At 58.2% G+C, this 56,045-nt stretch carries 58 protein-coding genes and 1 pseudogene (2 of these 59 running past the window's edge); 34 read left to right on the top strand and 25 right to left on the bottom strand.

Translation table 11 applies throughout. The features are described from left to right. Positions 1-91 carry the 5' portion of a ChaN family lipoprotein gene (locus ACR3EP_RS17040; protein WP_480638747.1) on the bottom strand. 725 nt of this gene lie to the left of the window's left edge, so the window shows 91 of its 816 coding nt (coding positions 1-91); it begins with the start codon at positions 89-91; its stop codon lies off the left edge, out of view. Beyond that, positions 88-966: an RNA polymerase factor sigma-32 gene (locus tag ACR3EP_RS17035; protein ID WP_480638746.1), complete on the bottom strand. Its 879-nt coding sequence runs from the start codon at positions 964-966 to the stop codon at positions 88-90. The genes ACR3EP_RS17040 and ACR3EP_RS17035 overlap by 4 nt, the downstream gene beginning before the upstream one ends. Before the next feature lie 100 nt (positions 967-1,066). On the opposite strand from ACR3EP_RS17035, the gene cobU reads away from it, so the two are divergent. From cobU to ACR3EP_RS17015, 4 genes are read left to right on the top strand one after another with little or no spacing between them, the layout of a single operon-like run. Continuing rightward, complete coding sequence (gene cobU, locus ACR3EP_RS17030) at positions 1,067-1,588, top strand: bifunctional adenosylcobinamide kinase/adenosylcobinamide-phosphate guanylyltransferase (RefSeq protein ID WP_170361450.1); 522 nt, start codon at positions 1,067-1,069, stop codon at positions 1,586-1,588. Beyond that, entirely contained in the window at positions 1,585-2,163 is a 579-nt protein-coding gene (locus ACR3EP_RS17025; RefSeq protein ID WP_480638745.1) for a histidine phosphatase family protein, read from the top strand. The genes cobU and ACR3EP_RS17025 overlap by 4 nt, the downstream gene beginning before the upstream one ends. 58 nt (positions 2,164-2,221) lie before the next feature. Beyond that, positions 2,222-3,106, top strand: coding sequence for a glutathione S-transferase (locus ACR3EP_RS17020; protein ID WP_480638744.1), 885 nt, complete (start codon positions 2,222-2,224; stop codon positions 3,104-3,106). A gap of 45 nt (positions 3,107-3,151) precedes the next feature. Then, on the top strand, positions 3,152-4,666 hold the full coding sequence (locus ACR3EP_RS17015; RefSeq protein WP_480638743.1) for a YifB family Mg chelatase-like AAA ATPase: 1,515 nt from the start codon (positions 3,152-3,154) through the stop codon (positions 4,664-4,666). On the opposite strand, the gene gshB is transcribed toward ACR3EP_RS17015, so the two are convergent. The 3 genes from gshB to rsmI all read right to left on the bottom strand — a co-directional run bounded on the left by gshB (position 4,663) and on the right by rsmI (position 6,887). Then, the gene (gshB, locus tag ACR3EP_RS17010; RefSeq protein WP_480638742.1) at positions 4,663-5,595 is read right to left on the bottom strand and encodes a glutathione synthase; all 933 of its coding nucleotides are present in this window, start codon (positions 5,593-5,595) and stop codon (positions 4,663-4,665) included. The two genes, ACR3EP_RS17015 and gshB, sit on opposite strands and share 4 nt — an antisense overlap. Positions 5,596-5,656: 61 nt before the next feature. Continuing rightward, positions 5,657-6,028, bottom strand: a complete 372-nt coding sequence (locus ACR3EP_RS17005) for a YraN family protein (RefSeq protein ID WP_480638741.1) — start codon at positions 6,026-6,028, stop codon at positions 5,657-5,659. Between the two features lies 1 nt (position 6,029). After that, positions 6,030-6,887, bottom strand: a complete 858-nt coding sequence (gene rsmI, locus ACR3EP_RS17000) for a 16S rRNA (cytidine(1402)-2'-O)-methyltransferase (RefSeq protein WP_480638740.1) — start codon at positions 6,885-6,887, stop codon at positions 6,030-6,032. 88 nt (positions 6,888-6,975) lie between these two features. Here rsmI and ACR3EP_RS16995 point away from each other — a divergent pair, with 88 nt between their 5' ends. From ACR3EP_RS16995 to murJ, 3 genes are read left to right on the top strand one after another with little or no spacing between them, the layout of a single operon-like run. Then, positions 6,976-8,148, top strand: coding sequence for a penicillin-binding protein activator (locus ACR3EP_RS16995; protein WP_480638738.1), 1,173 nt, complete (start codon positions 6,976-6,978; stop codon positions 8,146-8,148). Next, positions 8,108-10,927: a [protein-PII] uridylyltransferase gene (locus ACR3EP_RS16990; protein ID WP_480638737.1), complete on the top strand. Its 2,820-nt coding sequence runs from the start codon at positions 8,108-8,110 to the stop codon at positions 10,925-10,927. The genes ACR3EP_RS16995 and ACR3EP_RS16990 overlap by 41 nt, the downstream gene beginning before the upstream one ends. Beyond that, positions 10,924-12,465: a murein biosynthesis integral membrane protein MurJ gene (murJ, locus tag ACR3EP_RS16985; protein ID WP_480638736.1), complete on the top strand. Its 1,542-nt coding sequence runs from the start codon at positions 10,924-10,926 to the stop codon at positions 12,463-12,465. Before ACR3EP_RS16990 ends, murJ begins: the two co-directional genes overlap by 4 nt. Here the strand turns inward: murJ and ACR3EP_RS16980 are convergent, their stop codons facing one another. Beyond that, positions 12,466-13,152: a rhomboid family intramembrane serine protease gene (locus ACR3EP_RS16980; RefSeq protein ID WP_170361435.1), complete on the bottom strand. Its 687-nt coding sequence runs from the start codon at positions 13,150-13,152 to the stop codon at positions 12,466-12,468. An 86-nt stretch (positions 13,153-13,238) separates the two neighbouring features. Here ACR3EP_RS16980 and trpS point away from each other — a divergent pair, with 86 nt between their 5' ends. From trpS to ACR3EP_RS16915, 13 genes are all read left to right on the top strand, one after another. Then, entirely contained in the window at positions 13,239-14,267 is a 1,029-nt protein-coding gene (gene trpS / locus ACR3EP_RS16975; RefSeq protein ID WP_480638735.1) for a tryptophan--tRNA ligase, read from the top strand. Between the two features lie 58 nt (positions 14,268-14,325). Next, positions 14,326-15,189: a branched-chain amino acid aminotransferase gene (locus ACR3EP_RS16970; protein ID WP_170377714.1), complete on the top strand. Its 864-nt coding sequence runs from the start codon at positions 14,326-14,328 to the stop codon at positions 15,187-15,189. Between the two features lie 65 nt (positions 15,190-15,254). Next, a complete protein-coding gene (locus tag ACR3EP_RS16965) occupies positions 15,255-15,710 on the top strand; it encodes a universal stress protein (protein ID WP_170350587.1) in 456 nt (151 codons plus the stop codon). 10 nt (positions 15,711-15,720) lie between these two features. Further along, on the top strand, positions 15,721-16,314 hold the full coding sequence (locus tag ACR3EP_RS16960; protein ID WP_480638734.1) for a DsbA family protein: 594 nt from the start codon (positions 15,721-15,723) through the stop codon (positions 16,312-16,314). 69 nt (positions 16,315-16,383) lie between these two features. Beyond that, positions 16,384-16,947: a NifU family protein gene (locus tag ACR3EP_RS16955; protein ID WP_170350589.1), complete on the top strand. Its 564-nt coding sequence runs from the start codon at positions 16,384-16,386 to the stop codon at positions 16,945-16,947. Beyond that, positions 16,937-17,521, top strand: coding sequence for a tRNA (adenosine(37)-N6)-threonylcarbamoyltransferase complex dimerization subunit type 1 TsaB (tsaB, locus tag ACR3EP_RS16950; protein ID WP_425081664.1), 585 nt, complete (start codon positions 16,937-16,939; stop codon positions 17,519-17,521). Before ACR3EP_RS16955 ends, tsaB begins: the two co-directional genes overlap by 11 nt. Further along, on the top strand, positions 17,518-17,931 hold the full coding sequence (locus ACR3EP_RS16945; protein WP_480638733.1) for a GNAT family N-acetyltransferase: 414 nt from the start codon (positions 17,518-17,520) through the stop codon (positions 17,929-17,931). Before tsaB ends, ACR3EP_RS16945 begins: the two co-directional genes overlap by 4 nt. 159 nt (positions 17,932-18,090) lie before the next feature. After that, positions 18,091-19,089: a BMP family lipoprotein gene (locus ACR3EP_RS16940; RefSeq protein ID WP_058281934.1), complete on the top strand. Its 999-nt coding sequence runs from the start codon at positions 18,091-18,093 to the stop codon at positions 19,087-19,089. Positions 19,090-19,174: 85 nt separating this feature from the next. Further along, on the top strand, positions 19,175-20,704 hold the full coding sequence (locus ACR3EP_RS16935; RefSeq protein ID WP_480638732.1) for an ABC transporter ATP-binding protein: 1,530 nt from the start codon (positions 19,175-19,177) through the stop codon (positions 20,702-20,704). 3 nt (positions 20,705-20,707) lie between these two features. Beyond that, the gene (locus ACR3EP_RS16930) at positions 20,708-21,802 is read left to right on the top strand and encodes an ABC transporter permease (RefSeq protein WP_170350593.1); all 1,095 of its coding nucleotides are present in this window, start codon (positions 20,708-20,710) and stop codon (positions 21,800-21,802) included. Then, positions 21,802-22,812: an ABC transporter permease gene (locus tag ACR3EP_RS16925; RefSeq protein ID WP_480638731.1), complete on the top strand. Its 1,011-nt coding sequence runs from the start codon at positions 21,802-21,804 to the stop codon at positions 22,810-22,812. The genes ACR3EP_RS16930 and ACR3EP_RS16925 overlap by 1 nt, the downstream gene beginning before the upstream one ends. Before the next feature lie 344 nt (positions 22,813-23,156). Beyond that, complete coding sequence (locus ACR3EP_RS16920; protein WP_170350595.1) at positions 23,157-24,077, top strand: sulfite exporter TauE/SafE family protein; 921 nt, start codon at positions 23,157-23,159, stop codon at positions 24,075-24,077. 2 nt (positions 24,078-24,079) lie between these two features. Beyond that, entirely contained in the window at positions 24,080-24,847 is a 768-nt protein-coding gene (locus ACR3EP_RS16915) for a TIGR02186 family protein (protein ID WP_170350596.1), read from the top strand. A gap of 3 nt (positions 24,848-24,850) precedes the next feature. On the opposite strand, the gene ACR3EP_RS16910 is transcribed toward ACR3EP_RS16915, so the two are convergent. The 7 genes from ACR3EP_RS16910 to ACR3EP_RS16880 all read right to left on the bottom strand — a co-directional run bounded on the left by ACR3EP_RS16910 (position 24,851) and on the right by ACR3EP_RS16880 (position 31,760). Next, on the bottom strand, positions 24,851-25,579 hold the full coding sequence (locus ACR3EP_RS16910) for an SDR family oxidoreductase (RefSeq protein ID WP_480638730.1): 729 nt from the start codon (positions 25,577-25,579) through the stop codon (positions 24,851-24,853). Beyond that, positions 25,576-27,108, bottom strand: a complete 1,533-nt coding sequence (locus ACR3EP_RS16905; protein ID WP_480638729.1) for an ATP-dependent DNA helicase — start codon at positions 27,106-27,108, stop codon at positions 25,576-25,578. Before ACR3EP_RS16905 ends, ACR3EP_RS16910 begins: the two co-directional genes overlap by 4 nt. Before the next feature lie 60 nt (positions 27,109-27,168). After that, entirely contained in the window at positions 27,169-27,807 is a 639-nt protein-coding gene (locus ACR3EP_RS16900) for an acyl-homoserine-lactone synthase (protein ID WP_480638728.1), read from the bottom strand. Between the two features lie 84 nt (positions 27,808-27,891). Continuing rightward, a complete protein-coding gene (locus tag ACR3EP_RS16895; protein WP_170361413.1) occupies positions 27,892-28,611 on the bottom strand; it encodes a helix-turn-helix transcriptional regulator in 720 nt (239 codons plus the stop codon). Further along, a complete protein-coding gene (locus ACR3EP_RS16890; protein WP_170350439.1) occupies positions 28,550-28,768 on the bottom strand; it encodes a hypothetical protein in 219 nt (72 codons plus the stop codon). The genes ACR3EP_RS16895 and ACR3EP_RS16890 overlap by 62 nt, the downstream gene beginning before the upstream one ends. 206 nt (positions 28,769-28,974) lie before the next feature. Further along, positions 28,975-30,261, bottom strand: coding sequence for a crotonyl-CoA carboxylase/reductase (ccrA, locus tag ACR3EP_RS16885; protein ID WP_170412729.1), 1,287 nt, complete (start codon positions 30,259-30,261; stop codon positions 28,975-28,977). Positions 30,262-30,395: 134 nt separating this feature from the next. Next, positions 30,396-31,760, bottom strand: coding sequence for a 1-acyl-sn-glycerol-3-phosphate acyltransferase (locus ACR3EP_RS16880; RefSeq protein ID WP_480638727.1), 1,365 nt, complete (start codon positions 31,758-31,760; stop codon positions 30,396-30,398). Between the two features lie 135 nt (positions 31,761-31,895). On the opposite strand from ACR3EP_RS16880, the pseudogene ACR3EP_RS16875 reads away from it, so the two are divergent. The 3 genes and pseudogenes from ACR3EP_RS16875 to deoD all read left to right on the top strand — a co-directional run. Next, positions 31,896-33,872: pseudogene (locus ACR3EP_RS16875) on the top strand (methylmalonyl-CoA mutase family protein); the annotation flags it as partial. A gap of 123 nt (positions 33,873-33,995) precedes the next feature. Further along, positions 33,996-34,313, top strand: a complete 318-nt coding sequence (locus ACR3EP_RS16870) for an H-NS histone family protein (protein ID WP_170361622.1) — start codon at positions 33,996-33,998, stop codon at positions 34,311-34,313. Positions 34,314-34,330: 17 nt separating this feature from the next. Beyond that, entirely contained in the window at positions 34,331-35,044 is a 714-nt protein-coding gene (gene deoD, locus ACR3EP_RS16865) for a purine-nucleoside phosphorylase (protein ID WP_480638726.1), read from the top strand. Positions 35,045-35,302: 258 nt separating this feature from the next. Here deoD and ACR3EP_RS16860 read toward each other — a convergent pair whose 3' ends face one another. From ACR3EP_RS16860 to ACR3EP_RS16810, 11 genes are all read right to left on the bottom strand, one after another. Beyond that, complete coding sequence (locus tag ACR3EP_RS16860) at positions 35,303-35,443, bottom strand: hypothetical protein (protein WP_170350605.1); 141 nt, start codon at positions 35,441-35,443, stop codon at positions 35,303-35,305. A 155-nt stretch (positions 35,444-35,598) separates the two neighbouring features. After that, on the bottom strand, positions 35,599-35,847 hold the full coding sequence (locus ACR3EP_RS16855; RefSeq protein ID WP_480638725.1) for a hypothetical protein: 249 nt from the start codon (positions 35,845-35,847) through the stop codon (positions 35,599-35,601). A gap of 88 nt (positions 35,848-35,935) precedes the next feature. Next, positions 35,936-36,715 carry a succinate dehydrogenase iron-sulfur subunit gene (locus tag ACR3EP_RS16850; protein WP_170350606.1) on the bottom strand — a complete coding sequence of 260 codons (780 nt, stop codon included), beginning with the start codon at positions 36,713-36,715 and terminating at the stop codon, positions 35,936-35,938. A 12-nt stretch (positions 36,716-36,727) separates the two neighbouring features. After that, a complete protein-coding gene (sdhA, locus tag ACR3EP_RS16845; protein ID WP_170377745.1) occupies positions 36,728-38,536 on the bottom strand; it encodes a succinate dehydrogenase flavoprotein subunit in 1,809 nt (602 codons plus the stop codon). 22 nt (positions 38,537-38,558) lie between these two features. Next, on the bottom strand, positions 38,559-38,930 hold the full coding sequence (locus ACR3EP_RS16840) for a succinate dehydrogenase, hydrophobic membrane anchor protein (RefSeq protein WP_480638724.1): 372 nt from the start codon (positions 38,928-38,930) through the stop codon (positions 38,559-38,561). An 11-nt stretch (positions 38,931-38,941) separates the two neighbouring features. Then, entirely contained in the window at positions 38,942-39,325 is a 384-nt protein-coding gene (gene sdhC / locus ACR3EP_RS16835) for a succinate dehydrogenase, cytochrome b556 subunit (protein ID WP_170350610.1), read from the bottom strand. 207 nt (positions 39,326-39,532) lie between these two features. Next, positions 39,533-40,201, bottom strand: a complete 669-nt coding sequence (locus tag ACR3EP_RS16830; protein WP_480638723.1) for a DUF1194 domain-containing protein — start codon at positions 40,199-40,201, stop codon at positions 39,533-39,535. Between the two features lie 55 nt (positions 40,202-40,256). Further along, positions 40,257-41,285, bottom strand: coding sequence for a MaoC family dehydratase (locus ACR3EP_RS16825; RefSeq protein ID WP_480638722.1), 1,029 nt, complete (start codon positions 41,283-41,285; stop codon positions 40,257-40,259). Beyond that, the gene (locus tag ACR3EP_RS16820; protein ID WP_170361397.1) at positions 41,285-41,491 is read right to left on the bottom strand and encodes a DUF1737 domain-containing protein; all 207 of its coding nucleotides are present in this window, start codon (positions 41,489-41,491) and stop codon (positions 41,285-41,287) included. The genes ACR3EP_RS16825 and ACR3EP_RS16820 overlap by 1 nt, the downstream gene beginning before the upstream one ends. A gap of 12 nt (positions 41,492-41,503) precedes the next feature. After that, a complete protein-coding gene (locus ACR3EP_RS16815) occupies positions 41,504-42,058 on the bottom strand; it encodes an NnrU family protein (RefSeq protein ID WP_480638721.1) in 555 nt (184 codons plus the stop codon). Positions 42,059-42,065: 7 nt separating this feature from the next. Further along, positions 42,066-42,923 carry an HpcH/HpaI aldolase/citrate lyase family protein gene (locus ACR3EP_RS16810; protein WP_480638720.1) on the bottom strand — a complete coding sequence of 286 codons (858 nt, stop codon included), beginning with the start codon at positions 42,921-42,923 and terminating at the stop codon, positions 42,066-42,068. 168 nt (positions 42,924-43,091) lie between these two features. Here ACR3EP_RS16810 and ACR3EP_RS16805 point away from each other — a divergent pair, with 168 nt between their 5' ends. Continuing rightward, positions 43,092-43,391, top strand: a complete 300-nt coding sequence (locus ACR3EP_RS16805; RefSeq protein ID WP_170397167.1) for a hypothetical protein — start codon at positions 43,092-43,094, stop codon at positions 43,389-43,391. Here ACR3EP_RS16805 and ACR3EP_RS16800 read toward each other — a convergent pair. Further along, positions 43,388-44,143 (bottom strand): sulfite exporter TauE/SafE family protein, encoded by a 756-nt coding sequence (locus ACR3EP_RS16800; RefSeq protein ID WP_425081679.1) that lies wholly within the window; start codon positions 44,141-44,143, stop codon positions 43,388-43,390. The genes ACR3EP_RS16805 and ACR3EP_RS16800 overlap by 4 nt on opposite strands. A gap of 161 nt (positions 44,144-44,304) precedes the next feature. Between ACR3EP_RS16800 and mdh the strand changes: the two genes are divergently transcribed. From mdh to lpdA, 10 genes are all read left to right on the top strand, one after another. Then, positions 44,305-45,267, top strand: a complete 963-nt coding sequence (gene mdh, locus ACR3EP_RS16795; RefSeq protein ID WP_170350623.1) for a malate dehydrogenase — start codon at positions 44,305-44,307, stop codon at positions 45,265-45,267. 320 nt (positions 45,268-45,587) lie between these two features. Then, positions 45,588-46,781 carry an ADP-forming succinate--CoA ligase subunit beta gene (gene sucC, locus ACR3EP_RS16790; RefSeq protein WP_170350625.1) on the top strand — a complete coding sequence of 398 codons (1,194 nt, stop codon included), beginning with the start codon at positions 45,588-45,590 and terminating at the stop codon, positions 46,779-46,781. Between the two features lie 303 nt (positions 46,782-47,084). Beyond that, on the top strand, positions 47,085-47,966 hold the full coding sequence (gene sucD / locus ACR3EP_RS16785) for a succinate--CoA ligase subunit alpha (RefSeq protein WP_170350627.1): 882 nt from the start codon (positions 47,085-47,087) through the stop codon (positions 47,964-47,966). Between the two features lie 103 nt (positions 47,967-48,069). Continuing rightward, positions 48,070-48,663 carry a DUF805 domain-containing protein gene (locus ACR3EP_RS16780; RefSeq protein ID WP_480638719.1) on the top strand — a complete coding sequence of 198 codons (594 nt, stop codon included), beginning with the start codon at positions 48,070-48,072 and terminating at the stop codon, positions 48,661-48,663. Continuing rightward, entirely contained in the window at positions 48,660-49,202 is a 543-nt protein-coding gene (locus ACR3EP_RS16775) for a DUF805 domain-containing protein (protein ID WP_480638718.1), read from the top strand. The genes ACR3EP_RS16780 and ACR3EP_RS16775 overlap by 4 nt, the downstream gene beginning before the upstream one ends. Positions 49,203-49,259: 57 nt before the next feature. After that, a complete protein-coding gene (locus ACR3EP_RS16770) occupies positions 49,260-49,964 on the top strand; it encodes a sulfotransferase family 2 domain-containing protein (RefSeq protein ID WP_480638717.1) in 705 nt (234 codons plus the stop codon). A 38-nt stretch (positions 49,965-50,002) separates the two neighbouring features. After that, on the top strand, positions 50,003-52,960 hold the full coding sequence (locus ACR3EP_RS16765) for a 2-oxoglutarate dehydrogenase E1 component (protein ID WP_425081683.1): 2,958 nt from the start codon (positions 50,003-50,005) through the stop codon (positions 52,958-52,960). Between the two features lie 3 nt (positions 52,961-52,963). Then, positions 52,964-54,475 (top strand): 2-oxoglutarate dehydrogenase complex dihydrolipoyllysine-residue succinyltransferase, encoded by a 1,512-nt coding sequence (odhB, locus tag ACR3EP_RS16760; RefSeq protein ID WP_170412698.1) that lies wholly within the window; start codon positions 52,964-52,966, stop codon positions 54,473-54,475. Positions 54,476-54,477: 2 nt separating this feature from the next. Next, on the top strand, positions 54,478-54,747 hold the full coding sequence (locus tag ACR3EP_RS16755; protein ID WP_170361376.1) for a hypothetical protein: 270 nt from the start codon (positions 54,478-54,480) through the stop codon (positions 54,745-54,747). A 73-nt stretch (positions 54,748-54,820) separates the two neighbouring features. Next, positions 54,821-56,045 carry the 5' portion of a dihydrolipoyl dehydrogenase gene (lpdA, locus tag ACR3EP_RS16750; RefSeq protein WP_170361374.1) on the top strand. Its footprint extends 164 nt past the window's final position, so the window shows 1,225 of its 1,389 coding nt (coding positions 1-1,225); it begins with the start codon at positions 54,821-54,823; its stop codon lies beyond the right edge, outside the window.

The following is a 56,045-nucleotide window of genomic DNA, read 5'->3' as shown; positions in this document are numbered from 1 at the left end:
CGGCCAGAATATCATCGGGGATCAATTCTTCGGCCTGGCCGGGCACGGCCATAACCATCAGTGTACAAACAAGAATCGCAAGCTGTCTCATGCGATGAAGTGTTGCACCTCGCGCGACTGGGCTTCAAGGTTCTTACGCATTTTCACAAAAGCCGCAGCCTCAAGCTGACGCACGCGTTCCTTGGACAGGCCAAGCTCTTGCCCCAGACTTTCCAGCGTGCGGGCCGGATCGCGCAGCTTGCGTTCGCACACAATAAAGCGTTCGCGGTCGTTCAACGCCTGCATCGCCGTCACCAGCCATTCGCGCAGCTGTTCGGTATCGTGGCTGTTTTCAACCGTCTCGGCAGCTTGCTCGCGTTCATCCTCTAGCGCATCGATCCACTCCCGACCGTCTTCATCGGTCGATTGCACCGCGTTTAGTGAGAAATCCGAGCCCGAAAGGCGCCCTTCCATCATCTCAACATCACGCAACGGCACGCCGATTTCAGCTGCAATCATCTGGTGCAACTGATGACGGTCCAGATCCATCCCTTCGGTTGCAGCCTCGCGTTCCAAACGCGCCTGAACTCGCCGCATGTTGAAAAACAGGGATTTCTGCGATGAGGTCGACCCAGTGCGCACCATCGACCAGTTGCGCATCACGTAGTCCTGAATGCTCGCCTTGATCCACCAGACCGCATAGGTTGAAAAGCGCACGCCTCGGTCGGGATCAAATTTGTCGGCCGCTTTCATAAGGCCCAATCCGGCCTCTTGAATCAGATCATTCATCGGCGCGCCGTATCGTTTGAACTTGGCCGCCATCGAAATCGCCAGCCGCATATAGGCCGTGATCAACCGATGCAACGCTTGTTCGTCGCGGTCGTCACGCCACGCATAAGCCAGCTTTAATTCAGTTTCTGCGTCCAGCAATTCGGCTTTCATTGCCTGCCGGGACATCGAAAAATCGGTTCCATTATCCAGTGCCATGGAAATCTCCCCTTTTCACAGGCGCGGGCCGGGCTTGCCTTACCGACCTAGGGTCGATACGCAGAACAAAACCGGGTGGATCACCAGAAAGGTAATAATAGTGTATCCGGATTTAACCTTTGTGTTGGGTGGCGCGGCCTCTGGTAAATCTGCCTTTGCCGAGCAAATTGTTGTTTTATCAGGAAAAACCCGCGCTTATCTCGCCACATCACAAGTGTTTGATGATGAGATGCGCGACAAGGTTCAGCGCCATATCGCCCAACGCGGTGCAGGATGGTCGACGATCGAGGCCCCATTTGATCTTGGCCCGGCCCTGTCCGATTTGACCCCCGATCATATCTGTCTGATCGACTGCGCCACCATGTGGCTGACCAATCATCTGTTGGCTGAAAACGATCTGGAACAAGCCCAATCTGTGCTGTTGCAGGCCCTGCAATCGTGCCGGGCGCCGGTTATCATCGTCTCGAACGAAGTCGGCCATGGCATCGTCCCGGACAACTCTCTGTCCCGCCGCTTCCGCGAAGCCCAGGGACGGTTGAACATCGCGCTGGCCGCGCAGGCCGATCTGGTCGTGCAGGTCACAGCTGGGCTTCCGCTGGTGCTGAAAGGACAATTGCCGTGACCCGGCTGCATCTTGTTCGTCACGGGCCGACCCATGCGAAAACCATGGTCGGGTGGTCCGATCTGCCTGCCGACCTCAGCGATCACGCCGCGATCGCGCGGTTGCACGACCATCTGCCAGACAAGGCGCTGGTGGTATCATCTGACTTGCTGCGGGCCACCGATACGGCATCGGCCATTCAGGGTAAACGCCAGCGCCTGCCGCATCATAGAGACCTGCGCGAGATTCACTTCGGCACATGGGAATTGCGCAATTTCAAAGAGATTGAGGCCGAAGACCCCGATCTGGCCTTTGCCTATTGGGACAATCCCGGCGACGTGCGCCCGCCCAAAGGTGAAAGCTGGAACGAGGTTTGCGCCCGCGTCGATGCCGTGATCGACCAGTTGATTGTCGATCACACGGGCCAAGACCTAATCGTCGTGGCCCATTTCGGTGTGATCCTGACGCAGGTGCAGCGTGCCCTTGGCGTTGACGCACAAGAGGCGTTCAGCCATCGCATCGACAACCTCTCGGTCACCGACATCACCCATCACGGCGATCGCTGGTCGGTTGGGCGGATCAATCACTGTCCGTGATCACACTCCGCACAAAACACTGATTTACTGAACGATCGCGGCGCGCCATCGTAGTCGTATGACCTATGATTTATTTATCGGAGACCGCCTGTTTTCCAGCTGGTCCTTGCGCGGTTGGCTGATGCTGGAAAAGTTCGGCCTGCCCTACCGAAACCACATGATCGGTCTCTATTCCGGCACCATGGCCGAGGATATGAAGCCACTGGCTCCGGCGCGCCTTGTCCCTGCCCTGCGCCTGCCGGATGGGACCATAGTGGGCGAAAGTCTTGCCATGGCCGAGACCTTGGCCGAACGGCATCCAGAGGCCGGGATGTGGCCCGAAGACGTAGCCGCCCGCGCGACGGCCCGGTGGCTATGCGCCGAGATGACTGCCGGGTTCGCCGCGTTGCGCGCGGAATGTTCGATGCAGCTGTTGCACTGCTGGCAGGGATTTGAACCATCGCCTGAAACGCTGGTTGATCTGAACCGGATCGAAACCCTCTGGGCACATGCCCGCACTATATCCGGTGCAGCCTCCGGGCCGCTTTTCGGCAGGTATTCTCTGGTGGATGTATTTTACACCCCCGTGGCCGCGCGGATCATTGGCTATGGTTTGCCTGTGTCCGTGGCTAATCGGGAATATTGCCTGGATTTGCTATCCGACCCTTCGGTCCGACAATGGCGCGCAATGGGATTGACCGTGACCTATGATCCGTTCCCCTACGCATTCGACCTGCCGTCACAGGCATGGCCCATCGGCGCGCAAACCGATGCCCAATCTGTAGATAGCGGACCATCGATCAACGATATCTGTCCTTATTCCGGCAAAGCGGTCACCCATTTTCTGGAACTGGACGGTCAGTGCTGGGGATTCTGTAACCAATTCTGCCGCGACAAAACGGTTGCGGACCCCGGTGCCTGGCCAAAATTCTTAGCAATGACCGACACCGTTAACCATTCGTAAACCGCATCCATGGCAGCAACGACCTGTTAACCAAACAGGTCGTTCATGGTCGCCCGTTCTCATACCGTCGCTTTCCAAGGGGTTGACGCCCGCCCGGTCGAGGTGCAATGCGCCGTCTCGCCGGGCCTGCCCGCTTTTTCCATCGTAGGCCTGCCCGACAAGGCCGTGTCCGAGGCCCGCGACCGCGTCCGCAGCGCGCTGAGTTCGATGGCCATCGCGCTGCCGTCGAAACGGATCACCATCAACCTGTCCCCCGCTGACCTGCCCAAAGAAGGCAGCCATTTCGACCTGCCCATCGCCGTCGCGCTGCTTTCGGCGTTGGAAATCATCCCGCCCGACGCTGCCGAAGGCGCGGTTTCGCTGGGCGAGCTGTCTCTGGACGGCTCGCTGGTTCCGGTCGTCGGTGCGCTGCCTGCCGCCATGACCGCCGCAGCCGAGGATCGCGCGTTGCTGTGTCCTCGAGCCTCCAGCGCCGAGGCCGCTTGGGTGGATGCCACACAGGTCATCGGCGCGGGGTCACTCGGCGATGTCGTACGCCATTTTTCGGGCCAGTCGCCCTTGCCTGCGGCCCAACCCGGCGAAGTGAACTTGGCACCCAGCGCCCGCGATCTACGCGATGTAAAAGGGCAGGAACGGGCCAAGCGCGCGCTGGAGATCGCCGCCGCAGGCCGCCACCACCTGATCATGATCGGCACACCCGGATCGGGCAAATCCATGCTGGCTGCGCGCCTGCCCGGTATTCTGCCGCCTCTGACCCCAACCGAGGCGTTGGAAACTTCGATGATCCAATCCCTGTGCGGGTTGCTGGACGAAGGCGGCATCAGCCGCAGCCGTCCCTTTCGCGAACCCCACCATACCGCCTCTATGGCGGCGATCGTTGGGGGTGGCAAGGGCGCCAAGCCGGGCGAGATTTCTTTGGCTCATAATGGCGTACTGTTCATGGACGAATTTCCCGAATTCCCGCGCACCGTGCTGGAAACCTTGCGCCAACCTATCGAGACTGGCGAGGTTATGGTCGCGCGCGCAAATGCCCATGTGAAATACCCGTGCCGGTTCATGTTGGTGGCTGCGGCCAACCCCTGCAAATGTGGATATCTGACCGATCCCGCCCGCGCCTGTTCTCGCGCGCCTGTCTGCGGAGAGGACTATCTGGGCCGCATATCAGGCCCGCTGATGGATCGGTTTGATCTGCGGATCGAGGTTCCCCCAGTCGGGTTCACCGATCTGGACCTGCCCCCATCCGGCGACAGTTCGGCGACCGTTGCAGCGCGCGTCGACCAGGCCCGTGCCATTCAAGCCGAGCGTTTCCGGGACACACCTGCAACGCGCCAAAATGCCGATGTTGAGGGTTCGATATTGGAAGAGATTGCCGCTCCGGATGCTGAAGGCAAAGAGTTGCTGCTGAAAGCCGCTGAACGGTTTGGCCTGTCAGCGCGCGCCTTTCACCGTATTTTACGGGTCGCGCGCACGATTGCCGATCTCGATGACGCACCAGATGTCCGGCGTCCGCACGTGGCCGAGGCGCTGAGCTTTCGCATCAGCGCCAAGGTTGCCTCTTAAAACTTGGCTTCAATGGCCTGCCAGATCTTTTCGGCGATGTTTACACCGTCGAACCGCTCAAGCTCCTGAATGCCGGTGGGCGAGGTCACGTTGATCTCGGTCAGATAGTCTCCGATCACGTCGATCCCGACGAAAATCTGGCCTTTTTCTTTCAGCAACGGGCCGATCGCCGCGCAAATCTCCTGATCACGCTCGGACAGGCCGATCTTTTCGGGCCGCCCCCCCACATGCATGTTTGACCGTGTCTCACCCTTCGCCGGAACACGATTGATCGCGCCCACGGCCTCGCCATCCACAAGGATCACGCGCTTGTCGCCGTTGCTGACATCGGGCAGGAATTTCTGCACGATCAATGGCTCGCGCGAGAAGCCTGTAAACAGCTCGTGAAGAGAGGTCAGGTTGCGGTCATTCGCATCCAGCCGGAACACGCCCGCGCCACCGTTGCCATAGAGCGGCTTCAGAATGACATCGCCGTGCTTTTCCTTGAACGCTTTGATGGTTTGCAGATCACGCGCGATCGTGGTTGGCGGGGTCAGGTCAGGGAAATCCAGAACCAGCAGCTTTTCGGGGTAATTCCGCACCCAAAACGGATCATTGACCACCAACACCTGCCCTTTGAGACGATCCAGCAGATGGGTCGAGGTGATATAATGCATATCGAACGGAGGGTCCTGACGCAGCCAGATCACGTCGAACTCGGCCAAATCCACCTCGCGTTCCGGGCCCAGCTCGGCGGGGTTGCCTGCCACACGCTGCACTTTCATGTCCTGACCGCGCGCGGTGATCCGCCCCTCTTGATAGGCCAAGTGGTCCGGGCTGTAGAAAAACAGCGTATGCCCGCGCGCCTGTGCTTCTTCGGCCAGACGGAATGAGCTGTCTGCGTTGATATCCACGGCCCCGATCGGGTCCATCTGAAAGGCGATTTTCATGGCGTGTCCCTCAGTTTCACGCCAGATACATGGCCCAGAGGGGCCGAGGGTTCAATGGGTGTCAGGCCTGACCAAACGCGTTTTCGATGATTTGAACAGCCCCCGTGGCATCCACCAACGCCGCGTCAAACCGAACATTTGTCAGCTGCCCGCCCGGTTCCGTTTCCAGAAATTGCGCTGCCGAGGTGAAAATCCGGTCAATCTGCCGCTGGCTAATCCGCTCCGCGGCCATGTCGAAACTGGTGCTTTTCTTGACCTCGATGAACACAAGCCCGTCACTGCCCCGGGCGATCAGATCGATCTCACCGCCTGCGCCGCGCCAGCGATGATGCGCGATTTTGAAACCCCTACGTTCATAGTCGGCTGCGACCTGCAACTCTGCCGCCTGTCCGGCATGGTAGGAAACCGAACTTCGAACAGATCGCGAGGTCATGTCATCCCTTTCCCAATTTCAACGCCTTTTGATAAATCGGACGGCGCGGTAGTTTGTACATCTGCGACACCAGATCCGCCGCATCACGCACCGAATGGGTTTCCAAGGCGCGCGTCAAAGCCTCTTCTATGTCGGATTCGTTAACAGTTTCCGAATGACCTCGGTCAACCAGAAGAACAATTTCACCTTTGACCGTCTGTCCTTGCAGGGCAGTAGCCAGTTCACCCAATGAGCCGCGCCGGATTTCTTCGAACTTTTTCGTCAACTCACGGCACATCGCGGCCTGGCGGTCTTCACCCAACACCTCGGCCAAATCCGACAAGCAAGCCGCCACGCGCTTGGGCGATTCGTAAAACACCAACGTGCCGGGAATGTCGCGCAACGCCTCGATCCGCGTCCGGCGCGCGCCGGTTGCGTTGGGCAAGAAACCCGCGAAAAAGAACGCGTCCGTCGGCAACCCCGCCAGCGTCAGGGCCATCAATGCCGCCGACGGCCCCGGCGCACAGGTCACCATATGCCCGGCCTCGGCCGCCTGCCGCCCCAGATCATAACCCGGATCGGCAATCAGCGGCATTCCGGCCTCGGACGCATAAGCAACCGATTTCCCTTCGGCCAGAGCATCCAGAATTTTGCCGCGTGCCCCCGCGCCGCTGTGGTCGTGATAAGCCAGAATGCGCCGCCCTTCGAGCGGGACGCCATGAATTTCCATCAACCGCCGAAGGCTGCGAGTGTCTTCTGCGGCAATCACATCGGCCGAGGCCAGCACGTCCAGCGCCCTGAGCGTGATATCGCGCGCTGTTCCAATCGGAGTGGCAACAAAATACAGGCCGGTGCCCAATCTGACTTTTTGGAAATTCAAAGCTGGACCCTCACAGCGTGACGTTTATTATCGCGACCCAATAGATTGGCGGCATCTCAAGCCGCCGGGACAGGGAGTTTTCATTCAGATGTTTACCGTTTGCAAGCCCGTTCGCAAACTGGCGCGCACCGCCGCCGTACTGGCAACCGCCGCATTTCTGGCCGCCTGTGACGTCGGCACCATCGGCGGAGGTCCGTCGATCGACACGTCAGACCCCGTGCCTGTTGCCCTGCTGGTTCCCGCGGGATCGGGGCAGGCCGGCGATGCAGCGCTGGCACGTAGCCTGGAAAACGCCGCCCGACTGGCCATGTCAGATCTGCAGAATGTTCAGATTGATTTGCGCGTTTATGACACGCGGGGCAGTTCGAATACGGCCGCAGCAGTCGCGCAGCAGGCGGTGGCAGACGGGGCGAAAATCATACTCGGTCCGGTCTATGCACAGGCTGCAAACTCAGCAGGCATTGCGGCGCTGAGCAGCAATGTAAACGTTTTGTCCTTCTCGAATAACACCAGCATTGCAGGCGGCAATGTGTTCGTGCTTGGCCCCACTTTCGACAATACAGCCAACCGCCTTGTCAGTTTTGCGGGGTCGCAAGGCAAATCGAATATGGTCATCGTTCACAGCAACGATGCTGCGGGCCAGCTAGGTCAAGCCGCGATTGCCAATGCACTTGCCAGCAGCCGCGTGAACAATGCGGGATCGGTGGGGTATGACCGTTCGCAGCAGGGCGTCATCAACTCGGTTCCCTCAGTCAAAGCAACCGTAGATGCGTCTGGCGCGGATTCCCTGTTTCTGACATCGACCACCGCCGGCGCATTGCCGCTTTTCACTCAGCTGCTGCCCGAAGCGGGCGTTTCCACAACAAACACGCAATTTATCGGCCTGACACGCTGGGACATCCCGCCGCAAACATTGGACCTGCCAGGCGTACAAGGTGGCTGGTTTGCGCTGCCGGACCCATCGAAGGCGCAGGCATACCGACAACGGTATAACAATACCTATGGCGAGGCCCCGCACCCGATCAGTGGATTGGCCTATGACGGCATCGCCGCAATCGCCGCACTTGTCAGCCAGGGTAAATCCAACGCTCTGACCGCTTCGGCGCTGACGCAAAACGCCGGTTTCCAGGGGGTTGGCGGTATCTTCCGCCTGCGGCCGAACGGTACGAATGAACGCGGTCTGGCTGTCGCCACGATCCAAAATAAACAGGTAGTAGTGATTGACCCTGCCCCACAAAGCTTCACAGGCGCCGGTTTCTGAGCAAACGGGTTTGACGCTCACCCCCAGGGGTGAGCTGATCTGCCCGGCGGATGAAATTTTCGACAGCGCCGCCGTCATGGCACAGCTGTCGGAGGCCTTTGACAAGACCTCGGACAACGCAGCGCGGCGCAAAGAGACCGTTCGCATCTTGCGTGATGCCCAGAAAGGCGGGCGCCAGGCCATTGCCGATGCCTTTGCCGAACGCCCGTTTGATGCACGGCCGCTGACCCATTCCTACACCTATCTGACCGATGGGCTGGTCTGTACCGCCATGAAGGTATCCAGCGAGGATCTGCACCCTCTGGCCACCCCGACACAGGGGGAAAGGATCGCTGTGCTGGCGGTGGGCGGGTATGGGCGCGGGGAAATGGCACCGTCCTCTGATGTCGACCTGCTGTTCCTGACGCCCTACAAAATCACCGCCTGGGCCGAGAGCGTGATTGAATCCATGCTGTATATCCTGTGGGATTTGCGGCTTAAGGTTGGCCATTCGTCCCGCACGATCAAGGATTGCATGCGGCTTGGGGCCGAGGATTTCACCATCCGCACCTCGATGCTGGAACAACGCTATCTGGCGGGGGACAACAAGCTGGCCGCCGAGCTGGACAAACGCCTGAAGGCTGACCTGTTCAAAGGCAGCGAGCGAGAGTTCATCGAAGCCAAATTGCAGGAACGCGATGAGCGTCACCAAAAACAGGGTGAGCGCTATATGGTCGAGCCCAATGTCAAAGAAGGCAAAGGCGGGCTACGCGATCTGCAATCGCTCTACTGGATCGCGAAATACATCTATGGCGTTCAGGATGTGGCTGAACTGGTGCCTTTGGGCCTGTTCACGCCCGAAGAGTTTAAAACATTCGTAAAGGCCGAGGATTTCCTGTGGGCCGTCCGTTCGCATCTGCATCTGATCACCAGACGCCCGACCGAACAACTGACCTTTGACCTGCAAGTCGAGGTGGCCGACCGGATGGGTTATGAAGACCGGGCCGGGCGCCGCGCGGTCGAAGTGTTCATGCAGCGCTATTTCCGCGAGGCCACTTATGTCGGGGAATTGACGCGTATTTTCCTGACCAAACTGGAAGCCTCGCATATGAAAGGTGAGGCCCTGCTTGAACGCATCTTCCGTCGCCGACCGCGGGTCAAGGCGGGCTATAGGGTGGTGCATGGTCGTCTGGACGTGGCCGATCCCGAGAAATTCCTTGCCGACAAGGTGAACCTGCTGCGTCTGTTCGAAGAAGGTTTGCGCACCGGCATGCTGATCCACCCAGACGCGATGCGGTTGGTGACCGCGAACCTGGACCTGATCGACGAAGATATGCGCGAAAACCGCGAGGCGCGGCGCATCTTCCTTGATCTGATGCTGAAACACGGCAACCCCGAACGCGCCCTGCGGCGGATGAACGAACTGGGGGTGCTGTCCGCATTTCTGCCCGAGTTCGAGCCCATCGTGGCGATGATGCAATTCAACATGTATCACAGCTATACAGTGGACGAGCACACCATCCAATGTATCGTCAACCTCGCCCAGATCGAACGCGGAGAACTGATTGAACCGCTGCCGCTGGTGTCGTCCATTCTGAAAGGCGGTGTGAATCGCAAGGTGCTGTATGTTGCGTTGTTGTTGCATGACATCGCCAAGGGACGACCCGAAGATCACTCGATCCTCGGCGCGCAAATCGCCCGTAAGGTTGCGCCCCGGCTTGGGCTGAACAAGGCAGACTCGGAAACCGTGGAATGGCTGGTCCGCTATCATCTGCTGATGTCGGACATGGCGCAAAAGCGCGACATCTCAGACCCGCGTACGGTGCGCGATTTCGCCAAGGCGGTAAAAACGGTCAAGCGGCTGGATCTGCTGACGGTTCTGACGGTCTGCGATATTCGCGGGGTCGGGCCGAACACGTGGAACAACTGGAAAGCCACACTTTTGCGCGCCCTGCACGCCGAAACCAAGCGCGCGCTTGAAACCGGGATGGAGGACCTCAACCGCGCCAATCGCGGGACCGAGGCCAAAAAAGCCCTGCGCAACGCGTTGTCGGATTGGTCCAAGGCGGACCTCAAGACCGAAACTGGTCGGCATTACCCGCCTTATTGGCAGGGCCTGAACCTGCACACCCAAGTCGAGTTTGCCGAGATGCTGCGGGCGCTGGAACACAGCGGTGATCCGGGTGAGGTAGAAATCCGCATGCAACCGGACGAAGACCGGGACGCCACACGGGCCTGTTTCGCAATGGGCGATCACCCCGGTATCTTTGCGCGAATTGCGGGTGCTCTGGCGCTGGTCGGGGCCAACGTGGTGGATGCGCGCAGCTACACCACCAAAGACGGTTATGTAACCGATGCCTTCTGGATTCAGGACACCGAAGGCCACCCGTTCGAGGCCAGCCGCCTGCCACGCCTGGCCCAGATGATCCGAAAGACGCTCAAGGGTGAGGTTGTTGCCCGCGATGCGCTGAAATCGCGCGACAAGATCAAGAAACGCGAACGCGCCTTCAACGTGCCGACCCATATCACCTTTGATAATGATGGGTCCGAGATTTACACTATCATCGAGGTCGATACCCGCGACCGTCCGGGTCTGCTCTATGACCTGACCCGAACGTTGGCCGCGGCCAATGTCTATATCGCCAACGCAGTGATCGCGACCTATGGCGAACAGGTGGTCGACACCTTTTACGTCAAGGACATGTTTGGTCTAAAATACCATGCGGAAGGCAAACAGCGCACGCTTGAAACCAAACTGCGCAAAGCCATCACCGAAGGCGCCGAGCGCGCGGCCTCATGAAGCAGATCCGGTTGTTTTCAGGCCTGTTCACGGTCGGGTTCTGGACGCTGGCCAGCCGGATTCTGGGCTTTTTGCGGGAAATACTGCTGACGGCTTATATCGGTCCAGGTCCGGTGATGGATGCTTTTGTCGCGGCCTTCCGTCTGCCAAACATGTTCCGCCGTTTCTTTGCCGAAGGCGCTTTCAACGCGGCCTTTGTGCCGATGTTTTCCAAGCGGCTGGAAGGCGAGGAAAACGCCCAAGGCTTTGCGCAGGACGCCTTCAATCTGTTGGCCGTGGCGGTGCTGGCGCTGGTCGGGCTGGCAATGTTGTTCATGCCCGCGCTGGTCTGGATCACGGCCGAGGGGTTTCACGGTGATGAACGGTTCGATCTGGCCGTGGACTATGGATATGTGGTGTTCCCTTACATCCTGTTCATGTCGCTGGCGGCGCTGTTCTCCGGTGTTTTGAACGCCACGGGTCGCTTTGCCGCCGCCGCCGCCGCACCCGTATTGCTGAACATCTTTGCCTGCACGGCCCTGATCGCTGGGGCAGCCGCTGGAGGCGAGGTGATCCGTTGGTTGATCGCCGTCATTCCCGTGGCCGGGGTCGCACAGCTGGCGCTGGTCTGGGTGGCGACCGAGCGTGCAGGCATTCGCATCCGGCCCGGCCTGCCGAAGCTCAGCCCCGAGATGCGCCGCATGGTGCGCATCGCCGTTCCGGCGGCGCTGGCCATGGGCGTCACTCAGATCAATCTGGTGGTGGGGCAATTGGTAGCCTCGAAAACCGAGAAGGCGATCAGTTGGCTGTTCGCGGCTGACCGGTTGTATCAACTGCCGTTGGGCGTGGTGGGCATTGCCGTCGGCATCGTGCTGCTGCCCGATCTGTCCCGCCGCTTGCGCGCCGGGGACGGGGACGGCGCCCGCAACGCGTTTTCCCGCGCAGGTGAGTTCACGCTGTTGCTGACCATACCGTCGACCGTGGCGTTTGTGATCCTGCCAAACCCGATGGTCTCGGTCCTGTTCGAACGTGGCCAATTCAGCGCCGAGGACACCGCGGCCACAGCGCTGGCAGTGGCAATTTACGGAACCGGCCTGCCTGCCTTCATGCTGCAAAAGCTGCTGCAACCGCTGTATTTCGCGCGTGAGGATACGCGGTCCCCGTTCCGCTATGCCGTGGTTGCAATGGTCGTGAACGCCGGGCTGGCCTTTGGACTTTACCCGTTGGTGGGATGGATCGCACCGGCCATTGCGGCGTCGGCTGCCGGGTGGGCTATGGTCGGTCTGCTGATCCTCGGCGCGCGACGCATGGGTGAAGAGGCGCGGTTCGACGACCGCTTCAAACACCGGGCATGGCGCATCGTGGCCGCGTCGCTGGGGATGGGTGTCGTTCTATACGCCGCCATTCATCTATTCGGCTGGGCATTCGAACTGTCCGGCTGGCGTTATCTGGCGCTGATCATCCTGATCAAGATTGCCGCGGCCACCTATTTCTTTCTGGGCCACCTGTTTGGCGCTTTCGAGGTGTCAGAGTTCCGCAAAGCCTTGCGTCGGTCGTGATCAGTCGCGGCGAATGCGCCGCACGATCCGCGCCCAGCCACCCGGGGCAAGCAGGAACGAAAGGCCAAAGCCTGTGGCAAACCCGCCCAGATCAGCCAACCAGTCGGACGTACCGCCGAAAAGCAGGCCGAACACCAGTTGAATCCCCATCAGGGCCGCAATCAAACCAAAGGCGCGGTGCTGGTTTTCGCCAACCAATGACAGTTTGCGCCACAGCAACCACGTGAATGCGCCGATCAGGCCATAGACAGGCGGGAACCCTCCAACCAGCGGGTATTGGGGGTCCAGCAACAGTGCATAGGCCAGTGCCCCGCCCACGCCAGACAGCACGAAGATCACCAACATCTGAAAACCGCCAAAGACCTCGGCCACCATCTTGCCCATGGCCAGCAGGAAGACGCAGACAAAAACGGCCTGCGTGAAAGAGCCCGACACGAAGGGGTAGGTCACGAAACGCATGACATGTTCGAACGGCCAGCGCCCGTTCTCGACCATCCAATCAAAGATATCAGGCGAAAACGAATAGCTCTGCAGCGCATCCAGCCGCCATCCCACCGCCGACGGACCGCCGATCAGCCCGCGTGTTCCCAGGGTAAAGGCCAGTTCCACCCCCATAATGAACAGCACCAAGGCCACCACAACGGGCGGCAAAGGGTTCACGGCGGGTGTATAATTCTCACTGCTCATTGGGCTGGCCTTTCGCGGCGGTTGACGTCCCTTGGCCTCATGGGTAAGCGACGGGGGCTGATTTTTCCAGACGGGAGTTCCCTTCGATGACCGAGACCCAGTTCACACCGCGCGTGTTTTCCGGCATCCAGCCGTCGGGAAACCTGCATCTTGGCAACTATCTGGGTGCGCTCAAGCGGTTTGTGGATATGCAGCAGCCGGACATGGAGACCATCTATTGCATGGTCGATCTGCACGCGATCACCGTCTGGCAGGACCCCAAGGAACTGGCCCATTCGACGCGCGAACTGTGCGCTGGTTTCATCGCTGCCGGTCTCGACCCGGATAAATCGATCCTGTTCAACCAAAGCCAGGTGCCCGAGCATGCGCAATTGGCGTGGATCTTCAACTGCGTCGCCCGCATGGGCTGGATGCAGCGGATGACTCAATGGAAGGACAAGGCCGGAAAGAACCAGCAAAACGCCTCGTTGGGTCTGTTCGCCTATCCGTCGCTGATGGCCGCCGACATCCTGACCTATCACGCAACGCATGTGCCGGTTGGCGACGACCAGAAACAGCATCTTGAGCTGACGCGCGATATCGCGATCAAGTTTAACCATGATTACGGCGTCGATTTCTTTCCGATCACCGAACCTGTGATCGAAGGGGCCGCGACCCGTGTCATGAGCCTGCGCGACGGGTCCAAAAAGATGTCCAAGTCCGACCCCTCGGACATGAGCCGCATCAACATGACGGACGACGCCGACACGATCGCCAAGAAGATTCGCAAAGCCAAGACCGACCCGGATGCGCTGCCATCCGAGATCGATGGTCTGGAAGACCGCCCCGAGGCGCGCAATCTGGTGAACATCTATGCCGCGCTCAGCGATCAGACGGTCGATCAGGTGCTGGTCGATGTTGGCGGTAAACAGTTCGGTGAATTCAAACCGATGCTTGCAGAACTGGCGGTGGAAAAACTGGCACCGATTTCGTCCGAAATGGCCCGCCTGATGGGCGAAGAAGCCGAGATTGACCGGATTCTGGGCAAAGGTGCGGAAAAGGCCCGCGCGATTGCCGCGCCGATCCTGCAGCAGACTTACGAAATTGTGGGCATGGTCAGCTCAAAACAAGGCTGATTGCGCTGGACGTTACCGCAGCGCCTTCCTAGGTTTGCGCAAAGCGTGGGAGGGCGTCATGGCAGTCGGCAAGAACATCCGCACCTATTTCGAAAGTCAATGGCATGACGGGGATGCCCCGATCATGCGCGCGGCCGATCACGGTGCTTGGCTGGGATCGTCAGTCTTCGACGGTGCGCGCTATTTCGACGGTATGGCCCCGGATCTTGAGGCACATTGTGCCCGCGTGAATCGCTCAGCCGAGGCACTGATGCTGACCCCGTTCGTCTCAACCCAACAGATGGTCGAGATCATCCGAGAGGGGTTGGCTTCTTACGGACCGGACTCAGCCGTCTATATTCGCCCGATGTATTGGGGCATCGACGGCGACGCGACCGCGATTGTCCCACAGGAAAACAGCACTGGTTTTGCCATCTGCCTAGAAGAGATCCCGATGGCGCCCGAGACCGCCTCGGTCACGCTGGGTACCACAAAATTCCGCCGTCCGGTTCTGGAATCGTCGGTGGTGAATGCCAAGGCCGGGTGCCTGTACCCCAACAATGCGCGCATGCTGCAAGAGGTTCGCGCCAAGGGGTTCTCGAATGCGCTGGTCGCGGACGCACTGGGCCACGTGGCCGAGACCGCAACCGCCAACATCTTCATGGTCCGTGACGGAGAGGTGTTTACCCCAACCCCCAACGGCACCTTTCTGGCTGGCATCACCCGCGCGCGTCACATTGAAAACCTGCGCGCCGACGGGACGGTCGTTCACGAAGCCATCCTTGGCTTTGACGATTTCCACAAGGCGGATGAGGTCTTTATGACCGGCAACATGAACAAGATCACCCCGGTCACCGCGCTGGAGGATACGCAATATCAAATCGGCCCCATAGCCCGCCGTGCGCGCGAGCTGTATTGGGACTGGGCACTAAGCACCCGCTAACCAGCCGCTTATTGCCAGCACGCAAATGGTCGGGCATGATCGCCTGAAATATACGAGGACACTTCATGCGCAAATTCTTGGTCGTTCTGGATGACAGTCGCGAATGCCTGAACGCGATGCGTTTTGCCGCTATGCGCGCAGCCCACACCGGCGGTGGCGTTACAATCCTATCGGTCATTCCGCCGGATGAGTTCAACCATTGGATCGGCGTGGCCGAGGTAATGCGCGAGGAAGCACGCGAGCGTATTCACGCCCATTACGAGGTGTTCGCCAAGTGGATGCGCGACAAGCAAAACATCGACCCCGAACTGGCCATCCGCGAAGGTGAGCCGGTCGCCGAGATCATCGAACATGTGCAATCAGACCCCGAGATCGGGGTGCTGGTGCTAGGCGCAGGCGTTGAAAAGAAAGGCCCCGGGCCGCTGGTGACGCAACTGACCAAGAATTCGGGCAACCTGCCAATTCCGATCACCATCGTTCCTGGTGATCTGAGCAAGGAAAAGCTGGAAGAAATCACCTAAAAGGACACCCATGCAGCGCAGCATCCAGTTCTGGTTCGAATTCGCATCCACATACTCTTACCTAAGTGCGATGCGAATCGAGGATCTGGCTGCGCAGAACGGGGTGTCAGTTGAATGGCATCCCTTTTTGCTTGGTCCGATTTTCGCCGCGCAGGGCTGGGACAATTCGCCGTTCAACATCTATCCCGCCAAAGGGCGTTATATGTGGCGCGATATGGAACGGTTGTCGGCCCAGCGGGGGTTGCGATTTGCCCGGCCTGACCCCTTTCCCCAAAATGGTCTGAAGGCTGCGCGGCTAGTGATGACGATTGAAGCCCACCCTCAAAGGGCTGCCTTTGTTCGGGCCGTCTATGCCGCCGAATTCGTTGATGGCCTCAATATCTCGGACGACAAGGTGCTGATCGACTGCCTGTCCCAAGCCAGCCTGCCCCCAGAAACGCTGGCCGGTTGTCAAGACCCGGATATCAAGGCGGCCTTGAGCCAACAGACTCAGACCGCGCAGGCCAAGGGGATTTTCGGGGCGCCAAGCTTTCTAGTGGGGGATGAACTGTTCTGGGGCGATGATCGGCTGGATGCGGCGATGCAACTGGCGGCAGAAATTTAGAATGGTTCCAAATCTTGACTTCCCCGGCCCGGACCCGCATATCAAGTACAACTGAAACGGAGCCGTGACATGTTCATCCAGACCGAATCCACGCCGAACCCTGCAACGCTGAAATTCCTGCCCGGTCAGCCGGTGCTGGAAGCGGGCACTGCAGACTTTCCTTCGGCGGAAGCCGGGGAAAAATCGCCCTTGGCGAAGCGGATTTTTGCAGTGTCTGGTGTCACCGGCGTGTTCTTTGGCAATGATTTCGTCACCGTGACCAAATCGGATGACGTTCAGTGGGATCACATCAAACCGGCCATTCTGGGCGCTGTGATGGAGCATTTTCAGTCCGGTCAGCCGGTATTGGGTGAAGATGCTGTCGATGGGTCAGGTCACGCAGAACATTTCGGCGAGGATGCCGAAGTGGTCAATCAGATCAAGGACCTGCTGGATACGCGCGTGCGCCCGGCGGTGGCCCAGGATGGGGGTGACATCACGTTCCACGGATTCGACCGGGGCGTTGTTTACCTGCACATGCAAGGCGCTTGCGCGGGCTGCCCGTCCTCGACCCTGACGCTGAAAATGGGAATTGAGAACCTGCTGCGCCACTACATCCCGGAAGTGACCGAGGTTCGCCCCGTTGCCGTCTGACCCGATCATTTTGGCATTTGACACATCGGCCGCGCATTGCGCGGCCGCTTTGCTACATGGCGACACGATTGTCGCTTCGCGCGTTGAGCCCATGTCACGCGGGCAGGCAGAACGGTTGATGCCGCTGTTAGAAGAGATTCTGGCCGAGGCGGATTGCACGTGGCGCGATCTGACCGCCATTGGAGTCGGGATCGGGCCGGGGAATTTTACCGGCATCCGTATCTCGGTTTCGGCTGCGCGGGGATTGGCGTTGGGACTTGGTATCCCGGCTGTTGGAGTTACCGGTTTTGATGCCTTGGCCGAAATCGGGGATGGGATTCCCGCGATCCGCGCACCCCGCGAGCAAGTCTATGTCGCGCTGCCCGGTCAGGACCCCGCACTGATGGCGCAGGAACAGGCAGAATCACTTGGAAACCTGATTCTGAATGATGACGCCGATGTGCTGGTCAACGCCCTTGCCCGGCTGACAGCGCAAAGATGGTCCACCACGACCCAGCCCCCTGCCCCGCTATATGTGCGCCCGGCTGATGCGGCCCCGTCAAAGGACTCACCACCGGTTCTGCTGGACGGATGACCCCGCAAGAATTGGCTCATACCCATACGGCAGCCTTCACGCAGTCGCGCCCTTGGACGGAATCAGAATTTTCTGATCTTCTGACCAATCGGTTCACGCATGTCATTGGTAACGCTGACTGTTTTGCCCTGTTTCAAGTCACTGCAGGTGAAGCTGAACTGCTGACAATCGCCACCCACCCCAATCGTCAGCGCCAAGGTCTTGCCCTGCGCCTTATGCAGGAATGGCACGCAAAAGCCAAAGCGTTGGGCGCAACCCGTGCCTTTCTGGACGTTGCGGCAGACAATCACCCGGCTATCGCGTTGTACCAGCGCTGTGGATACACAACCTGCGGCCTGCGCAAGGGTTACTATCTGCGCGAAAAAGCTGAGAAAATCGACGCCGTTGTCATGGTCAGCGCCCTGACCTGACCGACGCCTCCTAATTTTTTCGACCATTTGGTCAAGAATCAGTTGACCGCACCGGTTGCAAACGCCCTTAATTCCCGCCATCACAACAGTTATGCTCGCTCACAGTGAGTAATCGGGGCTATCTTGACCCCGACCAACAATAACAAACGGGAGTATGAAATGACCCTGATGAAATCCTTGATGGGCGCTGCCGCCGCCGTCGCGTTGACCGCGGGTGCGGCCCTGGCTGAACCAGCCCTGATCTTCGACCTGGGTGGCAAGTTTGACAAATCGTTCAACGAAGCAGCCCATAATGGGGCATCACGTTGGGCGGAACAGACCGGTAAGACTTATCGCGAAATCGAACTGCAGTCTGAAGCCCAGCGTGAACAAGCCCTGCGTCGTTTTGCCGAAGCTGGCCTGAACCCAATCATCACCATGGGTTTCGCAATGGCTGATCCGCTGGCGGCTGTCGCGGGCGACTATCCCGACACCAAATTCGTTGCAGTTGATGTGAATTGGCTAGATGCTCCAAACGTGCGTCAGATCGGCTTTGCCGAGCATGAGGGTTCCTATCTGGTTGGAATGATGGCTGCGATGGCATCTAAGACCGGAACAGTTGGCTTCATCGGTGGCATGGATATTCCGCTGATCCGTCACTTTGGCTGCGGTTACGCGCAAGGCGCCAAAGCCGTGAACCCCGACATCAATATCGTTGCCAACATGACTGGTACCACCCCATCGGCATGGAACGACCCGGTCAAGGGCTCCGAACTGACCAAGGCACAGATCAGCCAGGGTGCTGACGTCATCTATGCTGCTGCGGGCGGCACCGGTGTGGGCGTTCTGCAGACCGCCGCCGATGAAGGCATCCTTTCGATCGGTGTGGACAGCAACCAGAACCACCTGCATCCGGGCAAGGTTCTGACCTCGATGCTGAAGCGCGTGGACGTGGCCGTTTATGACGCCATGAAGGCTGGCGAGGATCTGCAAACCGGCGTTTTCGCCATGGGTCTGGCCGAAGAGGGTGTGGGCGTTGCCATGGATGAATACAACGCTGAACTAGTTACGGAAGAGATGAGCTCGGCCGTTGCAGATGCACGCAGTGACATCATCAACGGAAACGTCACCGTCGTCAGCTATTACGAGAACGACAGCTGCCCGGCACTGCAGTTCTGATATCGCGTGGGGCGGGGGTTGATCCTCCGCCTCATTCCCACTTGGCCGCAGCGTTCGCGGCCTTTTCGGCAATTGAGGACACGACATGACAGTCCCCGCCATTGAGCTCAAAGGGATTTCCAAAGCCTTTGGGCCGGTTCAGGCCAACAAAGACATTTCCATCAGCGTCGTCCCCGGCACGATCCACGGGATCATCGGTGAAAACGGTGCGGGCAAATCCACGCTGATGAGTATTCTCTACGGTTTCTACAAAGCCGACAAAGGTGAGATTTGGATCAACGGGACCAAGACCGACATCCCCGACAGTCAAGCGGCGATTACGGCGGGCATCGGGATGGTGTTCCAGCATTTCAAGCTGGTTGAGAATTTCACGGTTCTGGAAAACATCGTTCTGGGCGCCGAAGATGGCGGGCTGCTGGCTCCGTCTTTGTCCAAGGCTCGCAAGGAACTGAAAGAACTGGAAGAAGAATACGAGCTGTTCGTTGACCCAGACAAGCGCATTGACGAAATCGGCGTGGGGATGCAGCAACGGGTCGAAATCCTCAAAGCCTTGTATCGCAAGGCCGAGATTTTGATTTTGGACGAACCGACAGGCGTTCTGACCCCGGCCGAGGCCGACCAGCTGTTCCGCATTCTCGACCGTCTGCGGGCCGAAGGGAAGACGATCATCGTGATCACCCACAAGCTGCGCGAGATCATGGAAAACACCGATACAGTCTCAGTGATGCGGCGCGGGCAGATGACGGCGACAGTAAAAACCGCCGAAACCAGCCCCGAGGAGCTGGCCGAGCTGATGGTAGGCCGCAAGGTTCTGCTGCAGGTCGACAAGGTTCCTGCAAAACCCGGCAAACCCATTCTTGAGGTCGAAAACCTGCGCGTCTTCGATTCAGCGGGCGTTGAGCGGGTCAAGGGTATCGACTTGACGGTCCGCGCGGGTGAGATCGTCGGCATCGCCGGTGTTGCGGGTAATGGCCAGTCGGAACTGCTTGAGGTTTTGGGCGGGATGCGGCCTGGAAAAGGGTCGATCAAGCTGAATGGTGAACCGCTGGCGCTTAGTGGGCATGGGTCTGACGGTCAGGCGCGGCGTGCGCAGCACATCGCTCACGTCCCCGAGGATCGTCAGCGCGAGGGCCTGATCATGGATTTCCACGCGTGGGAAAACGTGGCGTTCGGCTATCACCGCGACCCTGCCTATAAACGCGGTCTGTTCATGGACAATGCCGCCCTGCGCGCGGATACCGAACGCAAGATTGAAAAGTTCGATGTGCGTCCGCCCAATGGCTGGCTGACCGCCAAAAGCTTTTCAGGCGGCAACCAGCAAAAAATCGTTGTCGCGCGCGAGATTGAGCGGAACCCCGACCTGTTGCTGGTCGGCCAGCCGACACGCGGTGTGGATATCGGCGCGATCGAATTCATTCACAAACAAATCGTCGCCCTGCGCGATCAGGGGAAGGCAATCCTGCTGGTCTCGGTCGAGCTGGAAGAGATCTTCTCGCTGTCCGATCGGATAGCGGTAATGTTCGACGGACATATTATGGGCGAACGCCTGCCCCATGAGACAGATGAAAAAGAACTGGGCCTACTGATGGCCGGTGTTGCGGAAGAGGCCGCGTGAAGCATGGATAAAATGCCCAAATGGGCCGATGTCGTTCTGATCCCACTGATCAGTCTGATATTGGCCGCGATCCTTTCGGCGCTGGTTATTTTGGCCATTGGTGAAAACCCGGTTGAAGCGGTGAATCTGATGGTTACCGGCGCGCTGGGGTCGACTTATGGCTGGGGCTATACGCTCTATTACGCGACCAATTTCATGTTCACCGGGCTGGCGGTGGCTGTAGCGTTCCACGCGCGGCTGTTCAACATCGGCGGCGAAGGCCAGGCCATGCTGGGCGGGCTTGGCGTTGCCATAGTGTGTCTGTACATCGACTGGCCGCATTGGAGCATTGCCCTGCTGGCCGCCTGTGCGGCGTCGATGCTGTTTGGGGCGGCATGGGCCGCAATCCCGGCCTATCTGCAAGCCAAACGTGGCAGTCATATCGTCATCACCACGATCATGTTCAACTTTATCGCGGCGGCCTTCCTGAACTATATGCTGGTCAATGTGATGCGCCCGCAAGGCTCGCAAGATCCTGCAACTGCACGCTTCCCCGAGGCCGTGCATCTGCCGACCTTCCAGTCGATGTTCTCGACCGCTGAAAACGCGGTGTTCAAGGGTGCGCCGGCCAATATCTCGTTCTTTGTCGCGATCCTGGCCTGTTTCGTGGTCTGGGCGCTGATCTGGCGGACGCGGCTGGGGTATGAGATCCGCGCCTATGGTCATTCCGAAACCGGCGCTGTTTATGCCGGTATCTCGCCCGTACGCATCACTATCGTCGCCATGCTGATCTCGGGTGCGTTGGCCGGGTTGATGGCGACCAACAACGTGATGGGAGAAGCTGAACGGCTGGTACTCAACTCGACCGAAGGTGCGGGTTTCATCGGGATTGCCGTGGCGCTGATGGGCCGGTCGCACCCGTTCGGCGTGTTTGTGGCGGCCCTTTTATTCGGGTTCCTGTACCAGGGAGGTGCCGAATTGGCGCTGTGGACCTCGATCCCGCGTGAGCTGATCGTGGTTATTCAAGCGCTGGTGATCCTGTTTACCGGGGCACTGGACAACATGGTGCGCATGCCGCTTGAGAAACTGTTCCTCGGTCTGCGGAAGGGGGCCGAGTGATGGAGATTTTCGTAACACTCATTCAGGTTTTTGATTCAACGATCCGTCTGGCAACACCGCTTTTGCTGGCGTGTCTGGCCGGGTTGTATTCGGAACGCGCGGGTATTTTCGACATCGGGCTGGAAGGCAAGATGCTGATGGCAGCTTTTTTCTCGGCGGCGATTGCGGCAGTGACCGGGTCTGTCTGGTTGGGCCTGCTGGCGGGGATCGGATCCTCGCTGATTTTGTCCGGCTTGCACGGGCTCGCTTCGATCACCTTCAGGGGCAATCAGCTGATCTCGGGCGTTGCCATCAACTTTCTGGCCTCGGGCCTGACCGTTCTGATTGCGCAGAGCTGGTTCAAACAGGGCGGGCGCACGCCTTCTCTCTTTGGCGGTGGACGATTCGAATCTGCAGAGTTTCCTTATGCAATCGGCCCCGAAGATGCTGAACTGTCGGGGAAACCGGTTTCTGAACTGATGTCTGACACCAATTCGTTTCACATGGTGTATTCCGAACTACTCTCGGGTCATTCGATATTGGTCTATGTGGCGTTTCTGATGGTGCCATTAACATGGTGGATTCTGTATCGCACCCGGTTCGGCTTGCGCCTGCGCGCGGTGGGTGAAAATCCGGCTGCGGTGGATACCGCCGGTGTCTCGGTTGTCGGCCTGAGATTTGCGGCCGTTGCCATCTGCGGCGTGCTGTGTGGGATCGCCGGGGCCTATCTGGCCACTGCCCTGCAGGCCGGGTTCGTCAAGGAAATGACCGCCGGTCGCGGGTTCATCGCTTTGGCCGCGCTGATCTTTGCGAAATGGCGACCTTGGCATGCGATGTGGGCCTGTCTGCTGTTTGGTCTGTTGCAGGCGATTGCGCTGCGGTTCCAGAATATCGACCTGGGCGGCGTGGTCATCCCGGTGCAGGCTATGGATGCCCTGCCCTATATGCTGACGGTCGTCATTTTGGCTGGGTTCGTCGGCAAAGCTGTCCCGCCGCGTGCCGGTGGCGAGCCCTATGTGAAAGAGCGCTGATAAGTCCAGTTTAAAACTCATTTCAGTCCTGTTCGCTGCAGAGCGGCATGCAGAGTTGATTTTGCATGCCGCAAGCGCTCTAAGGGGGTATGTGTTTGTTTCCTGTGATAGCCGAGATCGGATTCGTTCCTGTCAGGGTGGCAAGCACACAAAAACGTCCCGGTTCCGGGGTCCGTTTTTCAATTCAGCCAGATCGGCTTGTCGGTCACGCGGTCTGCGCGATCGGCAGGTTGGTATTCGCCATACGGCCGCATTGCGCGCGCGGTATTAAAGCCTCATCCCTGTGGTATGGGACAGGCCGGATCACTTTGTGTGACGCGTCTGATCTCATCCGGTAAATACACATGCAGATCTACCTTCCAATCGCCGAAGTCTCCGTCAACGCCTTTTTGCTGTTGGGGCTGGGTGGGATGGTTGGCATCCTGTCGGGCATGTTCGGTGTAGGCGGCGGGTTTCTGATGACGCCGCTACTGTTCTTCATCGGCATCCCCCCCGCTGTCGCCGTCGCAACCGAAGCCAACCAGATCGTCGCCTCGTCCTTTTCTGGTGTATTAGCGCATTTTCGACGAAAGACCGTAGATCTGAAAATGGGCACGGTCTTATTGATCGGGGGCTTAATGGGTGCTGCCCTTGGGGTGGTGGTGTTCAACTATCTCAAAAGCCTGGGCCAGGTCGATCTGCTTGTCACGCTATGCTACGTCGTCTTCCTTGGCGTCGTTGGTGGCCTGATGTTCATCGAAAGCTTGCGGGCACTGCGCAAGGCCAAAAAGGGCGGCGGCGCACCAGCAAAACGGCGCCAGCGTGGCTGGGTTCATGCGATGCCGTTCAAAATGCGCTTTCGCACTTCGGGCCTGTATATCTCGGTCATTCCCCCAATTCTGGTCGGGCTTTGCGTCGGTGTACTGGCGGCCATCATGGGCGTCGGCGGCGGCTTTATTATGGTGCCTGCAATGATCTATCTACTGGGCATGCCCACCAAGGTGGTGGTTGGAACATCCTTGTTTCAGATCATCTTTGTGACCGGCTTTACCACCATGCTGCACGCAACCACGAACTATACGGTTGATGTTGTTCTGGCCGTTCTGCTGCTGGTCGGCGGTGTCGTGGGCGCGCAGATTGGCACGGTGATTGGCGCGAAGATGCCCGCCGAGCAGTTGCGCGTGCTGCTGGCAGCCCTGGTTCTGGTGGTCTGCGGCAAGCTGGCACTGGACTTATTGATCGAACCATCCGAGCTGTATTCCATTGGCAGCGAAGGAGGGCACTGATCATGCTGAAACGCTTGATTGCCCTGCTGGTTTTCTGCTGCTCGCCAGCCCTTGCGCAAGAAGAGCAGGTGGTGCTGGGTCTCAGCCAGGACCGGGTCGCCATTACCGCGACATTCGATGGTTCTGAAATCCTGATCTTCGGTGCCGTCAAACGAGAAGCACCGATCCCCGCCGGCCCACCGCTTGAGGTGATCGTGACTGTGGCCGGGCCGTCCAGCCCAGTGACAGTCCGGCGCAAGGAACGCAAACTGGGCATCTGGGTCAACACCGACAGCGTTCTGGTCGACCTTGCGCCAAGTTTCTACGCCGTCGCCACAAGCGGGCCGCTGGATAATATCCTTTTGGACACCGAGGACCTGAGATACCGGATTTCAATCGAACGCGCCATCCGATCGGTCGGGGCGGCCATGCATATCCGGGGCGCGCAGGATTTTGCAGATGCCGTGGTGCGCATTCGCGAGGATGAGGGGCTGTATTCCATTCGCGAAAACACAGTGGCCGTGGATGAGCAAACCCTGTTCCGCACCTCAATTGCAATGCCTGCCGACCTGACCGAAGGCGACTATGCTGCGCGCATCTTCCTGACCCGCGGCAAAGAGGTGATCTCGGAATTCGAGACAACCATCGACGTGCGCAAAGTGGGGCTGGAGCGGTTTTTGTACAACATGTCCCGACAGCAACCTGTGTGGTACGGGCTGATGTCACTGGTCATTGCGATTGCAGCGGGCTGGGGGGCGTCGACTGCGTTCCGATTGCTGCGTGAAAACTAACCCCTAACCGCGCCCGATATAGGGCATCGTTGTTGCCATCACGGTCATGAACTGCACATTCGCCTCGGGCGGCAGGGTCGCCATATGCAGCACCGAGCGTGCTGCATCTTCAACCGCCATGGTCGGGTCGGGCGTCTGACCGGCCTCAACCGCGGCATCCACCAGTCCCTGTACCATCTGCGTGCGCGCGTTGCCGATGTCGATCTGACCGCAAGCAATTCCGAGGTCCCGCCCGTCCAGCGACAGACTGCGGGTCAGACCGGTGATGGCATGTTTCGTGGTCGTGTAGTGCACCGAGTTCGGGCGCGGCACATATGCGGCAATCGAGCCGTTGTTGATGATGCGCCCGCCCTGCGGCGACTGATGGCGCATGATCCGAAAAGCCTCGCGCGCGCATAGGAACATGCCGTTCAGATTGACGTTGACGGTTTGATACCAATCCTCCAGCGCGATCTCGTCGATGGTTCCGCCGGGCGCAAAGATGCCCGCATTGTTGAACAACGCGTCCAACCGGCCAGCCTTTTCCTGAAACGCGCCAAAGGCCGCATGGACCGCATCCGCGTCCGTTACATCCGCAACCAATGGGATCGCGTTTGTGCGATCCTTGGCCATCTCGTGCAACGTATCGGCACTGCGCGCCAACAGGCCCACTGTCCAGCCTTCGTTCAAGAACAATTCCGCCGTGGCCCGCCCAATGCCCGAGCTTGCGCCGGTTACTATGATGGATGTCATGTATCTTCAGCCTCCAATGTCAAGGACGCCGCCGGAACCGCGCGCAGATCATCCACACGCAGCGGATGGGTGGGCTTGGCCAGACGGTTGCGCACAACCCAGATCAACCGCTCCTGCGCGCGGGTGATGGCGACATAGGCCAGCCGCTTCCAAAGCGGCTGCCCGGCCTCGGTCCTGCCCATGCGGGCGGCGGCGTAAATATCCGGTGCAAAGACCTGTACCGTGTCCCATTGCGAGCCCTGCGCCTTGTGAATGGTTACCGCCGCGCCATGCAGAAAGGTGGCACCCATGCGGGCGGCGAAGGGGATAAAGGGTTCTTCTTCATCCGGTTTTTCGATCTTGACGATCGAGGCCGCACTGACCTGTGGGTCCTCGGCGCCCATCACGTGCAGGCGTGAAAAGCCCGGCTTGCGCCCCGGTCCCAAATAGATGACTTGCGCGCCTTTGATCAGCCCGCGCGCCTCAAGGTCCAAACGTTTCTTGCGGTGTTTCAACGGCAGTTCGATGCCATCACAGATCAGTGGTTCACCTTCCAGCAGCTCGGTCTCAGGCGCGCCGTGAACTTGCCGAAACGCCTGAATCAACCGAATGCGTGTGGCGTTGCGCCAGACCAGAACCGGGCTGCGGGCCATCAGATCAACCTCGACCCGCTGACCCCAGACCACGCGGTCATCCTGACGGGCGGTTTGTTCTATAAGACGTTCGAAATCCTCGAACCCCATCTTGGGGTCTGCCAGCGCGTGGGCCAGATCCAGGATAGGATTGTCCGCATCTTGCCGGTGGACCCGGTGCAGGATCTGTTTGCGCGGCTCGGGCAAAGCGTCAAACACCATGCTGCCCGATTGATTGACAGGGGCCAGCTGCGCAGGGTCACCAAATAACAACAAGGTCGGAAAAATCTCTTGCAGGTCCTCGAATTGCCGGTCGTCCAGCATCGAGGCCTCATCGACGAACCCGATATCCAATGGCTCGTCTCGACGTTTCCAGCCGGTGATGAAATCGGACCCGCGCAATCCGGCGGCGGCCAAGGCACCAGGGATCGATTTATTATTCGCATAAAACGCCGCTGCCCGGTCCAACGCCTCGTCCGTCAGACCTTCGATCTCGGGGCGTTCGTCATTGCCCGCCAGCCATTCGGCGATGCGTTCATATTCCGGGTCATAAACCGGGGTATAGAGAATGCGGTGAATGGTCGTTGCAGGGACCCCGCGCAGGCGCAACACGCTGGCGGCCTTGTTGGTGGGGGCCAGGATCGCAAGGCTGCGCTTTTCCTTCGCTTTGCGGCTTTCGAAATCACCCGACACAATCTGAACACCGGTTTCGGCCAAAGCCTTGTACAGCTCGGCCAGCAACAGGGTCTTGCCCGAGCCGGCTTTGCCGATCACCGCCATCACACCGGATTTGCCGTTGCCCGGCAATTTCAGCAGGGCATCATCATCCAGATCTACACCGGCTGATCGCAGCATTTCAGAGATGCTGTCATAGGCGGCCGCCTGGTCGTCAGAGAAGGTCACGGGGGGCAAAGACATGGCGCGACCCTACAGGGCCGCGCCAGCTATCACCAGAGAGGGATTGGGCTTTTCGCCTGATCAGGCCGACAGAGAAAAGCGATGCTGCCGTCCGATCCCGAATGCCGTCTTGAACCACAGCCGCGACAGCTCTCGCGGGATCCCCGCGCGTTCGGCCACGCGGTTGCAATCATCGGCAGAATAGGGCCACAGCCCGACCGAAATCTGATCACGCCCATGCCCTTCGGTCCCCAGAACCACCGGGGACGATCCAATCAGGCGGTAAATCCGAATCATGCGTGCATCAAAGACTCCGGCGATATGGGTCAGGCCGAACCCTTCCATCATCTCACCGCCGCTTAGCATGATGGCGCCCGCGGTGTGCGAGCTGGCCGTGCGCGACAGGCAGAACCTTGTGACCTCCCAAATCAGCGGGCTGCAGACTGGTTTGCCACCGGTCAGATGGCCGAACACCTCGTTCACCATGACCGGGCCGGTGGTCGGCAACACGCGCATTGAGCCTCCATGACTGCCGTCTTCTTCTTCCCAGATGACATAAAGCGGGTTCAGATCGTCATACCGATCCCGCTCTTCCCCTTTTTCGTTAACGTGTACGTCCCAACCCAACCGGGTTTTGAACTGATCCGCGCGATCCCGGAACATCCCTTCGGCCAGATCCGGAAACTTTTGCAGCTCATCCGCATACAAATAGCGCAACATGACTTTTTTCCCCTTGTCGTCCTGTGCAGGAACGAAGGGGGTACAAAGTCATAGTTAATTTCCCGTTCTGAGGGCGCGCGCCTCTTAAACCACTATTAATCCTCGGCTGAGCGCTGTGGCGATGGCGTGAGTGGTGTTCTGCGCCCCAAGCTTCGCCCGGGCGCCTTCGATATAGACCCGTAGCGTATGTTCAGAGATAGACAGCGAATGGGCCACCTGGGCCCGGCTGTACCCCAGCGCCAGCAAGGTCATCGCGTCGACTTCGCGTGGCGACAGACTGCGGGCAGAGTCGGGCTGTCGGTCAACTTCGAATTCCAGCGCTTTGCGATTGAAATAATGCGCGATCAGGATCAGCTCACGACCATGACGCTCGATGAAACGCTGCCAGGTTTCATCATCACAGGTATGGTTGACCGTAAACAAGGCGAATTGCCCGTTCGGCCCCCGGATCGGGATGGAATAGCCTTGATTGCCGACACCGTGGCTTTGTGCGTCTTGCAGAAATGCCTTGGCCACTTTGCTGGACCAATCCAGCGTTTTCCAATCGACCGGGTGGAACCGCTGAAAGCACCCCAGGATGACCGGATCAATGCGGTGATAACTCTTTTCCAGATATCGCTCTGCCCAAGCATCGGGATAGGTCGTATAGCCGTACTGATCCCCGGCACCATCGACCCAGTGGTATATAAGGTGCTCGACTTTCAGCCGGTCACGCAATCTGATTGCGACGCCACTTAATTCATCAAGCGTGCTGGTGTTTTCCAAGTCCTCCAGGACTTGGCTCATATCGAGTATTTTTCCCATCCGCCGGCGTCCGTACCTCAGCCTTCATGGACGCGATCTCGGCTGCGGCGATCAGCTTGGTGTCGTCCAGCTGTTCGGCCAGCGCGATCATACCATTCTCAACAGCGAAGGCGTTGAGGTCCGACAACACGTCCAGTATCCACTCATTCTGCGCCATCAGGGTCTCTCCGAAACGGTTAACGAAGGGTTAACACAACCATAACATGTGCAGTATTTTTTTGCCTATTCGCTGCTTTCTACTCCCCCAAAACAGTGGGGTTAATATCTATAACCCCTTAAAATGAATAAACTTACCCTTGAAAAAGTGACGCCCGCGAACCGTTAACACAATTCGCGGGCACCATTACCTGATTTTGGTGCGGCTCAACCGCGGGCGTCCAAAACCTCTTCCAGAGTGCGCATTCCGGTTTGCGGAGCTTGAACCAAGACCGACATGTTGCCCGGCTTATGCTCGTTACGCATCATCTTCATGTGCGCATCGGGTAGCTCATTCCACGAGAACACCTCGGACATGCATGGGTCCAGGCGACGCTCGACCATCAGCTGGTTCGCAGCAGCCGCTTGTTTCAGATGCGCAAAGTGCGAACCCTGCAGACGCTTCTGGTGCATCCACATATAGCGCACGTCGAAGGTCAGGTTATAGCCGGTGGTACCGGCGCAGATCACAACCATGCCGCCCTTTTTCACCACGAAGGTCGACACCGGGAAGGTGCTTTCGCCGGGGTGTTCAAACACCATGTCGACATTGTTGCCCTTGCCGGTAATGTCCCAGATGGCCTTGCCGAACTTGCGTGCTTCTTTGAACCAATCGGCATATTCCGGTGTGTTCACTGTGGGCAATTGGCCCCAGCAGTTAAAGTCTTTGCGGTTCAGAACACCCTTAGCACCCAGACCCATTACAAAGTCACGTTTGCTTTCGTCCGAGATCACACCGATCGCGTTTGCACCCGCAGTGTTGATCAACTGGATTGCATATGAGCCCAGACCACCCGACGCACCCCAAACCAGAACGTTCTGGCCCGGCTTCAGATCGTGTGGCTCGTGACCGAACAGCATCCGGTATGCGGTGGCCAGTGTCAGCGTGTAGCAGGCGCTTTCTTCCCAGGTCAGGTGCTTGGGGCGCGGCATCAGCTGCTGTGCCTGAACATTAGTGAACTGAGCGAACGACCCATCCGGCGTCTCATAACCCCAAATCCGCTGGCTGGTCGAAAACATCGGATCGCCACCATTGCAATGTTCGTCGTCACCGTCATCCTGGTTGCAGTGGATCACGACCTCGTCGCCCACTTTCCAACGCTTGACCTTGTCGCCAACGGCCCAAACGATGCCCGACGCATCCGAGCCGGCGATGTGGAACGGCTGTCCGTGACCATCAAACGGGCTGATCGGTTTACCCAACGACGCCCAGACGCCGTTGTAGTTCACGCCAGCGGCCATCACCAGAACCAGCACCTCGTGGCTGTCCAGCTTGGGGACATCTACCACTTCCAGCTGCATGGCCGTGTCCGGCTCGCCATGGCGTTCCTTGCGGATCGCCCATGCATACATTTGTTTCGGGACAAACCCCATCGGAGGGATTTCACCCATCTCATAGAGGTCTTTTTCCGGTGCCTCGTACGACGCGATGCCGCTATCGGTGTCCAGAGCCATGTTGGCCTCCTTTTCTAAAATCTTTGCCGCAACGCAGAATCGGCGGCTTTACCCGATGAGTATTTTCCATCGAGCAATATTGCAACCCATTTTGAGTTCATTTTGTAATTTTATGACCCAGCGGGTGCAGAAATTTATTTCGCAGGCGCAGAAATCACCTGTTCCGCATCCAACGACGCCGAGGCTGCATAATAGTTCAACAGGTCAACTCTTTGACCTGACGACGATAATTTCCCACCCTCGCGTTTCAGAATGCGGCGATCCACCAATTGCTGAATACTAGCCTCGATTGCACTGTGCTCCAATGGTGTAGAACTTCCGTTGCGTCGCAGCAGTTGGTCTATCAGCGCCACCGCGTCTGTTTCGGCAATTTCGCCCTTTTCACGCACCAACCAACACGTAGCAGGCCCCGGAACCAGCGGAATCGCTTTACCAATGCCCACCATCAAGTCCCGCGCCAGATCGGTCATCAGGTTGGTTTTGTGGTCCGCCCGGAACGCCCGCAGCGAAACAGGCTGGCCGTACCGCACCGAAGCCACGCCGAATCGCTGATAACGACCTACCAACCGTCGGCCGACCTGTTTGATAATCCACCAGGCGATGACCCCGATCCTGGCCCGAAACCTGCGTTCATTTCCCAGCGCCGCTTTGGTCAGGATCGTATCCTCTAGCACGCGGTCATAATTCAGCGCGACGGGTACAAAAACAACGTCCCTACCGTCGGGGGTGGTGGCATCAATGATGTATTTGAGCAGCCCCAGCTTTGGCCGACCCAGTGCGCCGGTCAAGCTAAGACCGCCCTCGGGGAACATGGCTTGTGTCACGCCCGCTTCGGTCGCGTGCCGCACATAGCAAGCCAGCACTTGCCGATAAAGCTCACTGCCCGATTTGCGGCGGATAAAGTAGGCACCCATTGCCCGGATCAAACGGCTGAGCGGCCAGACGCGCGCCCATTCCCCAACCGCATAAGACAGCGCAGACTGTTGCGCCGCCAGATAGGTCACCAACACATAGTCCATATTGCTGCGATGGTTCATGACGAAAACAACAGTCGCCTCTGGGTCAATGTTGCGCAGGGCTTTTTCGTCCATATAGCTAAGACGTACGTTATAAAACGCGTTGCTCAGCATACGAGTCAGGCGGATGGCGATGCTGAAATAGGCTACCGCTGAAAAGGACGGAACGATTTCGCGCGCATAACGACGGGCCGTTTCAAAGGCCACGGCCTCGGGAACACGTTCCTCGCGTGCAAAGTTCTGAACCGCCTGCCCGACCTGCGGGTCATAAATCAGCCGCTGAATCATGTCATGTCGATGCGCCAGCTTGAACGGCTGGATGGGTCGCTGCAGGCGTTTGTTCAGGCGTTTGACTGCCCGCTCAAGCCGGCGGCGAAAAAACCATCGCACCGAAGGGAACAGAAAATGCGAGGCCAGAGTGACCGCGGCAAACACCACGATCAGCAAAAACAGCCAAAGCGGAAGTTCCACGGTCTGAGTCATGCACGCACCCTGCCACCAAACCGGGTCACCTACAATCTGAAGAACCTGAAATGCCGCGACGCAGCGAATTGACATATCCCGAAAATTGCGCTTTAGAGGCCAGTGACGTAATTTTCTTGCCCACCCGCAACACGAGGCCCAGCTATGACGCAGACGCAGAAAGATCGCCCTTGGCTCATCCGAACCTATGCCGGTCATTCCACCGCCAAGGCCTCAAACGCGCTGTATCGCGGGAATTTGGCGAAGGGACAGACCGGTCTTTCCGTGGCTTTCGACCTGCCGACGCAGACCGGTTACGACAGCGATCACACATTGGCGCGCGGCGAGGTCGGCAAGGTTGGCGTTCCGATCAGCCATCTGGGCGACATGCGGGTATTGTTCGATCAGATTCCGTTGGAACAGATGAACACCTCGATGACTATCAACGCCACCGCCCCTTGGTTGCTGGCGCTTTATATCGCTGTGGCCGAGGAACAGGGCGCGGACGTGGCCAAGCTGCAAGGCACCGTGCAGAACGACCTGATCAAGGAATACCTGAGCCGCGGCACCTATGTCTGCCCGCCAAAACCGTCGCTGAAGATGATCGCGGACGTGGCCGAGTATTGCTATACCAACGTGCCGAAATGGAACCCGATGAATGTGTGTTCCTATCACTTGCAAGAAGCCGGCGCGACACCCGAACAAGAGCTGGCCTATGCACTGGCCACGGCCATCGCCGTATTGGATGAGCTGCGCCCCCGCGTCCCAGCCGAGGATTTCCCGGCGCTTTGCGGTCGCATTTCGTTCTTTGTGAACGCGGGCATCCGCTTTGTCACCGAAATGTGCAAGATGCGGGCTTTCGTGGATCTTTGGGACGAGATTCTGCAACAACGCTATGGCGTCGAGGATTCCAAATACCGTCGGTTCCGCTATGGTGTTCAGGTCAACTCGCTGGGCCTGACCGAGCAGCAGCCCGAAAACAACGTCTATCGCATCCTGATCGAAATGCTTGCCGTGACCTTGTCGAAAAAGGCCCGGGCCCGTGCTGTGCAATTGCCCGCATGGAATGAAGCGTTGGGTTTGCCACGCCCGTGGGATCAGCAATGGTCGATGCGGATGCAGCAAATCCTGGCCTATGAAACCGACTTGCTGGAATATGGTGACCTGTTTGACGGCAACCCCGCCGTGGACGCTAAGGTTAAAGAGCTGAAAGCAGGCGCGCGGGCTGAATTGGACAACCTCGAATCGATGGGCGGCGCGGTGGCGTCGATCGAATACATGAAATCCCGTCTGGTCGATTCCAACGCCGAACGCCTGAACCGGATCGAACGCAATGAAACCGTCGTGGTCGGGGTGAACAAATGGACACAGGGCGAACCCTCACCGCTGGAGACCGAAGATGGCGGTATCATGGTTGTCGACCCAGCTGTCGAGCAAGAACAAATCAACCGCCTGAATGAATGGCGCGCAGATCGTGACGACGCAGCCGTCAAGGCGGCTTTGGCCGCACTACGTGAGGCCGCGCGATCCGGCACCAACGTGATGGAACCGTCAATCGCCGCCGCCAAGGCAGGTGTCACCACCGGCGAGTGGGCTGAAGAAATGCGCAAGGTCTACGGCACTTATCGCGGTCCGACCGGCGTGTCCGGTTCAGTGTCTAACAAGACCGAAGGGTTGGAGGATCTGCGCGCTGCTGTTGATGCGGTCAGTGACAAACTGGGGCGCCGCCTGAAATTCCTGGTGGGTAAGCCGGGATTGGACGGCCATTCAAACGGAGCCGAGCAAATCGCCTTCCGCGCCCGCGATTGCGGCATCGACATCAGCTATGAAGGCATTCGCCTGACACCCGAGGAAATCGTCACGGCTGCCATTGAAGACAAGGCCCATGTCATCGGTCTGTCGATTCTGTCCGGCAGCCACATCCCATTGGTGCAAGACGTCATGACCCGCCTGCGCGAAGCCGGGCTGAACGATGTCCCTGTCGTGGTCGGGGGGATCATTCCCGATGATGATGCAGCGAAACTCAAGGCAATGGGCGTTGCCAAAATCTATACGCCCAAGAACTTTGAGTTGAATGTAATCATGGGCGATATCGTAACTCTGGTCGATCCGCAAAATATCGCGGCTGAATAGTTCAACCCTTTTTGGGAAATCTCTGTTTCTATTCCCCTTCACGAGGGGATAGATAAATTTCGGATTAGGAATTACGGTGGGCTATTGCGTCCACGTATGACGAAGTGCGGAACGGAGAAAAAAATGGCGATCAGCCTAGATAAAATGTCTCGAAAAGAACTGCTTGAATTGCGCGACAAGGTGGAAATCGCGCTTAAAAATGCGGAAAAGCGTGATCGCAAAGAGGCTTTGAAAGCGGCCGAAAAGGCCGCCGCCGAGTTTGGGTTTTCACTTTCAGATCTGTCTGGCAATGGCTCAAAATTACCTAAGAGTTCAAAGGCCAACGCAAAGTACAAAAATCCCTCCAACCCCGAACAAACCTGGTCGGGCCGAGGCCGCAAACCGCAATGGGTTCATGACGCGTTAAAAGCCGGGGCAGATATTTCGGATTTGGAAATCTGACAGGAATTGAGTGAAAAATGACAATTCATATTGGCGCAGAAAAAGGTGAAATTGCTGAAACCGTTTTAATGCCCGGTGATCCCTATCGGGCGAAATGGGCGGCAGAAACCTTTTTGCAGGATGCCAGGCTGGTCAATAACGTGCGGGGCATGCTGGGTTTCACCGGAACCTGGAAAGGAAACCCGGTTTCAATTCAGGGCAGCGGCATGGGGATGCCGTCCTTGTCGATTTACGCCAATGAACTGATCCGCGATTTTGGTGCTAAAACCCTGATCCGCATCGGATCGTGCGGCGGGATGCAGGACAGTGTCAATATCCGCGATGTGATCTTGGCGATGACCTCGACCACGCTAAGCACACCATCACGCGGCATTCTGAAAGAACTGAACTTTGCCCCCTGCGCCGACTGGGGTTTGCTACAGGCGGCGGCTCAGGCGGCGGCTGCGAAAGGGACACCCACGCATATCGGCGGGATTTATTCGTCGGACGTGTTTTATGACGAACGACCTGATTTGAACGAACAGATGGTGCGACACGGCATTCTGGGGGTCGAAATGGAGGCCGCCGAATTGTATATCCTCGCCGCGCGTCACGGTTGCCGCGCGCTGGCCGTTCTGACCGTGTCCGATCACCTGCTGACGGGTGAGGCACTGCCGTCGTCCGAACGCGAAAGCAGCTTTGGGGATATGGTGGAAATCGCGCTGCAAGCAGCATTTCCCGACGCGGCATAGCCACAGATAGGGCGAATGATCGCCCTGCTGTCCTATTTCCCTTTCAGGCAACTGGTCGGTGTATTCGCGCCTTCGTGCTGTGCCCCGCAATAGGCACAAACCCAAACGCCTTCCATGCGGTGCTGCCGCCATCGGCAATCGCGCGTCAACGACGACGTCCGTGATCGCCAGATAAAATAGGCGAACACTCCGGCCGCCAGTACTAACAACAGAATGGGCATGCTTATGCATTGCCCAATCCAAGGATAAATTCAAGCGTTAGGCGGCGTTTGCGTATTCGAACAATTCAGGCTCGTGAACCTCAGCCACCGGCGCAGGTTCCGGCGTGTAATATGCCCAAGCCTGTTCTAGCAGTTCCAGAGCCTCGGCAGCGTTCGTTTTTGAGTTTTGGTCGTGCATCGGAGCGATCCCGTTTCGGTTCCATCACTCCTCCCATGTTGAAAGGTTAAGCAGTCCAACAACTGACTTCATCACATCTTTTTGCAATCTCGGCATGACAAAACTGCATAAAAGGCTGGCACTTGCATCTGCCAGCCTTTCTCGTTTTTCGCCAATTACGCGGTCATACAAGCATTCGCTTTAGCGGCTTGTTCTTCGCTGACGCCGTTGCCGGGCACGAACACCTCAGTCTGCTTACCATCCTGAAGGGTGTATTGAGTGGTAAATGCCCCCCCAATTCCGGCCTGTTTTGCACAGTCTACCTGTTTGAATGCTAAGTCCGCCCGGTCGCTGCCCGATCCACCACACGCTGAAAGAATGGTGATGGCAGAAATTGAAAAGGCTTTTAGTAGTCTTTGGGTCATTGATGTACTCCGACATTACAATGCCCGCATAACACGAAAAAACCCGGAGCGTTTCCACCCCAGGTTTTGTCTTCTTTTGTGGCTGTGATCAAACGGACCGATCGACCATCATCTTCTTGATCTCGGCAATTGCCTTGGCCGGGTTCAGACCCTTGGGACAGGTCTTGGCACAGTTCATGATCGTATGGCAGCGGTACAGCTTGAAGGGATCTTCCAGCTCGTCCAGACGCTCACCCGTGGCTTCATCGCGGCTGTCGATGATCCAACGATAGGCATGCAGCAAAGCGGCGGGCCCAAGGTAGCGATCGCCGTTCCACCAGTAACTCGGGCACGAGGTCGAGCAGCTGGCGCACATCACACATTCATACAAACCATCCAGCTTTTTGCGGTCTTCGATCGACTGCTTCCACTCTTTCGCGGGGCGGTTGGTCTTGGTTTCCAACCACGGCATGATCGAAGCGTGCTGGGCATAGAAATGCGTCAGATCGGGGATCAGGTCTTTGACTACCGGCATATGCGGCAGCGGATAGATTTTCACGTCACCCTTGATCTCATCCATACCGTAGATACAGGCCAGCGTGTTGATCCCGTCGATATTCATCGCGCAGGAACCGCAGATGCCTTCGCGGCACGACCGGCGGAAGGTCAGGGTCGGATCGATCTCATTCTTGATCTTGATCAGCGCGTCCAGAATCATCGGCCCGCAGCTGTCCATATCAACGAAATAGGTGTCGAGCTGGGGGTTTTTTCCATCATCCGGGTTCCAGCGATAGATCTGGAACTTACGCACATTGGTCGCGCCTTCGGGTTTGGGCCAAGTTTTGCCCGTCGTGATGCGCGAATTCTTTGGGAGGGTCAGTTGTACCATAAGTTCCTCTCCTTAGAACGTCCGCGCCTTCGGCGCGATTTTCTTGAGGCTGATGCCACCTTCTTCTTCGGTGGTCAGCGGATCGGCTATGACCGGGCGATAGCTGAGCTCAACCTTGTTGCCCTCAACCCGCGAAACGGTATGGACACGCCAGTTTTCGTCGTCACGCTCGGTGAAGTCTTCATGCGCATGGGCACCGCGGGACTCCTTGCGTGCCTCGGCACCAACGATGGTGGCCAGCGCGCTTGGCATCAGGTTGGTCAGTTCCAGAGATTCCATCAGATCACTGTTCCACACCAACGAGCGGTCGGAGACCTTCAGGTCGTCCATCTTGGCCGCGATCACCGTCATCTTTTCGACGCCCTCGGCCATGGTCTTGGCGGTCCGGAATACGGCTGCGTCTTCCTGCATGGTCCGCTGCATCTCAAGCCGCAGATCGGCGGTAGGGATTGCGCCGCTCGCATTCCGCACAGCATCAAACCGGTCAAACGCCTTGTCGACCGACGCTTGGTTCAGAACCGGGTTCGACGCTTTGGCATCGACAACTTCACCGGCCCGGATCGCGGCCGCCCGGCCAAACACCACAAGGTCAATCAGCGAGTTCGAGCCCAAACGGTTCGCGCCATGGACCGAGGCACAACCCGCTTCACCCACGGCCATCAGGCCCGGTACAACAGCCGTTGGGTTATCGGCTGTGGGGTTCAGAACCTCGCCCCAATAGTTGGTCGGAATGCCACCCATGTTATAGTGCACGGTCGGCAGGACCGGGATCGGTTCCTTGGTCACGTCCACACCTGCAAACACACGCGCCGATTCCGATATGCCCGGCAGACGTTCCGCCAGTGCTTCGGCAGGTAGGTGGCTGAGGTTCAGGTGAATGTGATCGCCGTTGTCACCATGGCCACGGCCTTCACGGATCTCCATGGTCATCGAACGCGAAACATAGTCGCGCGGCGCAAGGTCTTTGTATTGGGGCGCGTAACGCTCCATGAACCGTTCACCTTCCGAATTAGTCAGGTAGCCACCCTCGCCCCGTGCGCCTTCGGTGATCAGGCAGCCCGAACCGTAGATGCCGGTCGGGTGGAACTGCACGAATTCCATATCCTGCAGCGCCAGGCCCGCCCGGGCCACCATACCGCCGCCGTCACCAGTACAGGTATGGGCCGACGTCGCGCTAAAATAGGCACGGCCGTAGCCGCCGGTCGCCAGTACCACCATCTTGGCGTTGAAGACGTGCATCGTTCCGTCGTCAAGCTTCCAGCAGACGACACCCTGACACTGCCCGTCCTCGGACATGATCAGATCGATGGCGAAATACTCGATGTAGAACTCGGCGTTGTTCTTCAGTGACTGACCATACAGCGTGTGCAGGATCGCGTGGCCTGTCCGGTCAGCGGCGGCGCAGGTACGCTGCACGGCAGGACCTTCGCCGAATTCGGTTGTGTGACCACCGAAGGGGCGCTGATAAATCTTGCCTTCTTCAGTCCGGCTGAAGGGCACGCCATAGTGCTCCAGCTCATACACCGCTTTGGGTGCTTCACGGGCCAGATATTCCATCGCGTCAGTGTCACCCAACCAGTCCGAGCCCTTGACGGTATCGTACATGTGCCACTGCCAGTGGTCCGGTCCCATGTTAGACAGAGATGCCGCGATGCCGCCTTGCGCCGCAACCGTGTGCGAGCGTGTCGGGAACACTTTGGTGACGCATGCAGTGCGTAGGCCCTGTTCGGCCATGCCCAGCGTCGCCCGCAGACCTGCACCACCTGCGCCTACGACAACGACGTCGTATTCGTGGGTTTCATATTCATATGCTGCTGTCATTGTTCTTGTTCCTTACCGCGCATCACAGGGCGAGCTTGACCAGAGCGAACAGCCCGGCCGCGATCAGCGTGTAGCCCAGGGCCCACATTGCAACGAGCGAGACTTTCTCGAGAACACCATGGACATAATCTTCGATGGTTTCCTGCGCCTCATACATCAGCTGTTGCATGCCCACGACCAAAGTCAGAGCGGTCACAATTGCCGGGAATGGGCGGTTGAAATAGGCGACGACTTCTTCGTATGTGCCGCCGATACCGGCCCCGAAGGTGAAGATGAAGATCGGAACCAGCACGGTCAGGATCATCGCCCGGACCATGGTGCGCCAATGTGTTTGTGTGCCGGATTTCCCTGCGCCCAGACCCTGCGCGCGTTTACGGTCAGTCAGATATCGCATGTGCCGTCCCCTTAAACCGCAATCACAGTGATAATGGTCAGGATGGTCGCACCGACGAACATGCCTAGACCCAGTTTCTCAGAGACCTCAACATCAAGGCAGTAGCCGAAATCCCAAAAGACGTGACGCAGACGACCCAGCGTGTGATACCAAAGCGCCCAGGTGGCCAAGGTCAGGAGGATGTCGCCGAACCAGCTGCGCAGAAAACCGTCGATGGCCAGAAACGCGCTTTCCGATGTCGAAGCGGCCAACAGCCACCAGACGATCAGGATTGCAACGGCAAAGGCGCCCAATCCCGAGAGGCGAACCATGATCGACGACAACGAAGTCATCTGGGGGCGATAGATCATAATGTGTGGCGAGAGCGGGCGGTTGCCCCGATTGACATCGGCCATGTCGGCTCCTCTTTCGTTGGCTACCGGTCGTTTTACTGTTTTTTGCCCTTCTGTCACGTGCTGCATGCGCAAAAATGGGTAAAAAGGGTTCAAAATAGCAGATTTCATCAGTTTGTGATCACGCAAAATATTACTGTGATCACAAAAACTCTTCCAAGCCTTGAATGTTAGCGTTTTCAGGGAACAAGCATTGTGATCACGAATCTGCTACTGCTGCTCCAAAGCCGCTGATTGCTGTGTAACTTCGCGCAACAGCTTCTTTCGAATCCGTTCGGGGTAATCGGCAAACCCCGCTGCCGACACCACAAATGCGCCCTCGCCGACAATGACATTTTCAAAGAAATAGGCGGTAAGGTCCGGTTCGCTTTCCTCGATCGCAATTGCGTTTACTGTCACCCCGCGTGTGCGCAACGCCCTGTGCGTCTCGGTTGGTTCGACACCCTCGTTCGACACCCCATCGCCCGAAATGTCTATCAGATGCCGTTTGCAATCCGCCACCGCATCGAAGCTGGACATGGTCATCTCAAGCGCTTCACCGATTGCGGTTGAAAAGTTGCGCCAAACCCTGGGGTCGTCGGCAACTTGATCGGCAAACCGTTCAAGCGTGTCAAAGCTATCGATCCGGGTCCACGGGATCGTCACCTTTTGACGCGAGGACCCGGTCCACTGCACCAGCATCAACTGTGCCTGCCCCCGCACCAGCGCCTCGGACACCAAGGGGTCGCGCAGCCCGGCGGCCAGCCCATCCATCTGAATCCGGTATTCCGTCGTATCGACCGAACCGGATACGTCCACTGCCAAAGCCAACGCCAGATCGCACGCGACGGCGGGCGGCGTCAGAAACAGGCAGGCAGCAAGTGATCGAAGCGGGACCATGATCGCAGCCTAGCATGATTGACGCAGGCTGCGATCAAATGAATGTGGGGCGTGCTCAGATTGGCATCAGCGCCCAATAATCAAGGTCCAACAGGACGTTCTGCTGATACCGGCCATCTTCGTTTTTCAGCGCAAACGCCTCTCCACCCTTTGTCGCGACCAGCCGCAGACGGATGGCCCCCACGCCCGGCACACCGGTTTCGGCCTTGTCCAGAACCTCGGACCAAGCCTTGATTGTGTCGCCTGCGAAGCAGGGGTTGGCATGGGCGCCGCCGTTCAGGCCGACAATCATCTGCGCATTGGCCAGGCCGTTAAATGACAATGTCCGCGCCATCGAAATCACGTGGCCGCCATAAATCAAACGACCATCGGGCCGGAAGGTCAGGTCGAAATGCACCTTGGCTGTGTTCTGCCACAGCCGGGTGGCAAGCATATGCTCGGCCTCTTCCACCGTCACGCCATCGACATGATCAATGGTTTCGCCAATCTCGTAATCACCCCAACGATGCGCCTCGCCCGACTGGGCAAAATCGTAATTCGAGAAATCCAACCCCGCGGGCACCACCAGATCTTTTGGCTCAAGTACCTTTTTCAGGTCCGGCACAACCGCCTCGGGCGCGGGGGCGTCAAGGTTCGATTTGCGCACCATCACCCAGCGGACATATTCGATCACGACCTCATCGCGCTGATTCAGGCCACGCGTGCGTACCCAGACCACGCCGGTCTTGCCGTTCGAATTCTGCTTGACCCCGATTACCTCGGATTCAGAGCGCAGCGTATCGCCGGGATAGACCGGCAACAGCCAGCGCCCCTCGGCATATCCCAGATTGGCAACCGCGTTCAGCGAGATGTCTGGCACGGTCTTGCCAAACACCACGTGGAAAGCAGCCAGATCGTCAATCGGGCTTTGCTGCAAGCCGCAATTCCGAGCAAATTCATCCGACGAATACAGCGCGTGCCGCGCCGGGTAGAGCCCATGGTACAGCGCCCGCTCTCCGTCGGTTACAGTACGCGGCACGGCGTGATGCAGCACCTGACCAACAGAGTAGTCTTCGAAAAAACGGCCCGGATTTGTCTTTGCCATTATTGCTGTCCCAGTTTCATATCGGAGGAATAGTCGGCCTCGACCTCTTTGGTCACAGCCTGCGCACACCGCATCATGCGGCTGTTTTCGTCATAGGCGTAAGACGGGCCGCCATACAGCTCCCACCCTTTTGCCAAGGCGTCTGACACTTTGTGGCAGAAGGCGGATGTGTCTTCCTCGGTCAGCAGGCGATAAAGTTTTGCCATGATATCACTTCCTTAAGATGGGAACGGAGACGGACCAACCAGCCCGTGAATATATCCGATCACACCCAACAACACGATCGAGGCGACAAAGAACATCGCGTCCTTGCCATAGGTACCGGGTTCACCGGGTGTCCAATCGGGCTCGGACTTGTTGATCACAATGACCTCGACAACAGCCCAGGCCAACAGCCCGCCGAACAGAATGATCGAGGCCAAATCGCCGTTAACCAGCAAATGCGCAAAAGCCCACAGCTTGAACCCGCCCAGCATTGGGTGGCGAAGCTTGTTCAACAGGCGACCCTTGGTGCCTGCGGGGCTCATCATATAGATCGCGATCAACACCAACAGATTGTTTACGTGGATCATGAAGGATGGTGGTGCCCAGACGAAAACGGTATCGGTCATGCGATAGCCGAAGATCATCAGCAGGATTGCCACGACCAGCGCCAGCGCAACCGCGCCTTTGCCCGCGCTGCCCATCGCCGCGCGCTGCGCCGGCATGACGCGTTGGAACAGATGAGCGGCCCACCACAGTGCCACCCCAAGGATCAGAAGAACAAAGCCCATTGCTGGCTTACCCCGCTTGCAAAGCTGAAATCGCCTCTGCTTTTGCCAGAATTTCGCGGGCTGTTACAACATGCAGGTTTTCAACGATCTTCCCATCCACGACGGCAACGCCCTGCCCTTGTGCCTCGGTCTCTTCAAACGCTGCAATCTGACGGCGGGCCAAGTCGATCTCGGCCTCTGACGGCGCATAGGCCGCGTTGGTGATGTTGACCTGCGCCGGGTGGATCAGCGTCTTGCCGTCAAAACCCATGTCACGGCCTTGTTCGCATTCTGCGGCCAGACCACCCTCATCCTTGAATGCGTTGTAGACACCATCCACGATGATCAGCCCATGGGCCTTGGCGGCCAACACGCACAGGCCCAGCGATGTCATCAACGGCAGACGGTCCGGACGGAACCGGGTTTGCAGATCTTTGGCCAGATCGTTGGTGCCCATGACAAAGCCTGCCATCAACGGATGCGCTGCAATCTCGGCCGCGTTCAACATCCCTTGCGGAGTTTCCATCATCGCCCAGATCGGCATGTCGCCGGTGATCGCGGCCAGCGCGTCCACGTCAGCGGCCGAACCCACCTTGGGCAACAACACGGCATCCGCGTCCATCTCGCGTACGGCTTCGGCGTCGGCACGGCCCCATTCGGTATCCAGCCCGTTGATGCGCACGATCCTGACCCGGTCACCATACCCGCCAGCAGCCAGTGCCGCCCTGAGCGTTTCGCGCGCATTGACCTTTTCGTCGGCGGCAACGGCATCTTCAAGATCAAAGATGATCGCATCCACCGGCAGGGTGCGGGCCTTGTCCAGCGCCCGATCGCGCGAGCCGGGGATATAGAGAACGGAACGATAGGGGCGCTGACGGGGGTCCATTGGCCTCTCCCTTTGAAAGAATGTTGCGCGGAATGGGGCATTTTTTGTCGGAAAGTTCAAGGGCAAAATCGCCGCGCTGCAGCATTTACGACGCAACGTGCGGAGCTTTAACCGGATTTCTGCCCGCCGGACGCACTCTGATTGCTATGGAATCGAAAGGGGTGCCTGATGAAAACGACGCTGTTCAAGATGACGATGGGCCTTGGGATCATGGTTCTGGCCGCACAACAGGTACAGGCCCGCACCTGTGCCCCGCGCGAAGACATAGTGAAGCGCCTGACCGAGACCTACGGCGAAACACGCCGCAGTATCGGCGTCGCGCGGCAAGGGACCGTGATGGAGGTTTACGCTTCGGATCAAAGCGGCAGCTGGACGATCACGGTGACATTGCCGGACGGGATAACTTGCCTGGTTGCCTCGGGCCAGGCCTATGATGATATGGCCGAGGCGCTGCCGCCCAACGTCTAGGTCAACGCGTCCCAGATCAGCTTGCTGCCGGTCAATGTCAGCAGCACATAGGCAATGCCAAAAAACAGGCGCTCGGACAGCATGAAATGCGCCCGGACGCCCAGCCATGCGCCCAGGATCGCAAAGGGCGTCAGCAGCAGGTCAGCCCAAGCGGTGTGCCAGGTGAACAGCCCCAGATAGGCATAAGGCACAAACTTCGCGATATTGATGACCCAGAAAACCAGCACGGTCGACGCCTGAAACTGAGTCTTCGTCAAGCGCTGCGACAGCAGATAGACCGCGGCCGGGGGCCCTCCGGCGTGGCTGACGAAACTGGTGAACCCGGCGATCAGACCCGCGAACAGCCCGGCAGGCGGCGGCAGGCGGTTGGCAAAGCCGCGCACCCAGCCTTTGGTCTGCGAAAAATGCCAAATCACAAATCCGACAGAAATTCCGCCGATCAACAATCGCAGCAGGTCATCATTGGTGGCGCGATACAACCACGCCCCCAGCGCAACCCCCGGCACAGCGCCCAGTATTAACAGGCGTGAATCCGGCCAGCTCCACCGTTTCCAGTATGGGCCAAGGGTGGCCACATCGATCACCATCAGGATCGGCAACATCAGCGCAAGCGCCTGCCCGGGTTCAAGTATCAGGGCCAGAATCGACGAGGACGCAAACGCCACCCCCGACCCGAACCCGCCCTTCGAGATTCCGGCAAAGACCACCGCAGGGATCGCCACGGCAAAAAACATCAAGTTCAATTCGAACATGTGGCGTCCTGCAAATTGGCCTGTCTAAAAGGCCGTTTAGCGCAATCACACGGCCGGGTGCAAATGGTATGCGGTTGCATGCCGCGCCCAAGGGTACTTGCGCGAAACCCATTTAACGACTAGCAAAACCGCGATTTCAAAACCGACCGGAGATAATCCAAATGGCCAGACCCAAGATCGCGCTGATCGGCGCAGGTCAGATCGGCGGCACGCTCGCCCACCTCGCAGCAATGAAAGAACTGGGTGACGTCGTCCTGTTCGACATCGCCGAAGGCACCCCCGAAGGCAAGGCGCTGGACATCGCTGAATCCGGCCCGTCCGAAGGCTTTGACGCCAAGCTGAAAGGCACTCAGTCCTACGAAGATATTGCTGGCGCCGACGTCTGCATCGTGACCGCTGGCGTCCCTCGCAAGCCGGGCATGAGCCGCGACGACCTGTTGGGCATCAACCTGAAGGTCATGAAATCTGTCGGCGAAGGCATTGCGGCCAACGCACCCGACGCGTTCGTCATCTGCATCACCAACCCGCTGGACGCGATGGTCTGGGCGCTGCGTGAATTCTCGGGCCTGCCGCACAACAAGGTCTGCGGTATGGCAGGTGTTCTGGATTCGGGCCGCTTTGCTCATTTCCTGGCCGAAGAGTTCAACGTCTCGATGAAAGACGTCACCGCGTTTGTTCTGGGCGGCCATGGCGACACTATGGTGCCGTCGGTCCGTTACTCGACCGTCGCTGGTATCCCGCTGCCTGATCTGGTCGAAATGGGCTGGACCACGCAAGACAAGCTGGACGCTATCGTACAGCGCACCCGTGACGGCGGTGCCGAAATTGTTGGCCTGCTGAAAACCGGTTCGGCCTTCTACGCACCGGCCACGTCGGCAATCGAAATGGCCGAGGCCTATCTGAAAGACCAAAAGCGCGTCCTGCCCTGCGCCGCCTATTGCGATGGTGAGCTGGGCGTCAGCGGCCTGTACGTGGGCGTACCCACCGTGATCGGCGCGGGCGGTATTGAAAGGATCGTCGACATCAACTTGAACGAAGAAGAGCAGGCTGGTTTCGACAATTCGGTCAACGCGGTGAAGGGCCTGATCGAGGCGTGCAAAGGCATCGACAGCTCGCTGGCCTGATCCCTTCTGTGAGAATTCTGAAAGCCGGTCCTTTTCAGGTCCGGCTTTTCTATTGCCCGTTTGCCCAAGTCCGAATGGAGCTACCGAAAATGTTGGCGCAAACGTTTTTAATTTTGTTTTTGAATGTGTTTTTGGCAGGTTTGGTTTCAGATTCGAATCAAGTAACTGCCCGAGAATGAATTGTGATCACACCCCAAAAAACTGTGATCACAAATAACAAAAATCTACGCTAAAAAGCTCTTCGCCGTCAAAAAAGCCTTTATATTTGCGCTCTACAGCCCTCTATAACGGGGTAATCGTAGTCAGACGGGACAGTGTTGATGAACATTCACGAATATCAGGCCAAAGCTCTTCTTCGCAGCTATGGCGCTCCGGTCTCCGAAGGTCGCGCGGTTCTGCGCGCCGAGGAAGCCAAAACCGCAGCCGGTGAACTGGACGGCCCGCTTTGGGTTGTCAAAGCGCAAATCCACGCAGGTGGACGCGGCAAAGGTAGCTTCAAAGAGGCCGATGCCGGTGAAAAAGGCGGCGTGCGTCTGACCAAATCGGTGGAAGAAGCCGCCGAAGAAGCCAAGAAGATGCTGGGCCGCACGCTGGTTACGCATCAGACCGGCCCGGCGGGCAAACAGGTTAACCGCATTTATATCGAAGCCGGTTCCGGCATCGAGCGTGAACTGTACCTGGCCCTGCTGGTGGATCGCCAGACCAGCCGCATTTCCTTCGTCTGTTCGACCGAAGGCGGCATGGACATCGAAGAAGTGGCCGCAGCCACGCCCGAGAAAATCCTGTCCTTCTCGGTTGACCCTGCAACCGGCTATCAGCCCTATCACGGCCGCCGGATCGCCTTCTCGCTGGGTCTGGAAGGCGCTCAGGTCAAGCAATGCGTCAAGCTGATGGGTCAGCTCTATAACGCCTTCGTCGAGAAGGACATGGAGATGCTGGAGATCAACCCGCTGATCGTGTCCGACAGCGGCGACCTCAAGGTGCTGGACGCCAAGGTCGGATTTGACGGCAACGCGGTCTACCGCCACCCCGACATCGCCGAACTGCGCGACACGACCGAGGAAGACCCCAAGGAATTGGAAGCCTCGAAATACGACCTGAACTACATCGCGCTGGATGGTGAGATCGGCTGCATGGTCAACGGTGCCGGTCTGGCGATGGCCACCATGGACATCATCAAGCTCTACGGCGCCGAGCCTGCCAACTTCCTTGACGTGGGCGGTGGTGCGACCAAAGAGAAAGTGACCGAGGCGTTCAAGATCATCACTTCGGACCCGCAGGTCAAAGGCATTCTGGTCAACATCTTCGGTGGCATCATGCGCTGCGACGTCATCGCCGAGGGCGTAGTCGCCGCGGTGAAAGAGGTCGGCCTGCAGGTTCCGCTGGTCGTGCGTCTGGAAGGCACGAATGTCGAGAAAGGCAAAGAGATCATCAACACCTCGGGCCTGGACGTGATCGCGGCGGACAACCTGAAAGACGGTGCCGAGAAGATCGTGAAGGCGGTTAAGGGCTGATGGCGAGGTCTTTCTTGGTTCTGTGTTTGGTGACTTTGGCCGGTTGTGCCGACGAAGCCGCTTTGAACCAAAATAAAGACGCTGAAGAAGCGACTACACGTGCTCCTATCGTTTTCGACTGTCTGGAAGGGCCTGATGCTGAAGCAATGCGCGAGCAATCGCTTGCCACAGGCCGCCCAGTTTCGTGCAACGATGGAGAGAACACTTGGACAATCTCGACCGGTCCAAGCTCCGGCTGACGCAAATTACTGACCCCGCCACATGGCGAGTAAAACGCAAATTTCTCTAAGGAGACTCCAAAAAATGGCAGTCCTCATCGACGAAAATACCAAAGTGATCTGTCAGGGCTTTACCGGCTCGCAGGGCACATTTCACAGCGAACAGGCCATCGCCTATGGCACCAAGATGGTCGGCGGCGTGACCCCTGGAAAAGGTGGGATGACCCATCTTGACCTGCCCGTTTTCAACTCGGTCCACGAGGCCAAGCATGTGACCGAAGCCAATGCCAGCGTGATCTATGTACCGCCGCCCTTCGCGGCGGACTCGATCCTCGAAGCGATTGATGCCGAGATGGAGGTGATCGTCTGCATCACCGAAGGCATCCCGGTTCTGGACATGATGAAGGTGAAACGCGCGCTGGAAGGCTCAAGCTCGCGCCTGATCGGTCCGAACTGTCCTGGCGTGATCACGCCGGATGCCTGCAAGATCGGCATCATGCCCGGTCACATCCACAAGCGCGGTTCGGTCGGCGTTGTGTCCCGCTCGGGCACCCTGACCTATGAGGCCGTCAAGCAGACCACCGATGTGGGTCTGGGCCAGTCCACCTGCGTGGGCATCGGCGGCGACCCGATCAAAGGCACCGAGCATATCGACGTGCTGGAATGGTTCCTGGCCGATGACGAAACCGAGTCGATCATTATGATCGGTGAGATCGGCGGCTCAGCCGAGGAAGAAGCCGCGCAGTTTCTGGCGGATGAAGCCAAGAAAGGCCGCAAAAAGCCGACCGCAGGTTTCATCGCAGGCCGCACAGCCCCTCCGGGCCGCCGCATGGGCCACGCGGGCGCGATTGTCGCCGGCGGCAAGGGCGGCGCCGAGGACAAGATCGAAGCCATGCGCTCGGCCGGTATCGTCGTGGCCGAAAGCCCGGCACAGCTGGGTGAAGCTGTGCTGGAAGCGATTGGGTAAGTGAGCAGTTGCTGGGCATATACTCTGGGAGTAGCACTCAGACTTCAGGGTGGACGGTCAACGTCCGCCCTGCTTGACGTTAAGATGCGTCCAAGGAAATCTAATGACTATCGTTGAAGCCACGCGCACTTGTTTCTCAAAGTACTTTATCTTCTCAGGAAGAGCCTCTCGGCCTGAATTCTGGAAATTTGTTTTATTTTTGCTTTTTGTCGGTTGTGGCGACAGTTGCAAACTCCGTACTTTGGGACCAACAGTCACCCAGAGCTTTCAGGTTTCAGTGAACTCTAACGGTGAGCAGACTCAAGGCCTCGTAACGCATCACTCTTACAACGGTGGATGGATAGGGCTTGTGGTCCAATTGGTCACTGCAATACCGCTTTTTGCTGTGGCTTGGCGCCGAATGCACGACACAGGTCGCGCAGGGTGGTACGTTCTATTACCCATTCCTGCATTTGCTATTTCGTTTTCAATTATTTTCCTGACTTCACAGCCTGTTGCAATTGATCAAATTTCGATTCCGGCAGAGTTCGATATAGAAGAGACAGTGCGTTTGCCGCAAAGTGCCGCACTGCTTCTAGTTGCTTGGCTCATCGCTGTTGCCAGCATGATTTGCGTGATCGTCTGGCTGGCGCGCCAGTCTGAACCAAATCGCAACCGGTTTGATCCACCGATTAGCGACGAAGAGGTTGTGGCATGACCTTCTCTGACGCCATCCGCACCTGTTTCTCCAAGTTCTTCACGTTCTCGGGTCGTGCGTCGCGGCCAGAATACTGGTTCTTTTTCCTTTTCATCGTAATCTGGAACGTCATCGCCGCAATCATCGATGCACAGTTTTTCACGCAGGTTGCTGTGACTGAAACTGAAACATCCAAATCCGTCACTGCCACGTACTCGGAACCGGTGCAAAGCATCGTTAGCCTGATCGTTTTCTTCCCGCATCTAGCGGTCGCATGGAGGCGGATGCATGATACTGGGCGCAGCGGGCTATATGCTCTGCTGCCGATCCTGCTGATCCTCGGGGCCTTTGCGGTTCTGATCTTTGGTATCGGTCTTGCGTCGCATTTTCAGCACGGCGGCAGTCTGGACATCCTGTTCACCCGCGCCACACTGCTGATCGTTGTTCCGACGCTGATCGTTCTGTTTGTGTCTCCTCTTCTGGTGTTGTGGTGGTTGACCCGCCCAAGCCAGCCAGGTGCCAATAAATACGGCCCCAATCCAATTGAGGTGCCCCAGTGAACGGACTTGGTATGCAAAAAAGGTCGCGGCCATCGTCTTCCGGAAAGGACCGCTGAAATGGTTCTGGTGTGCCACAAGCATAAATTCATCTACCTCAAGACTACTAAGACGGCTGGCACGTCGACGGAAAAGGTCCTTCAGCCGCTTTGCGAAAAGCCGGGTCTGGGGGAACTGGAAAACGGCAAGGTCAGGATCTCAAAATATGGGATCGTGGGGGCCAGAGGGCCGGGACGACCGGAACCCTATCCGGATTGGCAATTCTGGCGCAAGCACAGACACCCATGGCGCAACCACATGCCCGCCTGGAAAATCAAAGAGAACCTTGGCGCAGAGACATTTGATGCCTACACCAAGATCGCGAATGTCCGCGATCCCTTTGACAGGACGGTATCTCAGTTTCACTTCATGAAGTACCAGAGGAACCTGCCTTCGGAAGATCCAAAAACGGAATTCGAGCAGTTCAAGTCATTCGTCTTGTCGGAACCGTGGTCCATAGATTGGGATATTGTCTCGATCGACAACATGATGATTGTGGATCGCTTTATTCGAAAAGAACATTTGGTTGCCGATCTGGACAGTCTTTTCGCTGATTTCGGCCTGCCGGAAAACAGCTTTAATCTAGGGCACGACAAATCAATGAAAGAACGACGAAAGGGAATACCTGTACCAGATTACTATGACTCGGAAACGATAGATATCGTCCGACGTAAGATGGCTTGGGTATTCAACAATCTGGGTTACCCGGACAACCCGCAACACTGAGACCAAAACGAAACCGCCAGCCCATTCGAGGTTCGCACATGACCGAACACACACCCAATTCCGCGTTTCACGCCTCAAGCTTCATGCAGGGGCACAATGCCGAGTACCTGGAGCAGCTCTATGCCCAGTACACCAAGAATCCCGGTGCGGTGGATGCCGCCTGGGCCGAGTTCTTCAAGGCCATGGGCGACGCCACGCCGGACGTTCAGAAAGAGGCCGAGGGGCCATCCTGGGCGCGCACCGACTGGCCGCCAATGCCGGCCGACGACCTGACCAGCGCACTGACCGGCGAATGGGCGGAAATCGACGCCAAGGCAGCGGGCCAAAAGATCAAGGACAAGGCCGCGGACAAGGGCGTTGCGGTCAGCGAGGATCAGATCAAGCGCGCGGTGCTGGACAGCCTGCGGGCGCTGATGCTGATCCGGGCCTATCGTATCCGGGGTCACCTGGCCGCCAATCTGGACCCGTTGGGCATGCGCGCCGCCAGCACGCATCCCGAACTGGACCCCAAGACCTATGGCTTCACCGAGGCCGACATGGACCGGCCGATCTTTATCGACAACGTGCTTGGCCTGCAGATGGCAAGCATGCGCCAGATCGTTGAGATCGTGAAACGCACCTATTGCGGCACTTTTGCGCTGCAATACATGCATATCTCTGATCCCGAACAGGCCGCGTGGCTGAAGGAACGGATCGAAGGCTATGGCAAGGAAATCGCCTTCACCAAGGAGGGCCGCAAGGCGATCCTGAACAAGATGGTCGAGGCCGAAGGTTTCGAGAAATTCCTGCACGTCAAATACATGGGTACCAAGCGCTTTGGTCTGGACGGCGGCGAGGCCCTGATCCCGGCGATGGAGCAGATCATCAAACGCGGTGGCGCGCTAGGCGTTCGGGACATAGTGATCGGCATGCCGCACCGGGGCCGTCTGAACATTCTGGCCAACGTGATGCGCAAGCCCTATCGCGCGATCTTCAACGAATTCCAGGGGGGCAGCTTCAAGCCCGAAGACGTGGATGGTTCGGGCGACGTGAAATATCACCTCGGCGCCTCCAGCGACCGTGAGTTTGATGGCAACTCAGTCCACCTGTCACTGACCGCGAACCCCTCGCACCTTGAGGCGGTGAACCCGGTGGTGCTGGGCAAGGTCCGCGCCAAGCAAGACCAGTTGAAAGACGATGACCGCACGACTGTGATGGGCATCCTGCTGCATGGCGACGCGGCGTTTGCCGGTCAGGGCGTTGTGGCCGAAGGCTTTGGCCTGTCGGGTCTGCGCGGGCATAAGACCGGCGGCACCATGCACATCGTGGTCAATAACCAAATCGGTTTCACCACCGCTCCGCACTTCTCACGCTCCAGCCCATATCCCACGGATATCGCGCTGATGGTCGAAGCACCAATCTTCCACGTGAACGGTGACGACCCCGAGGCCGTCGTGCACGCCGCCAAGGTCGCAACCGAGTTCCGCCAGAAGTTCCACAAAGACGTCGTGATCGACATCTTCTGCTATCGCCGGTTTGGCCACAATGAGGGCGACGAGCCCATGTTCACCAATCCGATCATGTATAAGAAGATCAAAACCCATAAGACCACGCTGTCGCTGTACACCGAGCGCTTGGTCAAGGACGGCCTGATCCCCGAGGGTGAGATCGAGGATATGAAGGCCGCCTTTCAGGCCCATCTGAACGATGAGTTCGACGCGGGCAAAGACTATAAACCGAACAAGGCAGACTGGCTGGACGGGCGTTGGTCGCATCTAGACAAGAACAAAGAAGAATATGTCCGCGGCGAAACCGCGATCACGCCGGACACTCTGGTCGAGATCGGCAAGGCCCTGACGCATGCACCCGCCGACGTTGCCCTGCACAAGACCGTCGGGCGGTTGCTGGATCACAAGAAGAACATGTTCGACAGCGGCAAGGGCTTTGACTGGGCCACGGGCGAGGCGTTGGCCTTTGGCTCGTTGCTGACCGAAGGGTTCCCGGTGCGCCTGTCCGGTCAGGACGCAACACGCGGCACCTTTAGTCAACGTCACTCGGGCTTTGTGCATCAGGAAAGCGAAGAGCGGTACTACCCGCTGAACAACATCCGAGCAGGCCAGTCGAAATACGAAGTGATCGACTCGATGCTCAGCGAATACGCTGTACTGGGTTTCGAATACGGGTTTTCATTGGCCGAACCGAACGCACTAACCCTGTGGGAAGCGCAGTTCGGAGACTTTGCCAACGGTGCGCAGATCATGTTCGATCAGTTCATCAGCTCGGGCGAAAGCAAATGGCTGCGCATGTCCGGTCTGGTCTGCCTGCTGCCGCACGGGTTTGAAGGGCAAGGGCCCGAACACTCATCCGCACGGCTTGAGCGGTTCCTGCAGATGTGCGGCCAGGATAACTGGATCGTGGCGAATTGTACGACGCCTGCGAACTACTTCCACATCCTGCGCCGTCAGCTGCACCGCACCTTCCGCAAACCGCTGATCCTGGTGACGCCTAAATCGCTGCTGCGCCACAAGCTGGCGGTCAGCACTGCCGACGAATTCACCACAGGCTCAAGCTTCCATCGGGTGCTGTGGGATGATGCACAACACGGCAATTCGGACACCAAGCTGGTCAAGGATGACAAGATCAAGCGGGTCGTGATGTGTTCGGGCAAGGTCTACTATGACCTGCTGGAAGAACGCGACGCCCGCGGGATCGACGACGTCTATCTGATGCGGATCGAGCAGTTCTACCCCTTCCCCGCCCACTCGCTGATCAATGAGCTTGAGCGTTTCAAAGGGGCCGAGATGGTTTGGTGTCAGGAAGAACCCAAGAACCAGGGCGCCTGGACCTTTATCGAACCCAATATCGAATGGGTGCTGACCCGCATCGGCGCCAAACACACAAGGCCGATTTATGTCGGCCGCGCAACCTCGGCTTCGCCCGCGACGGGTCTGGCCAGCCAACACAAAGCTCAACAAGAGGCGCTTGTGAACGAAGCGCTGAGCCTCGAAGGAAAGTAAACGATGACCATTGAAGTTCGTGTACCTACGCTAGGCGAATCCGTCACCGAAGCTACGGTTGCCACCTGGTTCAAGAAACCTGGTGACGCTGTGGCCGTGGATGAGATGCTCTGTGAGCTTGAAACCGACAAGGTAACGGTCGAGGTTCCAGCCCCCGCTGCCGGTGTGATGGGCGAAATCGTCGCCGCCGAAGGTGAAACCGTAGGCGTTGACGCATTGCTGGCCACCATCACCGCAGGCGAAGGTGCTGCTCCGGCACCCGCCGCTGCCCCGGCCCCTGCTGCCGCGCCTGCAGCGGCCGCTGGTGGTGGCAGCGTCGATGTGATGGTGCCCACTTTGGGTGAATCCGTGACCGAGGCTACCGTTTCGACCTGGTTCAAACAGGTTGGCGATGCCGTGGCGCAAGACGAAATGCTGTGCGAATTGGAAACCGATAAGGTCTCGGTTGAGGTTCCGGCACCGGGTGCTGGTGTTCTTGCGGAAATCGTAGCGCCCGAAGGCACCACCGTGGACGCCTCGGCCAAGCTGGCCGTGATCTCGGGCGCTGGAACTGGTGCCGCCCCGGCCGCAGCCCCAGCCGCCGCAGCAGCGCCTGCGGCAGCCGCTGCAGGAAAAGACGTGGCCAATGCACCCTCGGCTGAGAAAGCAATGGCTGAGGCTGGTTTGTCCGCCGATCAGGTTACAGGTACTGGCCGCGATGGCCGCATCATGAAAGAGGACGTGGCCCGCGCCGCATCGGCCCCCGCAGCCGCTGCTGCGGCCCCTGCCCCAGCGCCTGCACCTGCACCGCGCGCACCGGTCGCAGCAAGTGATGCCGCGCGCGAGGAACGGGTCAAGATGACCCGCCTGCGCCAGACCATCGCCAAGCGTCTGAAAGACAGTCAGAACACCGCCGCCATGCTGACCACTTATAACGAGGTGGACATGACCGAGGTGATGGCCCTGCGTAACCAGTACAAAGACCAGTTCGAAAAGAAGCACGGCGTGCGTCTGGGCTTTATGTCTTTCTTCACCAAGGCCTGCTGCCACGCGCTGAAAGAAGTGCCCGAGGTGAATGCGGAAATCGACGGCACCGACATCGTTTACAAGAACTTTGTCCATATGGGCGTTGCCGCCGGAACACCGACCGGTCTTGTGGTTCCGGTTATCCGCGACGCGGATTCGATGTCCTTTGCCCAGATCGAAAAAGCCATCGCCGAAAAAGGCAAGCGCGCCCGTGATGGCAAGCTGTCAATGGAGGAGATGCAGGGCGGCACCTTCACCATCTCGAATGGCGGTGTCTATGGTTCGCTGATGTCCTCGCCAATCCTGAACCCGCCGCAATCGGGTATCCTGGGCATGCACAAGATTCAGGACCGTCCGATGGCGATCAACGGTCAGGTTGTGATCCGTCCGATGATGTACCTTGCTCTGTCCTATGACCACCGGATCGTTGACGGCAAAGGCGCCGTGACCTTCCTTGTTCGTGTAAAAGAGGCGCTGGAAGATCCGCGCCGCCTGCTGATGGATCTGTAATTATGGCAACGCATGTATTGTGGCAGGCCGATGTGGCCGATTTCGATGCCTGGCTGAAAGTGTTTCGTGAGGATACGCCAATGCGCAAGGCTGCGGGTATCCGCGACTTGCACGTCTGGCGTGACCCGGATCAGGCCGACCATGCCATTGCCATGTTCGAGGTTACGAACCTGGACAAGGCCCGCGCCTTTTTCGGATCTGAGGAATTGGCGATGCACCATGAACGGGGCGGCATCGCCCATATCACGATCAAGCTGCTGGAACCGGTTTGAAGTAAGCACAGCATGATCCAACCACTTTGGATCATGCGGCCACCGGCCAATCCGGTCGACTTAGGAGAGTAAAATGGCAAATTATGATGTCATCGTAATCGGCGCCGGCCCCGGCGGCTATGTCTGCGCCATCCGTTGCGCCCAGCTGGGCCTGAAGACTGCTGTTGTTGAAGGGCGTGAAACCCTGGGCGGCACCTGCCTGAACGTCGGCTGCATCCCGTCCAAGGCTCTGTTGCATGCCAGCCATCAGCTGCATGAGGCCGAGCACAACTTTGCCAAGATGGGTCTGAAGGGCAAAAGCCCGTCGGTCGACTGGAAACAGATGCAGGCCTACAAGGAAGAAACCATCGAAGGGAACACCAAGGGCATCGAGTTCCTGTTCAAAAAGAACAAGATCGACTGGCTGAAGGGCTGGGGGTCGATCCCTGCTGCCGGTCAGGTCAAGGTGGGCGATGAGGTTCACACGGCCAAGAACATCATCATTGCCTCGGGGTCTGAACCGTCCTCGCTGCCTGGTGTAGACGTTGACGAAAAGGTTGTCGTGACCTCGACTGGTGCGCTGTCACTTGGCAAGATTCCCAAGAAGATGGTCGTGATTGGTGCCGGTGTGATCGGGTTGGAACTTGGCTCGGTTTATCAGCGATTGGGGGCCGAAGTGACGGTGATTGAGTTCCTCAAGGAAATCACACCGGGCATGGACCCCGAGGTTCAGAAGACTTTCCAGCGCATTCTCAAGAAACAGGGCTTGAAGTTTGTGATGGGCGCAGCGGTGCAAAAGACCGAAGCGACCAAAACCAAGGCCAAGGTCACCTATAAACTTCTGAAAGACGACAGCGAGCATGTGATCGACGCGGATACCGTGTTGGTCGCCACCGGGCGCAAGCCGTTCTCTGACGGGTTGGGACTGGAGGCTCTGGGGGTCGAAATGACACCGCGCGGTCAGATCAAAGTTGGCAGCGACTGGCAGACAAACGTACCGGGAGTCTACGCCATCGGCGACGTGACCGAAGGCCCGATGCTGGCCCACAAGGCCGAGGATGAGGGCATGGCCGCTGCTGAACAGGTCGCGGGCAAGCATGGCCACGTGAACTATGGCGTCATTCCCGGCGTGATCTACACTTGGCCCGAAGTGGCCAATGTGGGTGAAACCGAAGAGACGCTGAAAGCACAGGGCCGCAACTACAAAGTCGGCAAGTTCATGTTCATGGGCAACGGGCGCGCCAAGGCGAACTTTGCCGCCGATGGCTTTGTGAAGATTCTGGCCGACCAGGACACGGACCGCATTCTGGGCTGTCACA

This window comes from Ruegeria sp. BB10 (genome assembly GCF_056535725.1).
The sequence above is the reverse complement of the archived record's forward strand: the minus strand, read 5'-3'. Positions and strand labels throughout refer to the sequence as shown.

What these genes read in the sequence shown, in the direction of transcription:
- ACR3EP_RS17035 (WP_480638746.1), bottom strand. Translation starts at nt 966, where the DNA reads ATGGCACTGGATAATGGAACCGATTTTTCGATGTCCCGGCAGGCAATG.
- ACR3EP_RS17020 (WP_480638744.1), top strand. Translation starts at nt 2,222, where the DNA reads ATGACCTATGATTTATTTATCGGAGACCGCCTGTTTTCCAGCTGGTCC.
- ACR3EP_RS17015 (WP_480638743.1), top strand. Translation starts at nt 3,152, where the DNA reads ATGGTCGCCCGTTCTCATACCGTCGCTTTCCAAGGGGTTGACGCCCGC.
- gshB (WP_480638742.1), bottom strand. Translation starts at nt 5,595, where the DNA reads ATGAAAATCGCCTTTCAGATGGACCCGATCGGGGCCGTGGATATCAAC.
- ACR3EP_RS17005 (WP_480638741.1), bottom strand. Translation starts at nt 6,028, where the DNA reads ATGACCTCGCGATCTGTTCGAAGTTCGGTTTCCTACCATGCCGGACAG.
- ACR3EP_RS16995 (WP_480638738.1), top strand. Translation starts at nt 6,976, where the DNA reads ATGTTTACCGTTTGCAAGCCCGTTCGCAAACTGGCGCGCACCGCCGCC.
- murJ (WP_480638736.1), top strand. Translation starts at nt 10,924, where the DNA reads ATGAAGCAGATCCGGTTGTTTTCAGGCCTGTTCACGGTCGGGTTCTGG.
- ACR3EP_RS16980 (WP_170361435.1), bottom strand. Translation starts at nt 13,152, where the DNA reads ATGAGCAGTGAGAATTATACACCCGCCGTGAACCCTTTGCCGCCCGTT.
- trpS (WP_480638735.1), top strand. Translation starts at nt 13,239, where the DNA reads ATGACCGAGACCCAGTTCACACCGCGCGTGTTTTCCGGCATCCAGCCG.
- ACR3EP_RS16970 (WP_170377714.1), top strand. Translation starts at nt 14,326, where the DNA reads ATGGCAGTCGGCAAGAACATCCGCACCTATTTCGAAAGTCAATGGCAT.
- ACR3EP_RS16965 (WP_170350587.1), top strand. Translation starts at nt 15,255, where the DNA reads ATGCGCAAATTCTTGGTCGTTCTGGATGACAGTCGCGAATGCCTGAAC.
- ACR3EP_RS16960 (WP_480638734.1), top strand. Translation starts at nt 15,721, where the DNA reads ATGCAGCGCAGCATCCAGTTCTGGTTCGAATTCGCATCCACATACTCT.
- ACR3EP_RS16955 (WP_170350589.1), top strand. Translation starts at nt 16,384, where the DNA reads ATGTTCATCCAGACCGAATCCACGCCGAACCCTGCAACGCTGAAATTC.
- ACR3EP_RS16945 (WP_480638733.1), top strand. Translation starts at nt 17,518, where the DNA reads ATGACCCCGCAAGAATTGGCTCATACCCATACGGCAGCCTTCACGCAG.
- ACR3EP_RS16940 (WP_058281934.1), top strand. Translation starts at nt 18,091, where the DNA reads ATGACCCTGATGAAATCCTTGATGGGCGCTGCCGCCGCCGTCGCGTTG.
- ACR3EP_RS16935 (WP_480638732.1), top strand. Translation starts at nt 19,175, where the DNA reads ATGACAGTCCCCGCCATTGAGCTCAAAGGGATTTCCAAAGCCTTTGGG.
- ACR3EP_RS16930 (WP_170350593.1), top strand. Translation starts at nt 20,708, where the DNA reads ATGGATAAAATGCCCAAATGGGCCGATGTCGTTCTGATCCCACTGATC.
- ACR3EP_RS16925 (WP_480638731.1), top strand. Translation starts at nt 21,802, where the DNA reads ATGGAGATTTTCGTAACACTCATTCAGGTTTTTGATTCAACGATCCGT.
- ACR3EP_RS16920 (WP_170350595.1), top strand. Translation starts at nt 23,157, where the DNA reads ATGCAGATCTACCTTCCAATCGCCGAAGTCTCCGTCAACGCCTTTTTG.
- ACR3EP_RS16915 (WP_170350596.1), top strand. Translation starts at nt 24,080, where the DNA reads ATGCTGAAACGCTTGATTGCCCTGCTGGTTTTCTGCTGCTCGCCAGCC.
- ACR3EP_RS16910 (WP_480638730.1), bottom strand. Translation starts at nt 25,579, where the DNA reads ATGACATCCATCATAGTAACCGGCGCAAGCTCGGGCATTGGGCGGGCC.
- ACR3EP_RS16905 (WP_480638729.1), bottom strand. Translation starts at nt 27,108, where the DNA reads ATGTCTTTGCCCCCCGTGACCTTCTCTGACGACCAGGCGGCCGCCTAT.
- ACR3EP_RS16900 (WP_480638728.1), bottom strand. Translation starts at nt 27,807, where the DNA reads ATGTTGCGCTATTTGTATGCGGATGAGCTGCAAAAGTTTCCGGATCTG.
- ACR3EP_RS16895 (WP_170361413.1), bottom strand. Translation starts at nt 28,611, where the DNA reads ATGGGAAAAATACTCGATATGAGCCAAGTCCTGGAGGACTTGGAAAAC.
- ACR3EP_RS16890 (WP_170350439.1), bottom strand. Translation starts at nt 28,768, where the DNA reads ATGGCGCAGAATGAGTGGATACTGGACGTGTTGTCGGACCTCAACGCC.
- ccrA (WP_170412729.1), bottom strand. Translation starts at nt 30,261, where the DNA reads ATGGCTCTGGACACCGATAGCGGCATCGCGTCGTACGAGGCACCGGAA.
- ACR3EP_RS16880 (WP_480638727.1), bottom strand. Translation starts at nt 31,760, where the DNA reads ATGACTCAGACCGTGGAACTTCCGCTTTGGCTGTTTTTGCTGATCGTG.
- ACR3EP_RS16870 (WP_170361622.1), top strand. Translation starts at nt 33,996, where the DNA reads ATGGCGATCAGCCTAGATAAAATGTCTCGAAAAGAACTGCTTGAATTG.
- deoD (WP_480638726.1), top strand. Translation starts at nt 34,331, where the DNA reads ATGACAATTCATATTGGCGCAGAAAAAGGTGAAATTGCTGAAACCGTT.
- ACR3EP_RS16860 (WP_170350605.1), bottom strand. Translation starts at nt 35,443, where the DNA reads ATGCACGACCAAAACTCAAAAACGAACGCTGCCGAGGCTCTGGAACTG.
- ACR3EP_RS16855 (WP_480638725.1), bottom strand. Translation starts at nt 35,847, where the DNA reads ATGACCCAAAGACTACTAAAAGCCTTTTCAATTTCTGCCATCACCATT.
- ACR3EP_RS16850 (WP_170350606.1), bottom strand. Translation starts at nt 36,715, where the DNA reads ATGGTACAACTGACCCTCCCAAAGAATTCGCGCATCACGACGGGCAAA.
- sdhA (WP_170377745.1), bottom strand. Translation starts at nt 38,536, where the DNA reads ATGACAGCAGCATATGAATATGAAACCCACGAATACGACGTCGTTGTC.
- ACR3EP_RS16840 (WP_480638724.1), bottom strand. Translation starts at nt 38,930, where the DNA reads ATGCGATATCTGACTGACCGTAAACGCGCGCAGGGTCTGGGCGCAGGG.
- sdhC (WP_170350610.1), bottom strand. Translation starts at nt 39,325, where the DNA reads ATGGCCGATGTCAATCGGGGCAACCGCCCGCTCTCGCCACACATTATG.
- ACR3EP_RS16830 (WP_480638723.1), bottom strand. Translation starts at nt 40,201, where the DNA reads ATGGTCCCGCTTCGATCACTTGCTGCCTGCCTGTTTCTGACGCCGCCC.
- ACR3EP_RS16825 (WP_480638722.1), bottom strand. Translation starts at nt 41,285, where the DNA reads ATGGCAAAGACAAATCCGGGCCGTTTTTTCGAAGACTACTCTGTTGGT.
- ACR3EP_RS16820 (WP_170361397.1), bottom strand. Translation starts at nt 41,491, where the DNA reads ATGGCAAAACTTTATCGCCTGCTGACCGAGGAAGACACATCCGCCTTC.
- ACR3EP_RS16815 (WP_480638721.1), bottom strand. Translation starts at nt 42,058, where the DNA reads ATGGGCTTTGTTCTTCTGATCCTTGGGGTGGCACTGTGGTGGGCCGCT.
- ACR3EP_RS16810 (WP_480638720.1), bottom strand. Translation starts at nt 42,923, where the DNA reads ATGGACCCCCGTCAGCGCCCCTATCGTTCCGTTCTCTATATCCCCGGC.
- ACR3EP_RS16805 (WP_170397167.1), top strand. Translation starts at nt 43,092, where the DNA reads ATGAAAACGACGCTGTTCAAGATGACGATGGGCCTTGGGATCATGGTT.
- ACR3EP_RS16800 (WP_425081679.1), bottom strand. Translation starts at nt 44,143, where the DNA reads ATGTTCGAATTGAACTTGATGTTTTTTGCCGTGGCGATCCCTGCGGTG.
- mdh (WP_170350623.1), top strand. Translation starts at nt 44,305, where the DNA reads ATGGCCAGACCCAAGATCGCGCTGATCGGCGCAGGTCAGATCGGCGGC.
- sucC (WP_170350625.1), top strand. Translation starts at nt 45,588, where the DNA reads ATGAACATTCACGAATATCAGGCCAAAGCTCTTCTTCGCAGCTATGGC.
- sucD (WP_170350627.1), top strand. Translation starts at nt 47,085, where the DNA reads ATGGCAGTCCTCATCGACGAAAATACCAAAGTGATCTGTCAGGGCTTT.
- ACR3EP_RS16780 (WP_480638719.1), top strand. Translation starts at nt 48,070, where the DNA reads ATGACTATCGTTGAAGCCACGCGCACTTGTTTCTCAAAGTACTTTATC.
- ACR3EP_RS16775 (WP_480638718.1), top strand. Translation starts at nt 48,660, where the DNA reads ATGACCTTCTCTGACGCCATCCGCACCTGTTTCTCCAAGTTCTTCACG.
- ACR3EP_RS16770 (WP_480638717.1), top strand. Translation starts at nt 49,260, where the DNA reads ATGGTTCTGGTGTGCCACAAGCATAAATTCATCTACCTCAAGACTACT.
- ACR3EP_RS16765 (WP_425081683.1), top strand. Translation starts at nt 50,003, where the DNA reads ATGACCGAACACACACCCAATTCCGCGTTTCACGCCTCAAGCTTCATG.
- odhB (WP_170412698.1), top strand. Translation starts at nt 52,964, where the DNA reads ATGACCATTGAAGTTCGTGTACCTACGCTAGGCGAATCCGTCACCGAA.
- ACR3EP_RS16755 (WP_170361376.1), top strand. Translation starts at nt 54,478, where the DNA reads ATGGCAACGCATGTATTGTGGCAGGCCGATGTGGCCGATTTCGATGCC.